This is a genomic window from Methylobacterium sp. JK268 (genome assembly GCF_054052225.1).
Map to the genome: position 1 here is coordinate 114,374 of NZ_JBSVZN010000012.1, position 54,519 is coordinate 168,892.

General features: G+C 72.3%; 57 protein-coding genes (2 of these 57 only partly in view). 38 read left to right on the forward strand and 19 right to left on the reverse strand.

Annotated elements, in window-relative coordinates; translation table 11 throughout:
- The 9 genes from ACW9J6_RS15085 to ACW9J6_RS15125 all read left to right on the forward strand — a co-directional run.
- Positions 1-1,990, forward strand: the 3' portion of a protein-coding gene (locus tag ACW9J6_RS15085) for a valine--tRNA ligase (RefSeq protein ID WP_457117297.1). 722 nt of this gene lie to the left of the window's left edge; 1,990 of the gene's 2,712 nt are visible here — the last part of the coding sequence; the start codon falls outside the window, past its left edge; the stop codon is at positions 1,988-1,990.
- A gap of 9 nt (positions 1,991-1,999) precedes the next feature.
- Positions 2,000-2,722 carry a DUF2459 domain-containing protein gene (locus ACW9J6_RS15090; protein ID WP_457117298.1) on the forward strand — a complete coding sequence of 241 codons (723 nt, stop codon included), beginning with the start codon at positions 2,000-2,002 and terminating at the stop codon, positions 2,720-2,722.
- A gap of 288 nt (positions 2,723-3,010) precedes the next feature.
- Positions 3,011-4,312, forward strand: coding sequence for a cytochrome P450 (locus tag ACW9J6_RS15095; RefSeq protein ID WP_457117299.1), 1,302 nt, complete (start codon positions 3,011-3,013; stop codon positions 4,310-4,312).
- 112 nt (positions 4,313-4,424) lie between these two features.
- Positions 4,425-7,550 carry an AAA family ATPase gene (locus ACW9J6_RS15100; RefSeq protein WP_457117300.1) on the forward strand — a complete coding sequence of 1,042 codons (3,126 nt, stop codon included), beginning with the start codon at positions 4,425-4,427 and terminating at the stop codon, positions 7,548-7,550.
- A 206-nt stretch (positions 7,551-7,756) separates the two neighbouring features.
- Complete coding sequence (locus ACW9J6_RS15105; protein WP_457117301.1) at positions 7,757-8,611, forward strand: ABC transporter permease; 855 nt, start codon at positions 7,757-7,759, stop codon at positions 8,609-8,611.
- Positions 8,608-9,345 carry an ABC transporter ATP-binding protein gene (locus ACW9J6_RS15110; RefSeq protein ID WP_457117302.1) on the forward strand — a complete coding sequence of 246 codons (738 nt, stop codon included), beginning with the start codon at positions 8,608-8,610 and terminating at the stop codon, positions 9,343-9,345. Before ACW9J6_RS15105 ends, ACW9J6_RS15110 begins: the two co-directional genes overlap by 4 nt.
- A gap of 30 nt (positions 9,346-9,375) precedes the next feature.
- Positions 9,376-10,461, forward strand: coding sequence for an ABC transporter substrate-binding protein (locus tag ACW9J6_RS15115; protein WP_457117303.1), 1,086 nt, complete (start codon positions 9,376-9,378; stop codon positions 10,459-10,461).
- Positions 10,458-11,843, forward strand: a complete 1,386-nt coding sequence (locus ACW9J6_RS15120) for an LLM class flavin-dependent oxidoreductase (protein WP_457117304.1) — start codon at positions 10,458-10,460, stop codon at positions 11,841-11,843. The genes ACW9J6_RS15115 and ACW9J6_RS15120 overlap by 4 nt, the downstream gene beginning before the upstream one ends.
- A gap of 83 nt (positions 11,844-11,926) precedes the next feature.
- Positions 11,927-12,250, forward strand: coding sequence for a YnfA family protein (locus ACW9J6_RS15125; protein ID WP_457117305.1), 324 nt, complete (start codon positions 11,927-11,929; stop codon positions 12,248-12,250).
- Positions 12,251-12,344: 94 nt separating this feature from the next.
- Here ACW9J6_RS15125 and ACW9J6_RS15130 read toward each other — a convergent pair whose 3' ends face one another.
- Both ACW9J6_RS15130 and ACW9J6_RS15135 read right to left on the reverse strand, forming a co-directional pair.
- On the reverse strand, positions 12,345-12,599 hold the full coding sequence (locus ACW9J6_RS15130) for a hypothetical protein (RefSeq protein ID WP_457117306.1): 255 nt from the start codon (positions 12,597-12,599) through the stop codon (positions 12,345-12,347).
- 95 nt (positions 12,600-12,694) lie between these two features.
- Positions 12,695-13,324 carry a LysE family translocator gene (locus ACW9J6_RS15135; RefSeq protein WP_457117307.1) on the reverse strand — a complete coding sequence of 210 codons (630 nt, stop codon included), beginning with the start codon at positions 13,322-13,324 and terminating at the stop codon, positions 12,695-12,697.
- A gap of 245 nt (positions 13,325-13,569) precedes the next feature.
- On the opposite strand from ACW9J6_RS15135, the gene ACW9J6_RS15140 reads away from it, so the two are divergent.
- The gene (locus ACW9J6_RS15140) at positions 13,570-15,084 is read left to right on the forward strand and encodes a Do family serine endopeptidase (RefSeq protein WP_457117308.1); all 1,515 of its coding nucleotides are present in this window, start codon (positions 13,570-13,572) and stop codon (positions 15,082-15,084) included.
- A gap of 79 nt (positions 15,085-15,163) precedes the next feature.
- Here ACW9J6_RS15140 and ACW9J6_RS15145 read toward each other — a convergent pair whose 3' ends face one another.
- Positions 15,164-16,093 (reverse strand): hypothetical protein, encoded by a 930-nt coding sequence (locus tag ACW9J6_RS15145; protein WP_457117309.1) that lies wholly within the window; start codon positions 16,091-16,093, stop codon positions 15,164-15,166.
- Positions 16,094-16,310: 217 nt separating this feature from the next.
- Between ACW9J6_RS15145 and ACW9J6_RS15150 the strand changes: the two genes are divergently transcribed.
- The 3 genes from ACW9J6_RS15150 (at position 16,311) to ACW9J6_RS15160 (ending at position 18,511) form a co-directional block, all read left to right on the forward strand.
- Entirely contained in the window at positions 16,311-16,778 is a 468-nt protein-coding gene (locus ACW9J6_RS15150; RefSeq protein ID WP_457117310.1) for a hypothetical protein, read from the forward strand.
- A gap of 88 nt (positions 16,779-16,866) precedes the next feature.
- Positions 16,867-18,087 carry an MFS transporter gene (locus ACW9J6_RS15155; RefSeq protein ID WP_457117311.1) on the forward strand — a complete coding sequence of 407 codons (1,221 nt, stop codon included), beginning with the start codon at positions 16,867-16,869 and terminating at the stop codon, positions 18,085-18,087.
- Positions 18,088-18,196: 109 nt separating this feature from the next.
- Positions 18,197-18,511 (forward strand): hypothetical protein, encoded by a 315-nt coding sequence (locus ACW9J6_RS15160; RefSeq protein WP_457117312.1) that lies wholly within the window; start codon positions 18,197-18,199, stop codon positions 18,509-18,511.
- A gap of 190 nt (positions 18,512-18,701) precedes the next feature.
- On the opposite strand, the gene queF is transcribed toward ACW9J6_RS15160, so the two are convergent.
- Entirely contained in the window at positions 18,702-19,166 is a 465-nt protein-coding gene (gene queF, locus ACW9J6_RS15165; protein ID WP_457117313.1) for a preQ(1) synthase, read from the reverse strand.
- A 116-nt stretch (positions 19,167-19,282) separates the two neighbouring features.
- Here queF and eno point away from each other — a divergent pair, with 116 nt between their 5' ends.
- On the forward strand, positions 19,283-20,560 hold the full coding sequence (eno, locus tag ACW9J6_RS15170) for a phosphopyruvate hydratase (RefSeq protein WP_457117314.1): 1,278 nt from the start codon (positions 19,283-19,285) through the stop codon (positions 20,558-20,560).
- Between the two features lie 33 nt (positions 20,561-20,593).
- Here the strand turns inward: eno and ACW9J6_RS15175 are convergent, their stop codons facing one another.
- Positions 20,594-22,114 (reverse strand): MFS transporter, encoded by a 1,521-nt coding sequence (locus ACW9J6_RS15175; RefSeq protein WP_457117315.1) that lies wholly within the window; start codon positions 22,112-22,114, stop codon positions 20,594-20,596.
- A 159-nt stretch (positions 22,115-22,273) separates the two neighbouring features.
- Here ACW9J6_RS15175 and ACW9J6_RS15180 point away from each other — a divergent pair, with 159 nt between their 5' ends.
- Entirely contained in the window at positions 22,274-23,119 is an 846-nt protein-coding gene (locus tag ACW9J6_RS15180) for a LysR family transcriptional regulator (protein WP_457117401.1), read from the forward strand.
- On the opposite strand, the gene ACW9J6_RS15185 is transcribed toward ACW9J6_RS15180, so the two are convergent.
- A complete protein-coding gene (locus tag ACW9J6_RS15185) occupies positions 23,079-24,002 on the reverse strand; it encodes a DMT family transporter (RefSeq protein ID WP_457117316.1) in 924 nt (307 codons plus the stop codon). The genes ACW9J6_RS15180 and ACW9J6_RS15185 overlap by 41 nt on opposite strands.
- Before the next feature lie 171 nt (positions 24,003-24,173).
- Between ACW9J6_RS15185 and ACW9J6_RS15190 the strand changes: the two genes are divergently transcribed.
- A complete protein-coding gene (locus ACW9J6_RS15190; protein WP_457117317.1) occupies positions 24,174-25,037 on the forward strand; it encodes a helix-turn-helix transcriptional regulator in 864 nt (287 codons plus the stop codon).
- 25 nt (positions 25,038-25,062) lie between these two features.
- On the opposite strand, the gene ACW9J6_RS15195 is transcribed toward ACW9J6_RS15190, so the two are convergent.
- The 3 genes from ACW9J6_RS15195 to ACW9J6_RS15205 are packed head-to-tail and all read right to left on the reverse strand — an operon-like array spanning position 25,063 to position 27,866.
- Positions 25,063-25,815 carry a GntR family transcriptional regulator gene (locus ACW9J6_RS15195; RefSeq protein WP_457117318.1) on the reverse strand — a complete coding sequence of 251 codons (753 nt, stop codon included), beginning with the start codon at positions 25,813-25,815 and terminating at the stop codon, positions 25,063-25,065.
- Between the two features lie 10 nt (positions 25,816-25,825).
- Positions 25,826-26,791: a PDR/VanB family oxidoreductase gene (locus tag ACW9J6_RS15200; protein WP_457117319.1), complete on the reverse strand. Its 966-nt coding sequence runs from the start codon at positions 26,789-26,791 to the stop codon at positions 25,826-25,828.
- Positions 26,792-26,795: 4 nt separating this feature from the next.
- Complete coding sequence (locus ACW9J6_RS15205; RefSeq protein ID WP_457117320.1) at positions 26,796-27,866, reverse strand: aromatic ring-hydroxylating dioxygenase subunit alpha; 1,071 nt, start codon at positions 27,864-27,866, stop codon at positions 26,796-26,798.
- Between the two features lie 446 nt (positions 27,867-28,312).
- On the opposite strand from ACW9J6_RS15205, the gene ACW9J6_RS15210 reads away from it, so the two are divergent.
- The 9 genes from ACW9J6_RS15210 to lpdA all read left to right on the forward strand — a co-directional run bounded on the left by ACW9J6_RS15210 (position 28,313) and on the right by lpdA (position 36,442).
- The gene (locus ACW9J6_RS15210; RefSeq protein WP_457117321.1) at positions 28,313-28,624 is read left to right on the forward strand and encodes an FtsB family cell division protein; all 312 of its coding nucleotides are present in this window, start codon (positions 28,313-28,315) and stop codon (positions 28,622-28,624) included.
- Positions 28,625-28,722: 98 nt separating this feature from the next.
- Complete coding sequence (gene pdhA / locus ACW9J6_RS15215; RefSeq protein ID WP_457117322.1) at positions 28,723-29,763, forward strand: pyruvate dehydrogenase (acetyl-transferring) E1 component subunit alpha; 1,041 nt, start codon at positions 28,723-28,725, stop codon at positions 29,761-29,763.
- 28 nt (positions 29,764-29,791) lie between these two features.
- A complete protein-coding gene (locus ACW9J6_RS15220; protein ID WP_457117323.1) occupies positions 29,792-31,246 on the forward strand; it encodes a pyruvate dehydrogenase complex E1 component subunit beta in 1,455 nt (484 codons plus the stop codon).
- Between the two features lie 4 nt (positions 31,247-31,250).
- Entirely contained in the window at positions 31,251-31,532 is a 282-nt protein-coding gene (locus ACW9J6_RS15225) for a DUF5076 domain-containing protein (protein ID WP_457117324.1), read from the forward strand.
- A 9-nt stretch (positions 31,533-31,541) separates the two neighbouring features.
- Positions 31,542-32,144 (forward strand): Uma2 family endonuclease, encoded by a 603-nt coding sequence (locus ACW9J6_RS15230; protein ID WP_457117325.1) that lies wholly within the window; start codon positions 31,542-31,544, stop codon positions 32,142-32,144.
- 182 nt (positions 32,145-32,326) lie between these two features.
- A complete protein-coding gene (locus ACW9J6_RS15235; protein ID WP_457117326.1) occupies positions 32,327-32,935 on the forward strand; it encodes a Uma2 family endonuclease in 609 nt (202 codons plus the stop codon).
- Between the two features lie 15 nt (positions 32,936-32,950).
- Positions 32,951-34,384, forward strand: a complete 1,434-nt coding sequence (locus ACW9J6_RS15240) for a pyruvate dehydrogenase complex dihydrolipoamide acetyltransferase (RefSeq protein ID WP_457117327.1) — start codon at positions 32,951-32,953, stop codon at positions 34,382-34,384.
- Positions 34,385-34,612: 228 nt separating this feature from the next.
- A complete protein-coding gene (locus ACW9J6_RS15245; RefSeq protein ID WP_457117328.1) occupies positions 34,613-35,005 on the forward strand; it encodes an endonuclease domain-containing protein in 393 nt (130 codons plus the stop codon).
- Positions 35,006-36,442, forward strand: a complete 1,437-nt coding sequence (gene lpdA / locus ACW9J6_RS15250) for a dihydrolipoyl dehydrogenase (RefSeq protein WP_457117329.1) — start codon at positions 35,006-35,008, stop codon at positions 36,440-36,442.
- A 316-nt stretch (positions 36,443-36,758) separates the two neighbouring features.
- Here lpdA and ACW9J6_RS15255 read toward each other — a convergent pair whose 3' ends face one another.
- Positions 36,759-37,031 (reverse strand): hypothetical protein, encoded by a 273-nt coding sequence (locus ACW9J6_RS15255; RefSeq protein ID WP_457117330.1) that lies wholly within the window; start codon positions 37,029-37,031, stop codon positions 36,759-36,761.
- 108 nt (positions 37,032-37,139) lie between these two features.
- Here ACW9J6_RS15255 and ACW9J6_RS15260 point away from each other — a divergent pair, with 108 nt between their 5' ends.
- The 3 genes from ACW9J6_RS15260 to ACW9J6_RS15270 all read left to right on the forward strand — a co-directional run bounded on the left by ACW9J6_RS15260 (position 37,140) and on the right by ACW9J6_RS15270 (position 38,821).
- On the forward strand, positions 37,140-37,346 hold the full coding sequence (locus ACW9J6_RS15260) for a hypothetical protein (RefSeq protein ID WP_457117331.1): 207 nt from the start codon (positions 37,140-37,142) through the stop codon (positions 37,344-37,346).
- A gap of 541 nt (positions 37,347-37,887) precedes the next feature.
- Entirely contained in the window at positions 37,888-38,553 is a 666-nt protein-coding gene (locus ACW9J6_RS15265; protein ID WP_457117332.1) for a DUF4142 domain-containing protein, read from the forward strand.
- A gap of 70 nt (positions 38,554-38,623) precedes the next feature.
- Positions 38,624-38,821, forward strand: a complete 198-nt coding sequence (locus tag ACW9J6_RS15270; protein ID WP_457117333.1) for a hypothetical protein — start codon at positions 38,624-38,626, stop codon at positions 38,819-38,821.
- 18 nt (positions 38,822-38,839) lie between these two features.
- On the opposite strand, the gene ACW9J6_RS15275 is transcribed toward ACW9J6_RS15270, so the two are convergent.
- Together ACW9J6_RS15275 and ACW9J6_RS15280 are read right to left on the reverse strand one after the other, a co-directional pair.
- Entirely contained in the window at positions 38,840-39,157 is a 318-nt protein-coding gene (locus ACW9J6_RS15275) for a hypothetical protein (RefSeq protein ID WP_457117334.1), read from the reverse strand.
- Entirely contained in the window at positions 39,150-39,371 is a 222-nt protein-coding gene (locus ACW9J6_RS15280) for a hypothetical protein (protein ID WP_457117335.1), read from the reverse strand. Before ACW9J6_RS15280 ends, ACW9J6_RS15275 begins: the two co-directional genes overlap by 8 nt.
- Before the next feature lie 269 nt (positions 39,372-39,640).
- Here ACW9J6_RS15280 and ACW9J6_RS15285 point away from each other — a divergent pair, with 269 nt between their 5' ends.
- The gene (locus ACW9J6_RS15285; RefSeq protein WP_457117336.1) at positions 39,641-40,261 is read left to right on the forward strand and encodes a translation initiation factor IF-2; all 621 of its coding nucleotides are present in this window, start codon (positions 39,641-39,643) and stop codon (positions 40,259-40,261) included.
- A gap of 76 nt (positions 40,262-40,337) precedes the next feature.
- Here ACW9J6_RS15285 and ACW9J6_RS15290 read toward each other — a convergent pair whose 3' ends face one another.
- Together ACW9J6_RS15290 and ACW9J6_RS15295 are read right to left on the reverse strand one after the other, a co-directional pair.
- Positions 40,338-40,484: a hypothetical protein gene (locus ACW9J6_RS15290; RefSeq protein WP_457117337.1), complete on the reverse strand. Its 147-nt coding sequence runs from the start codon at positions 40,482-40,484 to the stop codon at positions 40,338-40,340.
- 116 nt (positions 40,485-40,600) lie between these two features.
- Positions 40,601-41,236, reverse strand: a complete 636-nt coding sequence (locus tag ACW9J6_RS15295) for a L,D-transpeptidase (protein ID WP_457117338.1) — start codon at positions 41,234-41,236, stop codon at positions 40,601-40,603.
- A 189-nt stretch (positions 41,237-41,425) separates the two neighbouring features.
- Here ACW9J6_RS15295 and ACW9J6_RS15300 point away from each other — a divergent pair, with 189 nt between their 5' ends.
- The gene (locus ACW9J6_RS15300) at positions 41,426-41,725 is read left to right on the forward strand and encodes a hypothetical protein (protein ID WP_457117339.1); all 300 of its coding nucleotides are present in this window, start codon (positions 41,426-41,428) and stop codon (positions 41,723-41,725) included.
- A 30-nt stretch (positions 41,726-41,755) separates the two neighbouring features.
- Here the strand turns inward: ACW9J6_RS15300 and ACW9J6_RS15305 are convergent, their stop codons facing one another.
- The gene (locus ACW9J6_RS15305) at positions 41,756-42,055 is read right to left on the reverse strand and encodes a hypothetical protein (RefSeq protein WP_457117340.1); all 300 of its coding nucleotides are present in this window, start codon (positions 42,053-42,055) and stop codon (positions 41,756-41,758) included.
- 204 nt (positions 42,056-42,259) lie between these two features.
- On the opposite strand from ACW9J6_RS15305, the gene ACW9J6_RS15310 reads away from it, so the two are divergent.
- Entirely contained in the window at positions 42,260-42,568 is a 309-nt protein-coding gene (locus ACW9J6_RS15310) for a hypothetical protein (RefSeq protein ID WP_457117341.1), read from the forward strand.
- A gap of 25 nt (positions 42,569-42,593) precedes the next feature.
- On the opposite strand, the gene ACW9J6_RS15315 is transcribed toward ACW9J6_RS15310, so the two are convergent.
- Together ACW9J6_RS15315 and ACW9J6_RS15320 are read right to left on the reverse strand one after the other, a co-directional pair.
- Positions 42,594-43,316, reverse strand: coding sequence for an alpha/beta fold hydrolase (locus tag ACW9J6_RS15315; protein ID WP_457117342.1), 723 nt, complete (start codon positions 43,314-43,316; stop codon positions 42,594-42,596).
- Positions 43,317-43,428: 112 nt separating this feature from the next.
- Entirely contained in the window at positions 43,429-43,902 is a 474-nt protein-coding gene (locus ACW9J6_RS15320) for a hypothetical protein (protein WP_457117343.1), read from the reverse strand.
- Positions 43,903-44,161: 259 nt separating this feature from the next.
- On the opposite strand from ACW9J6_RS15320, the gene ACW9J6_RS15325 reads away from it, so the two are divergent.
- The 5 genes from ACW9J6_RS15325 to ACW9J6_RS15345 all read left to right on the forward strand — a co-directional run bounded on the left by ACW9J6_RS15325 (position 44,162) and on the right by ACW9J6_RS15345 (position 48,619).
- Positions 44,162-45,670 (forward strand): ATPase domain-containing protein, encoded by a 1,509-nt coding sequence (locus ACW9J6_RS15325; RefSeq protein WP_457117344.1) that lies wholly within the window; start codon positions 44,162-44,164, stop codon positions 45,668-45,670.
- Entirely contained in the window at positions 45,657-46,697 is a 1,041-nt protein-coding gene (locus ACW9J6_RS15330) for a sensor histidine kinase (RefSeq protein WP_457117345.1), read from the forward strand. The genes ACW9J6_RS15325 and ACW9J6_RS15330 overlap by 14 nt, the downstream gene beginning before the upstream one ends.
- A gap of 211 nt (positions 46,698-46,908) precedes the next feature.
- Positions 46,909-47,088: a GlsB/YeaQ/YmgE family stress response membrane protein gene (locus tag ACW9J6_RS15335; RefSeq protein ID WP_457117346.1), complete on the forward strand. Its 180-nt coding sequence runs from the start codon at positions 46,909-46,911 to the stop codon at positions 47,086-47,088.
- A 111-nt stretch (positions 47,089-47,199) separates the two neighbouring features.
- Positions 47,200-48,162: a lipoyl synthase gene (gene lipA / locus ACW9J6_RS15340; RefSeq protein ID WP_457117347.1), complete on the forward strand. Its 963-nt coding sequence runs from the start codon at positions 47,200-47,202 to the stop codon at positions 48,160-48,162.
- A gap of 1 nt (position 48,163) precedes the next feature.
- A complete protein-coding gene (locus ACW9J6_RS15345; RefSeq protein WP_457117348.1) occupies positions 48,164-48,619 on the forward strand; it encodes a type II toxin-antitoxin system RatA family toxin in 456 nt (151 codons plus the stop codon).
- A 7-nt stretch (positions 48,620-48,626) separates the two neighbouring features.
- Here the strand turns inward: ACW9J6_RS15345 and ACW9J6_RS15350 are convergent, their stop codons facing one another.
- Together ACW9J6_RS15350 and ACW9J6_RS15355 are read right to left on the reverse strand one after the other, a co-directional pair.
- Entirely contained in the window at positions 48,627-50,720 is a 2,094-nt protein-coding gene (locus ACW9J6_RS15350; protein WP_457117349.1) for a methyl-accepting chemotaxis protein, read from the reverse strand.
- 666 nt (positions 50,721-51,386) lie between these two features.
- On the reverse strand, positions 51,387-52,289 hold the full coding sequence (locus ACW9J6_RS15355) for a LysR family transcriptional regulator (protein WP_457117350.1): 903 nt from the start codon (positions 52,287-52,289) through the stop codon (positions 51,387-51,389).
- A 392-nt stretch (positions 52,290-52,681) separates the two neighbouring features.
- Here ACW9J6_RS15355 and ACW9J6_RS15360 point away from each other — a divergent pair, with 392 nt between their 5' ends.
- A complete protein-coding gene (locus tag ACW9J6_RS15360; RefSeq protein WP_457117351.1) occupies positions 52,682-53,623 on the forward strand; it encodes a transporter substrate-binding domain-containing protein in 942 nt (313 codons plus the stop codon).
- A gap of 51 nt (positions 53,624-53,674) precedes the next feature.
- Positions 53,675-54,519: the 5' portion of a DMT family transporter gene (locus ACW9J6_RS15365; RefSeq protein WP_457117352.1), read on the forward strand. The gene runs 13 nt beyond the window's last position; the window shows 845 of its 858 coding nt (coding positions 1-845); the start codon lies at positions 53,675-53,677; its stop codon lies off the right edge, out of view.

A 54,519-nucleotide genomic window follows, 5' to 3' on the forward strand; every position in this document is an offset into this window, starting at 1 on the left:
CGAGCGCTACCGCGCCCTGGTGGGCCAGCGCGTGCGCCTGCCCCTGGTCGGCCGGCTGATCCCGATCGTGGCGGACGACTACTCCGACCCCGAGAAGGGCACCGGCGCCGTCAAGATCACCCCGGCCCACGACTTCAACGACTTCGAGGTCGGGCGCCGTCACGGGCTGCCGCTGATCAACATCCTGGATGAGGAAGCGCGCATAAGCCTCGACGGGAACGACGCCTTCCTGGCGGATGCGGCCCCCGAGGCCGAGGCGCTCGCCCTGCACGGCCTCGACCGGGCCGAGGCCCGCAAGGCCGTGGTCGCCCTGATGGAGGCGCGCGGACGGCTGGTCGCGATCGAGCCCAACACCCACGCGGTGCCGCACGGCGACCGCTCGGGCGTGGTCATCGAGCCCTACCTCACCGACCAGTGGTACGTGGACGTCAAGCCGCTCGCCGACCGGGCCATGCAGGCGGTGCGCGACGGCCGCACCCGTTTCGTGCCCGAGACCTACGAGAAGACCTACTTCCAGTGGCTGGAGAACATCGAGCCCTGGTGCATCTCGCGCCAGCTCTGGTGGGGCCACCAGATCCCGGCCTGGTACGACCCCGAGGGCACCGTCTTCGTGGCGGGCAGCGAGGAGGAGGCCCTGGAGAAGGCCGCCGCCCATCACGGCCGCCCGGTGGCCCTGCGCCGCGACGAGGACGTGCTCGACACGTGGTTCTCGTCGGGCCTGTGGCCCTTCTCGACGCTGGGCTGGCCGGAGGCGACGCCGGAGCTCGCCCGCTACTACCCGACCAGCACCCTGGTGACGGGCTTCGACATCATTTTCTTCTGGGTCGCCAGGATGATGATGCTCGGCCTTCACGCGATGGACGAGGTGCCGTTCCGGACCGTCTACATCCACGCCCTCGTCCGCGACGAGAAGGGCGCCAAGATGTCGAAGTCCAAGGGCAACGTGGTCGATCCCCTCGACCTCGTCGACCGCTACGGCGCCGACGCCCTGCGCTTCACCCTGGCCGCCATGGCGGCGCAGGGGCGGGACATCAAGCTCTCCGTGCAACGCGTTGAGGGCTATCGGAACTTCGCCACCAAGCTGTGGAACGCGGCCCGCTTCGCCGAGATGAACGGCTGCCGGCTCGACCCGGATTTCCGGCCCGAGGCCGCGCGCGAGACCCTGAACGCCTGGGCGCTCGGCGAGGCCGCCCGCGCGGTGGCCGAGGTGACGGCGGCCCTCGACGCCTTCCGGTTCAACGACGCCGCCCAGGCGGCCTACCGCTTCGTCTGGAACGTGTTCTGCGACTGGTACCTGGAGCTCGCCAAGCCGGTGCTGCAGGGGGCGGCCGGCCCGGTCCAGGACGAGACCCGGGCCACGGTGGCCTTCCTGATCGACCAGATCTGCGTCCTCCTCCACCCCTTCATGCCCTTCCTCACCGAGGAGCTCTGGGCGACCAAGGGCCGTGAGGCGGGGCTCGACCGCGGGCTCCTGGCGATGGCCCGCTGGCCCGACCTCGCCGCGCTCGCCCGGCCGGAGGCCGAGGCCGAGATCGGCTGGGTGGTGGACCTCGTCTCGGAGATCCGCTCGGCGCGCTCGGAGACGAACGTGCCGGCCGGCGCCCAGATCCCGCTGGTGCTGGTGGCGCCGGGCGAGGCGGTGCGGGCGCGGCTCGGCCGCTGGGGCGAGACGATCCGGCGCCTGGGCCGGGTCAGCACGATCGAGGTCGCGGCCCAGAGCCCGGCCAAGTCGGTCCAGCTCCTGGTGCGCGGCGAGGTGGCGGCCCTGCCGCTGGAGGGCGTGGTCGACCTCGCCGCCGAGGTGGTGCGCCTGCGCAAGGAGGCCGGCAAGCTCGAGGGCGAGATCGGGAAGATCGACGCCAAGCTCGGCAATGCCGACTTCCTGGCCCGCGCCCCCGAGGAGGTGGTCGAGGAGCAGCGCGAGCGCCGCGAGGCGGCGGTCGAGCGCCTCGCCAAGGTGCGCGAGGCCCTGGCGCGGCTGGAGGGGTAGGGGACGCAGATGCGGGCGCGGGCGAAGCGGTCCGGCCTGCGCCGCGCCGGCCTCGCCCTCGCGCTCCTCCTGGCCGCCCTGGCCCTCCTCGTCGCCGCCACGGCTCGCCCCGGCGACCCGGCCCTCTTCCCGCCGCGGGGGGAGGACGCCGTCACCGTGCACCTCGTGGCCAATGGCTGGCATTCGGGCCTCGTCCTGCCCCGCGAGACCCTGGCGCGGGCCGCCGCGGCGGCGGGCGCCGGGGGTCTCCTCGGCATCAGCGAGCGCTTCCGCGCCTACGAGGCGCTGGAGATCGGCTGGGGCGATGCGGGCTTCTACCGGCAGGTGCCGACGCTCGGGGCGCTCGATGGGCGGCTCGCCCTCGCGGCCCTGTTCACCCCGGGGGGCCGACCGGCGGTGCTCCACGTGGTCGGGATCGACGGTGAGCCGGCTTCGCGCTTCCCCGCGGCCCGCATCCTGCGGCTGCGCCTATCGCCGGAGGGATTCGCGCGACTCGCCGCCGCGCTCGGCCGCAGCGTGCGCCTGCGCGACGGCCGCCCCATCGAGGCGGGACCGGGCCTCTACGGGCCGAGCCTGTTCTACGAGGCGGAGGGGCGCTTCAGCTTGCTTCACGTCTGCAACCACTGGACGGGCGACCTCCTCAACGCGGCCGGCCTGCCGGTCCTGCCCGTGCTCGACACCCTGCCGGACGGCCTCCTCCTCGACCTCGCCCGCCAGGAGCGCGCGCGCTGATCCCGCGCTACGCCGCGGCGGGGAACATCCTTCGTCTTGAAGGGCTCCAGTCGAGATCCGCAAACCCGGAGCCTTTCCCGCCCGAAAAACAGTATCCTGGCAGAATTTCCGGCCGCTCTCCCTTGACAGGGCGGGCAGGCTGGAAAGACGCTGCAGTCAGAACACATCACCGATGAGGAGGCCGGGTCTCCGGCCGCGGGGCGCTCCTGCGCCCGGAGGCCCGGCCCGAGACCCCGAAAGATCCCGAGCGCAGCGCGATCCGTGAGCTTCATTCCGGGGGGCACATCCATGCGACAGGTTCCGGGCTCCTACGGCCCTCCGCTGCTCAAGACGCTGGTCGACACGATCGACTTCCTGTTCGTGAGCGGCTGGGAGCGATTCTTCGCCCGGCGGCGCGCCCGCCACCGCAGCACGGTGTTCAAGGTCAACCTGTTCAAGCCGACCGTGGCGGTGCTCGACCAGACCGGGATCGCCGCCCTGTTCGGGGACGCCGACCTGATCCAGGATTACGGGTTCGGCTGGGCGGTGCCGCCGCTGCCCCTCGTCGGCCACGTGCCGCCGAGCGTCTTCGGCCACGGCGAGGCCCATGACGGCTACAAGCGCCTCTACCTGAACCTCCTCAAGGCCCGTGCGACGAGCCTGCCGGCCACCTTCGACGCGGCCTTCGCGGCGCAGGCGGCCCGCTGGGAGGCGACGCCCCGCTTCTCCTTCGCGGACGGGATCGAGGACCTCGTCGCGGCCTTCGTGTTCCGCTGGCTCGTCGGCGCCGAGATCGACCCGGCCGACGTGCGCGTCGTCTACAACAACATCTTCACGCAGCGCTTCACGGCCATCACGCGGTTCCTGCCGGCCTCGACCTATGCGCGCTCGCTCGACGCCTATGACCGGCTCCTCGGCGCGGTGCGGGGGGCGCTCGCGACCTCCGACATCGTCGCGATGGCGCGGGACGAGGGCCTGCACGACCGCGAGGCCCTGGCCAAGCAGCTGACCTTCCTGTGCGGGATGAACAGCTTCCTCGGCCTCCAGAACCTGATGAAGTCCCTCGTCGGCGAACTCACCCTCCATCCCGCGTGGCGGGAGGCGGTCCGCCGCGAGGCGCGGGCCGGCGGCGCCACGCCGGTCCTCGACCGCGTCATCCGCGAGACCCTGCGCCTGCACCCGCCGGTGTTCTTCGTGTTCGGGCGCGCCACGCGGAACCGTGTCCTCGACGGGGAGACCTCCCGGTTCGCGATCCGCGAGGGTGAACTCGTGATGGGCGTGATCCCCTTCGCGCAGAACGACCCGGTCCACGTGCCGCGCGCGGAGGTCTTCGATCCCGACCGGTTCCTGGACCCGGCGACCGGCGCGCGCCCGCTGATCTGGCCCCGCGGCCTGGAGCACGCGCGCGTGGAACCGCAGGACCGCACCTGCCCGGGCAAGGACCTCGCCTTCGCGACGGCGCGGCGGTTTGCCACCGCGCTGGTGCGCGACTACGACTGGACGCTGGCCGAGCGCCCGACCTGGTCGCGCCGCCGCTTCTCGCTCAACGTGGCGGCGCCGGCGGGAGCCCTGACGGTGGGACGCTTCGCCAGGAGCGACGGGACCGGGTAGGATGATCGTCCCTGTGTTGCCGCGCCCGTCGGCGCGGCGCGAGCGTGATGGGAGCGTCGAGCGTGACGGCGGCGGGGCGGTGGGGTGTCGTCGCGGGGCGGGGCGGGACCTGATGTCGGGACGGCCCAGCCCGGCCGCGCCCGAGCGTCGGCAGCTCACCGTGATGTTCTGCGACCTCGTCGATTCGACGGCTCTGGCCGCGCGCCTCGACCCGGAGGACCTGCGCGAGGTGCTGCAGGCCTATCAGCGCCTCTGCGCCGGGATCGTGGAGCGCCACGGGGGAACCGTCGCGCAGTTCCAGGGCGACGGCATCGTCATCTATTTCGGCTTCCCCCTGGCCGAGGAGGATTCGGCGGAGGCCGCGGTCCGGGCGGGGCTGGAGATCCTGCGGCGGCTGCCCGACCTCGACGCCCCGCCCGCCGCCGCCGCGCGGGAGCGGGACGACCGGATGCAGGTCCGCATCGGCCTCGCGACCGGCCTCGCGGTGGTCGAGGACATGCCCCGTGCGGGCAGCGCCGGGGTGGTGGGGCAGGTGCCCAACCTCGCCGCGCGCATCCAGGCGGCGGCCGCGCCGGGCACGCTGGTGATCGCGGACGCGTCCCGCCGGCTGCTCGGCGCCCTGTTCGACCTCACCGATCTCGGCCCCCACGACCTCAAGGGGATCGGCGAGGAGGTGGTGCTGTGGCGGGTGGAGGGCGAGCGCGTCGACGCAGCCCGCGCGGATGCGCGCCGCAGCGGCCCCGCCCATGTCGGGCGCGAGGCGGAACTCGCCCTCCTGACCGGCTGCTGGGAGCGGGCGCAGCAGGGATGCGGGCAGGTGGTGCTGGTGCGCGGCGAGCCGGGGATCGGCAAGTCGGCCCTGTTGCGGGCCTGGACCGGCACGCAGGCGGAGGCGGGGATCGTCCGCATCGCGCTCCACTGCTCGCCGCGCCACACCCACAGCCCCTTCTACCCGCTCCTCGGGCATCTGCGGCGCATCGCCCGGCTGTCGCCGGAGGATCCGCCGGCCGGCCGCCGGGAGAAGCTGGAACGGCTGCTCGCGCCCGAGCGCCGGGAGGGGGGCGCGCCGCTCCTTGCGGACCTGCTCTCCGTGTCCCTCGACGGGCCGCCGCCGGAGCTGACCGCCGACCAGCGCAAGGCCGCGACGCTCGCGCTCCTCGCCGACGAGATCATCGGCCTCTGCGCGCGCTGGCCCGTGGTGATGGTGGTCGAGGACGCGCAGTGGGCCGACCCCTCGACCGAGGAGCTGGCGCGCCTCGTCATGGGCCGTCTCCGGCCGGTCACGGGCGAGGGCGAGGCGATCCTCGCGGCGCGGCGGCTGCTCGTCCTCGTCACCGCCCGGCCCGAATACCGGCCGCCCTGGGCGGAGGCGGAGGGCGTGCGGGCGGTGACGCTGGCGGGCCTCTCCCCGGACGAGGCCGAGGCGGTGGTGTGCGGCGTGGCCCAGGACCGGCCGCTCGCGCCCGCCGAGCGGCGCGCCATCGTGGCCCGGGCGGACGGCATCCCGCTCTTCATCGAGGAGCTCACCAGCGCCGTGCTGGAGGAGCGGGACGGGGCCGGCCCGGGCGCGGCGCCGCGCGGCGCGCCGGAGGGCCCGCAGGTCCCCTCGACCCTCCAGGACATCATCATGGCGCGGCTCGACCGGCTCGGCAGCGCCAAGCCGGTGGCCCAGGTCGGGGCGACGCTGGGCCGTTCCTTCTCCCGCGACCTGCTGCGGCGCGTCACCGAGCGCCCGGAGGAGGATCTCGCCGCCGCCCTGGCGGAGATCGTGCAGGCCGGCCTGCTCCTGGAGCGGACCGAGGGGGAGAGCACCACCTACCTGTTCAAGCACGCCCTGGTGCAGGACGCCGCCTATGCGAGCCAGCTGCGGGCGAGCCGCCGCGCCCTGCACGGCCGCATCGCCGCGGTGATCGAGCAGGATTGCCCGGACCTCGCCGAGACGGAGCCCGAGACCCTCGCCCTCCACCTGCGGGGCGCGCGGGCCTTCGCGCGGGCCGCCGCCGCCTCCCTTCGGGCGGGCCAGCGGGCGGCGGCGCGCTTCGCCAATGCGGAGGCGATCCAGCATTTCCAGGCCGGTCTGGACGACCTCGCCCAGGTGGAGGGCGGCGGGGAATGCGCGCTCGCGGCGCGGCTCCATCTCGGCCTCGCCCAGGCGAGCTACGTGGCCAAGGGTCCCGCCCACGGCGACACGGTGGCGGCCTATGCGCGGGCGCACGGGCTCGCGGCGCATCTCGCCGATCCGGAGGAGCGCGTCGCCCTCCTGTGGGGGGTGTTCTCGGGCCACCATTTCGCGGCCCGCTCCGACGCGGCCGCGGCCACCGCCCGCGAGGCCCTGGCGCTCGCCGGGCGCGACGGCGACCCGATCCATCGCTGCCAAGCCCACCGCATGCTCGGCTACGTGGAGTTCTTCCGCGGCGGTCTCGCCGAGGCGCTCGGGCATTTCGGCGAGATCCGCCGCCTCTACCGGCCCGACCCCCATCGCGGTCTCGCGCCGATCTTCGGGGCGGATTGCCAGATCGGCGCGGCCGGCTTCGAGGGCGTGGTCCTGTGCGTGCAGGGGCGGGTGCCCGAGGCGCTGGCGGTGACGAAGGCGAACCTGCGCGACGCCCAGGGTCTCGGTCATCCGGCCAGCATCGGCTGGGCCTTCGCGGCGGCGGCCTACGTCCACCATTACCGCGGCGACCGCGCGAAGACCCGGTCGGTGGCGCAGGAGGGCTTCGCCTATTGCCGCCGCCACGGGATCGCGGCCTGGGGCCTGCACTGCAAGGTCTTCCTGGCCTGGGCGGCGGCCGGACCCGAGCGGCCGGACCGTGCCGCCGAGATCCTCGCCGACATCGCGGACGCGGCGACCCGCACGCGGCTCGGCCTGCCGCAGCTGCGGGGACTCGCCGCGGAGGCGCTGCTGCTCTGCGGGGACCCGCATCCGGCGCTGGACCAGGTCCGCGTCGCCCTCGACGAGATCGATGCGACCCGCCAGACGATCTTCCGGCCGGTGCTGCTGCGCCTGCGCGGGCTCTGCGCCCTGGCGGCGGAGGAGGCGGCCGAGACGACCCCGGAGGCTTGGCTGCGCGAGGCGGCGGCGGTGGCCCGCGCGATGGGGGCGGGGCTCTTCGCGGCGCGGGCGGAGGCGGATCTTGCGGCCCTGGCGGCGGCCGGGCCGGCGGGGCGGACCCGCGTGCGGGCGCTGCTGCTGGGCGCCCCCTCGCCCTCGCCAGCGGAGCGCGCTCGGCCGGCGTGAGGCCGGGCGATCATCACGCCATCGCACGATCCTTCCCCGATCAGCGCATTGCAAGAAACGTCGATCTATCCAGATACGCAAAGTAAGAACGATATAGCAAAATCATTCCGCGGCCGGGATTCGAACTTACGCTCGGCAGACTTTGCGGATATGAGCAAACTTGCAGATGAAGAACCTGTGCCAGGGGCTCGATCAGCACAGTGGACATGGTGTTGCAGAAGGCGCGCGCCGGCACGCGGGATGGCGCGGCGCGGCCGGCCTCCGGGCTCGCGGCGCAGCGCCGAGCCGCCACGGCGATCCGCGTCGTCCTGCCCTGGATTGCGCCGGTTGCGCTGATCGCCCTCTGGCAGGGGCTCTCCAGCGCGGGCGTCGTCTCGCCCCGGGTCCTCCCGGCGCCGCTCGACGTGTGGTGGACCGGCTGGCGCCTCGCGACGCGGGGCACGCTCGGTCACGACATCCTGGTCAGCGTGCGGCGGGTTGTGGTCGGCTTCGGGCTCGGGGCCACGACCGGCCTTGCCCTCGGCTTCCTCGTCGCCCTCTCGGCGCTCGCCGACGGGCTGCTCGACCGCTCGCTGCAGATGGTCCGGACCGTTCCGCATCTGGCCCTCGTGCCGCTGATGATCCTCTGGTTCGGCATCGGCGAGACGCCGCGGGTGCTTCTCGTGGCGATGGGATCGATGTTCCCCGTCTACGTCAACACCGTCGCGGGCATCCGGAACGTCGACCCGAAGCTCATAGAGCTCGGCCGTTCCTACGGGCTGGGACGCGTCGAGCGGGTGCGCAGCATCATCCTGCCGGGCGCCCTGCAGCCGATCCTCACGGGCCTGCGCTACGGGCTCGGCGTGGCGTGGCTCACCCTCGTCGTGGGAGAGACGATCGCCTCGCGCGACGGCATCGGCTACCTCGTCCAGAACGCGCGCGAATTGCTGCGCACCGACGTCATCGTGCTGGCGATCGTCCTCTACGCCTTCGCCGGCTGGCTGACGGATGCCCTGGCCCGGGCCGCGGAGCGGCGCCTCCTGCACTGGCATCCGCACTACGCCTCCGGGGCGCGCCGGTGAACGCGCGCGGGGGCCGGCCGAATCCCGCCGGCGCGGCGGTGCATCTGCGGGGCATCGGACGCAGCTTCGGCCCCCGGCGGGTCCTGGACGGCATCGAGCTGACGATCGCGCCCGGCGAATTCGTCTCCCTGATCGGGCCGAGCGGGGCGGGCAAGTCGACGCTGCTGCGCCTCCTCGCGGGGCTCGACGCGCCCACGGCCGGGACCGTCGCGCTGCGCGCGGGCGCGGGGCCGCCGGAGGCGCGGCTGATGTTCCAGGAGGACCGGCTGCTGCCCTGGCGCGACGTGCTCTCGAACGTCCTCCTCGGGGTGCCGGACCGGCGGGAGGCGGCCATCGACCTGCTGGCCGCCGTGGGCCTGCACGGCCGCGCGCACGATTATCCGGTCGCGCTCTCCGGCGGCCAGCGCCAGCGCGTCGCGCTCGCCCGGGCCCTGATCCACGAGCCCGACCTCCTGCTCCTCGACGAGCCCTTCGGCGCCCTGGACGCGATCACGCGCGCGGCGATGCAGGTGCTGCTGCGCGAGATGCTGGCGAAGCGCCCGCGCACCGTGGTCCTGGTGACCCACGACGTCGAGGAGGCGCTGCTGCTCTCGGACCGCGTGCTCGTGCTCGATCGCGGCGGCATCGCGCGGATCGAGCCGATCTCGGCGGCCCATCCGCGCCATCGGGCCGACCCGACCCTCGTCGCCCTGCGGGAGAGCCTGCTCGCCGGGCTCCTCGACGCGGCCGCCTGACGCTCCGACCCCAGGAAAGGAAGTCCTCCCGTGCCAACGATCATCGGCGCATCCCCCGGCCATCCGCGCCCGACCCGGCGGGGGGCGCTCGCCGCGGGCGTGGCGGGGCTCGCCTGCGCGGCTCTGTCCGCACCGTCGCACGGCGCGTCGCCCGCGGGGCGCGGTCCGGCCGAGATCCGCATCGCGGTGATCGGGGACGGCCTGACCGGGATCTGGGCCTCGATGCGCGCGGGTCCGCGCGCGGCCCAGATCGCCCGCGACCTGGGCAGCAGGCCGGTCTGGCAGCCCGGCTTCACGGCCTCGCTCCCGGTCATGGAAGCGGTGCGGGCGGGCGGGATCGATTTCACCTTCGCGACCGCGACCGCCGTGGTGAACGCGGTCATCGCGGGCGTGGACATCGCCCCGCTCGCGGCCTTCCCGCTCCCGGTGAACGAGGTCGACGTCGTGGTCCTGGCGGATTCGCCGATCCGGGGCGCGGCCGATCTCAGGGGCCGAAAGGTGGCGCACCAGAACGGGACGACCGGCACCTACAGCCTGATCAAGTACCTGGATACGGCCGGGCTCCGCCTGGGCGACATCGAGGCGATCAGCCTGAGCGGCGCCGACGCCTACACGGCGCTCGCCCAGGGCAGCGTCGATGCGTGGATCCACTGGCAGCCGGCGACCGGACTCGCCCTCGCCAAGCTCGGTCCCCGCGGCCGCACCCTGTCCGCCGTCGGAACCTACGATTACGCCTTCTACGTCGCCAGCAAGGCCTTCGCCGATCGCCACGCCGAGACCGCGGCGCGGCTCGTGCGCCTCATCCGCGACACCCAGCGCGCCATCGCGGCGGATCCGGACGGGGCCGTCGCGCTCTGGGCCGCCCAGGGCGGCTTCGCCCCGGGAAGCGTCGAGGAGGGGGTCTACCGGAAGCTCATCGTCGATGCCCGCCTGTCGGAATCGACCGCGATCGCGCTGGCACCGGTCGGCGAGGCGGCCGCGCGCGCGACCCAGGAGATGGCCGACACCTTCCGGACGCTGGGCGTCCTCCCGGACACGGCCGACCTCTCGGGCTTCCTCCTGTCGCGGGCCTTCGACCCGATCCGCGCCGCCGTCGCCGGGGAGCTCGCCGCATGAGCCCGCCGATCCGGTCCACCGACCCCAGGATGAGGCTGGCCGCCTTCGTGACGGCCGGTCCCGGCCGGCCGGGCGGCTGGCGCTATCCGGCCTCCGAGGACGGCTGGCTCGATGCCGCCTACTACGCCCGCATCGCCGCCACGCTGGAGCGGGGCCTGTTCGACATGGCCTTCTTCGCCGACATCCTGGCCGTGCCCGACCGCTACCAGGGCAGCACGGACTCGCAGCTGCGCTACGGGGCGCTGGGCTCCCTGCGGCTCGACCCCGTCATCGTGCTGACCATCATGGCGGCCGCCACGCGCCACCTCGGGCTCGCCTCGACGCGCTCGACCAGCCACTACGAGCCCTTCGAGGTGGCGCGCTCCCTCGCGACGCTCGACCACCTCAGCGGCGGCCGCGCCGCCTGGAACGTGGTGACGTCGTTCCAGGATGCCGAGGCGAAGAACTTCTCGAAGGCGCAGCAGGTGCCGCGGGCGAAGCGCTACGACCGCGCGGACGAATTCCTGGAGGTCGTGTTCAAGCTCTGGGACAGCTGGGAGGACGCGGCTCTGGTCCTCGACCGCGCGACGCCGCTCTTCGCGGATCCCGGGAAGGTGCGGGCGATCGATCACGCGGGCGAATGGTTCAGCGTGCGCGGCCCGCTCAACGTGCCGCGGCCCCCCCAGGGCTACCCGGTGATCATCCAGGCCGGGGCCTCCGAGCGCGGCCGCGCCTTCGCGGCGCAATGGGCCGACGTGATCTTCGTCAGCCACGATTCCTTCGACAGCGCCCGGGCCTTCTACGCGGAGATGAAGGAGCGCGCCGTCCGCCACGGACGGCACCCGGACGCGCTCAAGATCCTCCCTTCGGCGACGCCGCTCGTGGGCGAGACCCGCGCGATCGCCGAGGAGAAGAGCCGCCTTCTGCGCAGTCTCGTCGATCCCCATGCCGGGCTCTCCACGCTCGCCTATCACCTCGACGTGGATCTCAGCGCGTTCCCGCTCGACGCGCCCCTGCCCGATGTCGACGTCCCGGGCGTGCAGGGCCATTACCAGGAGGTCCGCGAGCGGACGGTCAAGACCGGGCTGACCCTGCGCGAGCTCGGCCGCCACTACGGCAGCCGCTACGAGGGCGACTTCGTCGGCACCCCCGACGACGTCGCCGACCGGATGGAGCACTGGTTCCGCGAGGGCGCGGCGGACGGCTTCACCCTGGCGGCGCCGCATCAGCCCGGGGGGTTCGAGGATTTCGTCCGCCTCGTCGTGCCGGTGCTGCAGCGGCGCGGAGTGTTTCGCACCGCCTACGAGGGCACCACGCTCCGGGACAATCTCGGGCTGACCCGCCCGGATCACGGTGCCTGGCGGAGCCGGGCCGCCGGACCGGGACGGAGGGACACCGCCTGATCCGGCCGCGCCGGGCGCGCGATCGGGCCGCCCGCTTGGCCCGCCCGCTTGGCCCGCCGCGCGGGGCGTGGGAAGGGGCGGGTATGACGACCCTTCTGGCCTACGCCCTGGCGGCCCTCGCCGAGATCGCCGGCTGCTTCGCGGTCTGGTCCTGGCTGCGCCTCGGGCGCTCGCCGCTCTGGCTCGCGCCCGGCCTCGCCTGCCTGGTCCTGTTCGCCGTGCTGCTGACGCGGGTCGACAGCGCCGCGGCGGGCCGGGCCTACGCGGCCTATGGCGGGATCTACATCGCGGCCTCGCTCCTCTGGCTCTGGGCCGTGGAGGGCCAGCGGCCGGACGCGGCGGATCTCGGCGGGGCGGCGCTGTGCCTCGCCGGCAGTGCCGTGATCCTGCTCGGCCCGCACCGGTAGGGGGTGGGGTGGAGGTGGACCTTCCGACTTCGCCCGATGGAGCATTTTCCGACGAAGTGGGTACCGGTTCGTCGGAAAATGCTCTAGAACAGCATCAGAGATCGGTTCGCTTCGGTCCCGTTCCCACGCCCCCGCCCTGATCGCTTTCGCGCGGAATCGAGAGACCTTGTCTTTGGATCGATGTACGACCATCAATCCGAGCGATCTGAAGACCATGCCTTATGAGCACTTGCTCGGCCTCGGCAAGACGCCGCTCCATCAGATATAACTGCTGCGACAGGCGCTCTTCGGACTCACGCAGATCGCCAGCAACTTGCCGAGTCAGGGTTCGGCGCAGCCATTCCAGCACTGAGGGTCTCCAGGCTGTGTCGTCTCGGCCGAGCCACACCTTGAAAAAGCGCGGTCGAAACGGCTGGGATGGGTGAAACGCCGCCGCTGGCGTGATTACGCCTTCTGCGCGGCGAGCCGAGCCCCCAGGCCGATGAAGAGCGCGCCCATGGCCCGCTGAAGCCACAGGGCGATGCGCGCGTTGCGACGAAGACGACCCGTGAGCTGCGCCGCTCCCGCGACGAGACCGAGGTTGATGCCAATCGCGAGCATGTTCGCCGTGACGCCGAGCAGGACGAGTTGGGCCGTGACGTGCCCGGCCTGCACGTCGATGAACTGCGGCAGCAGCGCAACGTAGAAGATCGCCACCTTCGGATTGAGCACATCGCTCCAGAAGCCCTGCCAGAAGATCGCTCGCAGGCTTCGCCCGGCGATCTCACTCCCCGTCAGGTTCGTCATCGCCTCGCGGCTCATAAGCGCGCGGATGCCGACGGAGCAGAGGTAGGCCGCTCCGGCCCACTTCACGATCGTGAACGCCGTCGCTGACGCAAGCAGCAGCGCAGACAGGCCGACAACCGCCGCAGCGAGATGCAGGTAGGCGCCCGCGTTGATCCCGAGAGCGGCCATGCTCCCTGCCCGCCGACCCTGCGCAACGGTACGGGTGAGCATGTAGGCCATGTCCGGCCCCGGTACGAGGACCAGAATGATGGATGAGGCGACGAACAGGAGGTAGGCGTGCAGGCTCATCGCCGGACAGTGCCGCTTCCCTCGCGTCGCTGCAACCTCCGCCTCGGGTCGCCAGCAGTCCCTGGAACCATCGGACCGCTGGCGTCCCGACCCGTAGGAGCCACCCCGCCGGACGACCGCCGCCACCTGACCAATCCGTAATCTGATCGCCACCGGCAGGTCAGGGCCGGTCCCCCAGAGTGACGCCATCCAATCAGGGCCGCGCCCCGCCGCGGCCTCCCACCCGTCCGGAGGATGTCCGTCCCATGACCCAGCCCGTTCCCGCCTCCCGCTTCCACCGCAAGGCGCTGACCTCCGTGGCCGCCGTGACCCTGGTGGCGACCGGCGCGCTCGGCACCGCCTTCCTGCCGCCGAGCACCCCCGCCCTCGCCCAGGCCCTGCCGCAGACCCCGATCACCGCCCCCGAGCACCCGCCGGGCAGCTTCGCGCCGATCGTCAACCGGGTGAAGCCCGGCGTGGTCTCGGTGAAGGTCAAGCTCAAGGACGATGCGGCCGACGAGAACGAGGGCGGCCCGAGCGCCCAGAACGTGCCCCCGCAGCTGCGCGAGTTCTTCCGCCGCTTCGGCGAGAACGGCGCGCCGAACCGGCCGCACCGCGAGGGCGGGCGCGCCGCGCAGGGGTCGGGCTTCTTCATCACGCCCGACGGCTACGTGGTCACCAACAACCACGTGGTCGAGAACGCCAAGTCCGTGGAGGTCACCCTCGACGACGGCCGCAGCCTCGACGCCAAGGTCGTCGGCACCGACCCCAAGACCGACCTCGCGCTCCTGAAGGTCACGGAGGGCAACGGCTCCTTCCCCTACGTGAAGCTCGCCCACGGCGCGCCGCAGGTCGGCGACTGGGTGGTGGCGATCGGCAACCCGTTCGGGCTCGGCGGCACGGTCACGGCCGGCATCGTCTCGGCCCGCGGCCGCGACATCGGCGCCGGCCCCTACGACGACTTCCTGCAGATCGACGCGCCCATCAACAAGGGCAATTCGGGCGGGCCGACCTTCAACGTCTCGGGCGAGGTCGTGGGCGTGAACACCGCCATCGCGTCGCCCTCCGGCGGCAACGTGGGCCTCGCCTTCGCGATCCCCTCCGAGACCGTGCAGGCGGTGGTCGACCAGCTGCGCACGGACGGCAAGGTCGCCCGCGGCTATCTCGGCCTCCAGATCCAGCCGGTCACCAGGGACATCGCCGAGAGCCTCGGCCTCGACAAGACCAAGGGCGCCCTCGTCGCCAACGCCCAGGACGGCACCCCGGCCGCCAAGGCGGGCCTGAAGTCCGGCGACGTGGTCGAGGCGGTGAACGGCGATCCGGTCGCGGATGCCCGCGAGCTGTCGCGCCGGATCGCCGCGATGAAGCCCGGCACCAAGGTGCAGCTGTCCTACCTGCGCGGCGGCAAGGCCGACACCGCCACGGTGGAACTCGCGGCCCTGCCGAACGACACCAAGGTCGCCTCCCGCGAGGAGGGGAGCCGCAGCCTGGACGCGCAGCCGCGGCTCGGCCTCGGCCTCGCCCCGGCCGACGCGGTCGGTGCCGGCCACGAGGGCGTGGCGGTCGTGAACGTCGATCCGGACGGCCCGGCGGCGGCCAAGGGCATCGAGCCGGGCGACGTGATCCTGGATATCGGCGGCCAGCCGGTCTCCTCGGTCTCGGACGTGCAGGCCCGGGTCCGCGCCGCCGAGCATGACGGCCGCAAGGCGGTGCTGATGCGGGTGAAGAGCGAGAAGGGCACGCGCTTCGTCGCCGTCGCCCTCCCGAGCAAGAACGGCTGATCCCTCCGGACGGTCGTGAACCGAGGGGCCGGCTCCGCGAGGGGCCGGCCCCTTTTTCGTCGTGCGGGATCCCGCGGGTTCAGAACCGGCAGATCCGCGCGAGGCGCCGGCCCGAGACCCGGCCGCGGGCGGTCCCGTCCGAGCGGATGCGGTGGCCGTCGAGGCGGATCTGCCCGGCATTCTCGAACAGGGTGTAGCGCAGCCGCTCCAGGCCGAGCCCGTAGCGCCCCGCCCAGAGCCTCAGGGCGCCGCAGAAGCCCCGCAGCGTCTCGCGGCCGAACCGGGACGGGGGCAGGAGCGGCGCCACCTCGGCCGCCCCGAAGGCGGCGCTGCGGAACCCCGCCAGCAGGTCGGGCCGGCCCTCCGGCAGGTCGAAGGCGGCGAGGGAATCGAGCCCCAGCGCGCCCGCGCGGTCCGCGGGCCGCGTCGTCAGGGTGACGGCCAGGGGCTGCTCGCTCAGGAGGAGGACGGCCCGGTCGGGCGCCTCCGCGAGGTCGACCGCGAGGGGCCGGTACGCCCGCGCCTCGGCCGGCCGCGGCGCCGTGAAGCCGAGGCCGATCACGTCGAGCCACGCGGCGGAGCCCGAGACGCGGTCCGGATGGGCCACGAAGCCGAGGAGGCGCGCGCGTTGGGTCCGGCGCTCGGCCGCGATGTCCGGGGTCGCGATCCCGCCCGCAGCCGGGGAGGGCGCGAGGGCGGGACGCAGCGGCGGAGGCTCTGCGAGCGCCCCGGAGGCCCGCTCCGGCGGCTCGGCCGAGCGGCGGGTCCGCGCCTCGTCGCAGGGAGGGCAGGACGGAACCGCCTCTCTGGCAGGCTCTTGCGCCGGCTCTCTGCCGGGCTCTTGCGCCGGAGACGGAGCGGGGGCCTGCACGGCCGGAGCGGGCTCCGGCGCCGTTCGCCGGGCGAGGAGCCCGATCCGGGGGTCGAGGAGCAGGATCAGCACGAACGGGCTCACCACCGCGAGGAGCGCGGCGAGACCGAGGAGGCTGCGTCCGATCCTGTTTCCCACGCCCGTCCCGTCCCGGCCGCCCCTCAGGCGGCAGCGCCCTTTGGCGGCACCGCCCACCGCGCCGCACTATGCGCGAGGCGGGATGGAGAAAGCGTCAGTAGCGATGACGGAGTGGGCGCGGTGGTTGGGGATAGCGGGCACGGCGGCCCGCCCCGGCGGCGGCTTGACCGGGCCGCGCGGCCGGCCCCAGGGTCGGTGTCCGTCGCCGGAGGATGCCATGCGGTTGATCTTGCTTGCCGTCCTCGCCGGGCTCGGGACCCTCTCCCCGGCCCGCGCGGATCCCTGCGCGGCGCTGGCCGGCCGGTTCGTGACCGTGACGGGTGCGGCGATCGCGGGCCGCAGCGGCGCCACCGTGGCGTTCGGGGCGGCGGATGCCGACCTGATGCTCCTCGATTGCCGCGCGCCGGGCCGGGTGATCCTGCGCTCGCGCTTCGCCGAGCCGAACCGGTACACCTTCGTGCTGGTGGGTCTCGCCGCCCGGGCGCTCGCCGGGGCCCGCCCGGAGGAGGCCGAGGCCCTCGCCCTGGCGCTGCACGCGGCCGCGCGGCGCGCGGGCGGCGCGCAGGCCGGGCGGGCCGGGCCGGTCGCGATCACCTGCTCGGCCGAGCCCGCCGGGGAGTTCCGGACGAGCTGCCTCCTGCGCCGCGTCGCCGCCCGGGCCCGCCCGCATCGGCCTGCCGCCTGACCCCCGTGGGGCGATTTCCCGCCGGACGAAAATGCTGTAGCGCTCGTCCCATGCCGCTTTCGTCCACCGCCGCCCCGGGACCTGCCGCGTGAGCGACGGCACGTCCCGGCTGATCCTCGTCCTCGCCGCGGGGGGCTTCGCCAGCACCTTCGCGGGGCGCACGGTCGAACCGCTGGTCGGCGTGCTGGCGCGGGATTTCGCGAGCCCGCCCGCCACGGTGGCGCTCCTCTCCACGGCCTTCGCGCTGCCCTACGCGCTGATCCAGCCGGTCCTCGGGCCGGTGGGCGACGCGCTGGGCAAGGAGCGGGTGGTGGTCGGCTGCCTCACCATCCTGACCCTCGCGCTGGCGGCGAGCCTCGCGGCCACGGACATCCGGATGCTGTTCGGGCTGCGGGTGGTCGCGGGGGCGGCCGCCGGCGGGGTGATCCCGCTGGCGCTCGCCATGATGGGCGACCGCATTCCCCTGGAGCGGCGGCAGGTGGCGATCGGCCGCTTCCTCGTAGCGGTGATCCTGGGCCAGCTCATGGGCTCCACGGTGTCGGGGCTGGTCGAAGGGCTGATCGGCTGGCGCGGCGTGTTCGGCCTCGCGGCCGGCGTGGCGGCGGCGGGCTGCGCGGCCGTGCTGCTGGGCTTCGCGCCCGCCCTGAGCGCGGCCGGCGGGCGCTTCGCTGTCGCCCCCGCCCTGACGCGCTACCGGGCGATCCTGGCCAATCCGCGGGCCCGGGTGCTGTTCGGGGCGGTCTTCGTCGAGGGCATCGCGATCTTCGGGATCTTCCCGCACCTCGCCCACCTGCTCGAGGCCCGCGGCGAGGGCGGGCCGCGGGAGGCCGGGCTGGTGCTCGCGGGTTTCGCCGCCGGGGGCCTGCTCTACGCGCTCCTCGTCGGCCTCCTCCTGCGCTTCCTCGGCCAGACCCGGATGCTCGCGGTGGGCGGGGCGGTGGCGGGCGCCGCCCTCCTGACCGTCGGCCTCGCGGGTGCCTGGACGCTCGACGCGGCGGCGCTCGTCGCGCTCGGGCTCGGCTACTACATGCTGCACAACACCTATCAGGTGCAGGTGACCGAGGTGGCGCCCGGGGCGCGCGCCTCGGCGGTGTCGCTTCACGCCTTCTCGTTCTTCTGCGGGCAGGCGCTCGGGGTCGCGGTGGTGGGCGCCGGGCTCACCGCCCTCGGCCAGTTCGGGGCCCTGGCGCTCTGCGCGGCCACGATCCTGGCGCTCGGTCTCGCCACCGCCTGGCGCCTCTCGCGGCCCGTGCAGGGGCCCCTGCCGCAGGGCGATCCCGAAGTGGATCGGACGGTGAACGGGCGATGAACAAAGACCTGAGCGACCGGCGCGAATTCCTCGACTGAGCGAAACGGGGAACCCCACCGCCGCCTCGCCCGTTGTTCTGCCAGAATCGGAACGATTGCGAGGAGACACCATGCGCAAGATCGCGCTTCTGTCCGCCGCCGTGCTGTCGCTCGGCACCGTCGTGACCGCCAGCGCCCCGGCGCAGGCCCGGGACGGCTACGGCTATGGCTACGGTCGCGGCTTCCAGGGCCGGCCCTACGCGGGCGGCTACGGCTACCGTCACGAGCGTCGCGGGCTCTCGACGGGCGCGGCGGTCGGCCTGGGCGTCGCGGGTCTCGCGGCCGGCGCCATCGCGGCCGACGCGGCCCGCCGCAACGGCTATTACGGCCGGCTCGCCTACCGCGCTCCGGCCTACGGGTACGGCTACGAGGATTACGATTACTGATCGGCACGAAGCCGGATCATGGATGCGGCGGCCGGGCTCGTCCCGGCCGCCGTTTCCGTGCGCGTCGTCCGGCTTCACTGTCCTTAGCCGACGACACCGAGGCGTGTCCGCCTCAGGCCAAGCCCCCTTTTCCGGACGACTGAAGCGGCAGCGGAAGGAGATCCGGACAAGGGGGATTGGATGTTTCCGTCTAGCCCCTGGCGCGGTAGGGCGGCACGCCCTGGTCTGGCAGCCAGAGGGATTTCGGCGGTTCGCCGGTCTGCCAGAACACGTCGATCGGGATGCCTCCGCGCGGGTACCAGTAGCCGCCGATGCGCAGGAAGCGCGGCTCCAGCAGCCCTGCGAGGCGCTTGCCGATCGCCACGGTGCAATCCTCGTGGAAGGCGCCGTGGTCGCGGAAGCTGTGCAGGTAGAGCTTCAGCGACTTCGACTCCACGAGCCAGCGTTCGGGCACGTAGTCGATCACCAGGATGGCGAAGTCCGGCTGGCCGGTCACCGGGCAGAGCGAGGTGAATTCCGGCGCCGTGAAGCGCGCGAGGTAGTCCGTGTCCGGATGCGGGTTGGGCACCCGGTCGAGGGCGGCCTCTTCGGGCGAGCGGGGAAGGGCGGAGATCCGCCCGAGCTGCAGGGTATCCTGCGTCGATTCCTGTGTCATGGCCCCGATATAGGCGGGCGAACCGTTCGGCGATACAGGCCCACCCTTCCGGGTGCTTGCCGGGCGTGCCGACTTGGCCGATAAGCCCGGCCTGACGGCACGGCCGGAGAGCTTTCATGACTGCGATCACCAACATCGCCGCCCGCCAGATCCTCGACAGCCGGGGCAACCCCACCGTGGAGGTGGACGTCCTCCTGGAGGACGGCTCCTTCGGCCGCGCCGCCGTGCCCTCGGGCGCCTCGACGGGCGCGCACGAGGCCGTGGAGCTGCGCGACGGCGACAAGGGCAAGTTCGGCGGCAAGGGCGTGCTCAAGGCCGTGGCCGCGGTCAACGGCGAGATCCTGGACGCGGTCGGCGGCATGGATGCCGAGGACCAGGTCGCGGTCGACGAGGCGATGATCGAGCTCGACGGCACCCCCAACAAGGCGCGGCTCGGCGCCAACGCGATCCTGGGCGTCTCGCTCGCCGTCGCCAAGGCGGCCGCAGAGGCCTCGGGCCTGCCGCTCCACCGCTACGTGGGCGGCACGCAGGCCCGAATCCTGCCGGTGCCGATGATGAACATCATCAATGGCGGCGTGCACGCGGACAACCCGATCGACTTCCAGGAATTTATGATCATGCCGGTGGGCGCGGCCTCGATCGCCGAGGCGGTGCGCATGGGCGCCGAGGTCTTCCAGACCCTCAAGGGCGCGTTGAAGAAGGCCGGCCACAACACCAATGTGGGCGACGAGGGCGGCTTCGCCCCCAACCTGCCCTCGGCCGAGGCCGCCCTCGACTTCGTGATGGAATCGATCCGCGCCGCCGGCTACGAGCCGGGCCGGGACATCGTGCTCGCCCTCGACTGCGCGGCGACCGAGTTCTTCAAGAACGGCGCCTACGTGTACGAGGGCGAGGGCCAGACCCGCGACCCCGAGGCGCAGGCCGCCTACCTCGCCAAGCTCGTGGACGCCTACCCGATCCGCTCGATCGAGGACGGCATGGCGGAGGACGACTGGGCGGGCTGGAAGGCCCTCACCGACCGGGTCGGCAGCCGCTGCCAGCTCGTCGGCGACGACCTCTTCGTGACCAACGTGACGCGGCTCTCCGAGGGCATCGCCAAGGGCACGGCGAACTCGATTCTGGTGAAGGTCAACCAGATCGGCTCGCTCACCGAGACCCTGGCGGCGGTCGATATGGCCCACCGCGCCGGCTACACGGCGGTGATGTCCCACCGCTCCGGCGAGACCGAGGATTCCACCATCGCGGACCTCGCCGTCGCGACGAATTGCGGGCAGATCAAGACCGGCTCCCTCGCCCGCTCGGACCGGCTCGCCAAGTACAACCAGCTCATCCGCATCGAGGAGGGGCTTGGGAGCCAGGCGCGTTACGCCGGGCGCACCGCCCTGAAGGCGTGACGCCCGACCATCGCGACCGACGCGCGTCGCCCGTCAGGCCGCCTCCGCGATGCGGGCGCGGCGCAGAACCGCGAGGCTGAGCGCCGCCGCCGTCCCGGCGGCGAGCGCCCCGTAGAGCGTCACGCCGGCGAAGCCCTCCGCCAGCGCCCGCCGCGCCACCGCGAGGGGCAGGCCGGCAGCCTCCGCCGCCGCGAGATCGCTCGCCGCCAGGGCCGCGGCGAGGGAGTCGGGTGCGCCCGCCGGCAGGGCTCCCGCGAGGCCGGCCCGAATGCCGATCAGCAGGACGGAGCCCATCAGGGCGATGTTCAGGGCGAGCGCGATCATCCGGACGCTCATGTCCATGCCCGAGGCCATGCCGGCCCGCTCCACTGGCAGCGCCGCGGTCGCCGTGTTGGTGACCGGCGTGTTGGTGAGCCCGAGGCCGATCCCGGCGAGCAGGCAACCCGGCACCAGCGCGAGGCCGCTCGCGGGGAAGCCGATGAGGGCGAGCCGCAGCAGCACGAAGCCCGCCCCGATGGTGGCGAGACCGAGCGGGATCACGACGCCCGGGCCGTGGCGCAGCAGCAGCCGCTCGCCCAGCGGCGGCACCACCAGCGTCGGCAGGGTGTAGGCGAGCAGGGTGAAGCCCGCCGCGACGGCGTCCTGGCCGAGCCCGGCTTGGCAGTGGATCGGCAGGTAGATCACGAAGGGCCAGAAGCTGAAATTCATGCCCGCCGAGCCGATCAGGGCGCCCGAGAAGCGGCGGATCCGGAAGGCGGCGAGATCGAAGGCCGGCCGCGCCGCGCGGGTCTCGACGGACAGGAAGGCGAGGGCGCTCGCCGCCCCCGCGAGCGCGAGGCCGAGCCCGACCGGATCCGCGGCCCGGAGCGCCTCGCCCCGGATGATCAGGAACACCGCGCAGAACACCGCCAGCGACAGGCTCGCCACGCCCGCGAGGTCGAACCGGACCGCGTGCGGGTCGGCGGATTCGGCCACGCCCGCCCGGGCCAGCGCCAGGGTGACGAGGGCGAGCCCGCCATGGACCAGGAAGGCCCACGGCCATCCGGCCACGGCCGCGATCAGGCCGCCGATCGGAGGTCCGAAGCCCAGGCCGAGGCCGAAGATGATCCCCCACCAGCCGAAGGCCCGCCCACGCAGCGCCCCGCCGCGGAACTGGTGCGAGAGGACGGCGACCTGGCAGGAGAGCATCGCGGCGCCGCTGGCGCCCTGGAGCGCCCGGGCGGCGATCAGGGCCGGGGCACTCGCGGCGACCCCGCAGGCGAGGGAGGCGGCCCCGAAGGCGACGATCCCGATGAGGAAGACGCGCCGGCGGCCGAAGCGGTCGGCGAGGGCGCCGAGCCCCATCAGGCAGGTGGTCATGGCAACCGTGTAGGCGCTCATGACCCACTGGAGCTGCGCGAAATCGGCCCGTAGCTCCTGGCCGATGGTCGGCAGGACCGCCGGAATGCTTGAGATCTCGAGCCCGAGCATCAAGGCGGACAGGCACGCGGCGGCCAGGGCCGCGCGCTCGCGCGGCGAGAATCGGTCGGTCACGATCGATGGACTCCGGATCATGCCGCGGCGTCGGTCCCTGGACCATCCGGGCTCGTCCCGCAGGACGACCCGCGTTGCCGGCCGGCGGCGAGGTGGGACGCCGGGGATGGTGCGACCCTCTCGATCATCATGCAATGTGATGATAGAGGATTTCAGTGACAACCAAATGAGATGATCGGCCTGGCGATGCTCGACGTCGATTCGGTCCGCACCTTCGTAACGGTGGCGGATCTGCGCAGCTTCACCCGCGCCGCGGAGGCGCTGGGGACCACGCAGGGCGCGGTCAGCGTCAAGCTGAAGCGGCTGGAGGAGCGGCTCGGGACGCGCCTCGTCGAGCGCACGCCCCGGCAGGTGCGGCTCTCGGCCCGCGGCGAGAGTTTCATCGAGCCGGCCCGGCAGTTCCTGGCCGCCCACGAGCGGGCCCTCGCCGGCCTGACGGAGGAGCGCCGCCGCTTCCGCCTCGGCATCGCTTGCCACGTCATGGGGCCCGAGGTGCCGGGCCTGCTGGCGCGGCTGCGGGCCGCCGATCCCGCCCTCACGGTCGAGGTGGTGCTCGACACCTCGCGGGTGCTCCTCGACGGGTTCGAGAGCGGCCGGCTCGACGCGGCGATCACCCGCAGCGACGACGATCGCCGCGACGGGGAGGTGCTGGGGCCGGAGCATTTCGGCTGGTTCGCGGCTCCGGGCTTCGCTCACCGGGCGGGCGAGCCCCTGCGGCTCGCGGCATTGTCGCCCGCCTGCTCCGTGCGCGAGGTCGCGACCGGGCTCCTCGACCGCGCGGGCCTGGCCTGGACGGAGGTCTTCATCGGCGGCACCGCGGCGATCGCGGCGGCGCTCTCGGCCGGGCTCGCGGTGGCGCCCTATCCCCGCCGGCTCGCCCCGCCGGACGTGGTCGAGGTCGGCGCGGCGCTCGGCCTGCCGCCGCTGCCCTCCCTGTCGCTCGTGCTGCACGCGGCCCTGTCCGACCCGCGCAGCCGCGACGCGCTCAGGGCGATCGCGGCGGCGTTCCGGGAACACCGCCGCTGAGCGGCCGGGCCGGGCCGATCCGCGGCGCGAACACGACGAGGTTCCCGATCAGCACCGCCGCGACGCCCGCGACCGCGAGCGGGGTGAGCCGGTAGCCCTCGAACAGGACCGACAGCGTGAGCGCCACCACGGGAAACAGCACCGTCATGGTGGCGGCCTTCTCCGGCCCGAGCCGGTGCACCACGGCGAGATAGGTGGTGAAGCCGACGACCGAGCCCGGAATGGCGAGGTAGAGCAGGGCTCCCACGTAGGACGGCGACGGATCGAAGCCGAAGGGCACGCCGCGCAGCGCTGCGACGGCCGCGACCAGCGCCGCGCCGTAGACCATCCCGTAGGCATTCACCGAGGCGACCGCGAGACCGTGCCGCTGGTTGCGGGCGGAGACGAGGTTCCCGGCCGAGAAGAACCAGGTGCCGAGGAGGGCGAGCGCGAGGCCCTGCGCCGTCTCGCCGCTGATCGCGGTGTCGGCGAGGGTATTTCCGAACAGGCAGGCGATGCCGAGAAGCCCGATCACCGCCCCGGCGAGCACGCGCGGCACCGGCCGGCGCCGGTGAAACAGGTAGGCGTTGGCGATGTTGAGGATCGTCGCGGCCGAGAACACCACCGAGACGAGCCCGCTCGCGACGGAGCGGGTCGCCGCGTAGAAACAGGCGAAGTTGCAGGAGAACAGGCACAGGGCCTGCAGCACCACGAAGGGCTGCTGGCGCAGGGGCACGGGCCGGAACCGGCCGGTCAGCCCGAGGCCGGCGAACAGGACGAGGCCCGCCAGAGCGAAGCGGTAGACGATGGAGACCTGGGGATCGACCACCCCGAGCTGGTTGCGGATGGCGATCCAGGTCGTGCCCCAGATGAGCACGGTCGCGGCGTAGAGGAGGGCGGTCAATGGTCGGGCATCCGGGGCCGGCAGGCGCGTCCCCGTCATAGGCGAGAGAAGCAGCGCGGGCTTGCCGGTTCCCAGTCGGGCCGTTGCACATTCCTGGGCTTTTTCGGCCGGTCTCCATTGCCCGCGGCTCGGGGATCGCCTCCTGTGCCGACAGAGGTCGAGTCCGCACCGATGACAGAGCCGCATCCCCACGTCCGCGACGTCCTGGCCCGCACCGGCGCGACGCTGGTCCGGTCGGGCATGGCCGGCCGCGGGCTCGCGCTCGCCGAGTGGCACAACCGCGACAACCACGCCCGCTACGAGCGCCCGGACCACCACACGCTGAGCCTCTACCTCGCGGGCGGGGAGGGCGTGGTGCGCGAGGACGGTGCCGTCTCGGGCGGCGGGCCGGACAAGCTCTGCCTGCTGCCGGCCGGCCATGCGAGCCGCTGGCACATCGGCGGGGACCTGCGGCTGTTCCACCTCTACATCGACACGGCGACCCTCGCCGCCCAGGCCGCCGCCCTGGACATCGATCCCCGCCGGATCGACCTCGCGGAGCTGACCTTCGCGGAGGACCCGTCCGCCGCGATGATCGTGCGCGGGGCCGTGCTGCCCCTCGACTGGACGGCGGGCGCGGACCGCATGGCGCTGAACGCGGCCTGCCACCTGCTGCTCCACGCCCTGCTGCGCCGCCACGCCCGGCTCGCCGCCGGCCGACCCGTGAGGGGCGGCCTGGCGCCTGCCATCCAGCGCCGCATCGCGGAGCGGATCGAGGCCCGGCTCGGCGAGGCGCTCACCCTGGAGGCGCTCGCGGCCGAGGCCGGCCTCAGCACCTTTCACTTCGCCAAGATGTTCAAGGCGAGCTTCGGCCTCGCGCCGCACCGCTACGTGGTCGCGCGCCGGATCGCCCGGGCCCAGACCCTGCTCGCGGAGGGGCGGGCGGGCCTCGCCGAGATCGCGATGGCGTGCGGCTACGCCTCGCAGAGCCACTTCACCCGCAGCTTCCGGCAGGCAACCGGCACCACGCCGGGCCGCTGGCGAGGCCGCGCCTGAGCGGCGCTCGGCGTTCGCGCGGCGCTCAGCGCCGACGGATCAGGGCGGCGCCCGGCACGAGACCGAGATCGCGGCCCTCGGCGAAGACCCGCTCCAGGTTGCGGTGGGCGATCCGCGCGTGCTCGCGGGCGATCGCCTCCGCCCGGGCGCCCTCGCGGGACTCGATCGCCCGCAGCAGGCAATGGTGCTGGTCCTGCGCCACCGTCAGGATGTGGCGGGAGCGGGCCGAGCGGGCCTGCACCGGGGCCAGCGCGCTCGGCGAGGCGAAGGGGAGGGCGCAGGCCCGCTCGATCTGCCGGGCGAGGCCGCGGCTGCCGGAGAAATCGACGATCAGGGCATGGAAGCGGGCGTTCTCCGCCACGTAAGCGGGCACGTCGACCGCCTCGCCCGCCTCCCCGACGATCCCGTCGAGGCGCGCGAGGCAGGCCCGCGCCTCCTCGAGGCCGGCGCGGGCCACACCGCGCTCGGCGGCGAGCCGCGCCGCCAGCCCCTCCAGGGTGCCGCGGATCTCGATCGCCTCGAACACCTCCGCCTCCGTGAAGGCCTTCACGGAGAAGCCTCCCGAGGGGATCGCCTCCAGCAGGCCCTCCTCCTCCAGCCGCACCAGCGCCATCCGCACCGGCGTGCGCGAGACGCCGAGTTCCTCGACCATCTGCAACTCCGGCACCCGCTCGCCCGGCGCGAGATCCCCGCGCAGGATCAGCTCCCGCAGGTCGAGTTGCGCCTTCAGGGTCTGGGAGAGCGCCCGCTCGCCCTGCCGCGCCGTCGCCGCCGACATCGTGCCTCCCTCAGCGGTCGGGCGTGTCGAGCACGAGGCGCCCGACCGCTCGCGACACGCAGGTGCAGAGTTTTGCGCCCTCCGCCTTCTCCTCGTCGCTGAAGAACACGTCCCGGTGGTCGACCTCGCCCTCGATGCCGAGGATCGGCAGGGCGCAGAGCCCGCACTCGCCCCGGCGGCAATCGGCGATCATCGCCACGCCCGCCGCCTCCAGGGCGTCGAGGAGACTCTGGTTGTCCGGAACCGCGAGGTCGAGGCCGAGCCGCGGCACCGCGACCCGGAACGGCTCCGTGGCGAGGCGCCCGCCGCTGCCGAAGGTCTCGAAGCGCAGGGCCTCCCGCGGCCGGCCGCTCGCCCGCCAGGCGGCCTTGGCGGCGTCGAGCATCCCGATCGGCCCGCAGAGATAGAGTTCGCCGCGCGGGTGCAGGGCCGCGATCTCGGCCGGAAAATCGACCCGCGCGCCCTCCTGCGTGACGAGGAGGCGGAGCCGGTCGCCGATCCGGTCGCGCAGCTCCTCCGCCAGGACGAGGTCGGCGCGGCGGCGCGCTGTATACAGCACGCGGAACCGGGCGCCCGCCGCGGCGAGGGCGAGCGCCATGCCGTAGATCGGCGTGATGCCGATGCCGCCCGCGACCAGCAGCGTCTCGGGCTGGGCGCGGCCGAGGGGGAAGTGGTTGCGCGGGCCGCCGATGCTGAGCCGCGCGCCGGGCGCGAGCCCCCACAGATAGGCCGAGCCGCCCCGGCTCCGCGGCAGCCGCTTCACCGCGATGCGGTAGCGCCCGTCCGCGCAGGCTCCGACCGTGGAGTAGGCGCGTTGGTCCGGCCGCTCCCCGGCCATCACGGCGACCAGGAGGTGGCTGCCGGGCTCGGGCGGGACGAACGCCGATTCCGGCGCGATCTCGAACAGGCGCACGTCCGGCGCGAGATCGCGGTGGGCGGCGAGGCGGGCGCCCTGCCAGGAGAGGGGGGCGGCCACCGGCCTACTCGGCCGCCTGCCGGGGCGCGGGGGCCTCCTCGGCCAGCATCGCGTCGATCTTGCGCCGCGCCCAGAGGGCGCCCGCATCGATGTTGAGGTTGTAGAACGGCATGCGGGGGTTTTTGTCGATCGCCCGCTGCTGCGCCTCCAGCACGGCCGCGTCCTGGTCGTAGAGGCCGGTCCGCTCCGGGTTGGCGTGGGCGCGCCGCACCGCCTCGGTGAAGTCCGCGTCCTCCGTGCGGAAGGAGCGCACGAAGTTCCAGAAATAGTGGCAGGAGGTCTCGCTCTCCGGGGTGATCGCCGCGAGGAAGAACCCGTTCACGCCCTGCGAGCGATCGCCCTCCGGTGCCCCGGTGCCGACCGGCGCCACCCCGACATCGCCCGCCACCACGCAGGGCGCCTCGAAGCGGATGATCTGCCAGCGGTCGACGAGGCCGGGCCGGCCGAGGTTGCGCGCCCAGAAGGGCGGTGGCTCGATCCCGCGCATCCAGCGGGTCACCGTCACGCAGCGGCCCGAATGGGTGGTGTCGAAGGGCGTGTCGGTGATCTCGTCCTGGCCGATGCTGCCCGCGTGCACGTAGGTCTCGTGGGTCAAGTCCATCAGGTTGTCGACGACGAGGCGGTAGTCGCACTTGAGGCCGTAATAGGTGCCGCCCTCGCCGACCCAGTCGGTGCCGTCGTTCCAGTGGAAGTCCGGGATGGCGGCCGGGTCGGCGAGCGCCGGGTCGCCCGGCCAGACCCAGACCAGACGGTGGCGCTCCGCGACCGGGAAGGCGCGCACGCAGGCCGAGGGGTTGATGGTCTTCTGGGCCGGCATGTGGGTGCAGCGCCCGGCCGGGTCGAAGACGAGGCCGTGATAGCCGCAGACCACCTCGTCGCCCTTCAGCCAGCCCAGCGAGAGCGGCAGCAGGCGGTGCCAGCAGGCATCCTCCAGGGCGGCGACCCCGCCATCCTCGCGGCGGTAGAGCACGAGATCCTTGCCGCAGACCGTGCGGGCGGTGAGCGACCGGGCGATCTCGTGGCCCCAGGCGGCGGCGTACCACGTGTTGAGCGGGAACGGTCTGGCGTCGGTCATGCGGTTCCTCCTGCGATTCGCGGCTTCTTGGATTCAGAATGTATACAATGTGGGGAGAGGGGCAAGAGGAAAGCGCTGGCTCACCCCTCCGCGCACGGCCATCCGGGGATCATGCGAGGCACGTCTCCCCACTTCCGAGAGAGGGCGGGGGTGAGGGACGGACGGTTCAGCAAGAATGCTGAACCGTGCCGCTGGCAGCGTGACGTTCGGAGTTCAATCCTGAAGCGTCCGTCCCTCACCCCTACCCCTCTCCCACTCGGGAGAGGGGATCCCGCGTGAGCTCGACCAGCGTCGTATGTCGTTGGATCGGCGCTTTCCGCAGGCCGACACGCATTCAGGATGGCCTCGCATTGTCCCCGGACAGCCGTGCGCAGAGGGCCAAGGGTCCAAGCCGCCAACGCCCGGCCGTGAGGCTTCCTTAACCATCCTCCGCGCAGGATCCCCCCATGGTCGTCCGTCGCCGCGCCCGCGCCCTGATGCTGCCGCTTGGCCTCTACGCCGCCTCGATCCTGGCGGTGGGCTACTTCCTGCGCGAGGCCGAGAGCGGCAGCCGCGGCCTCGAAGCCAAGCGCGCCCTCAAGATCCAGGCCTACACCCTCCAGCAGGAGCTCGACGCCGCCAAGACGGACCGGGCCGAGTGGGAGCGCCGCGTCGCCCTCCTGCGCAGCGACCAGATCGACCGCGACCTCCTGGAGGAGCGCGCCCGCCTCGTGCTCGGCCGCGTCCATCCGAACGACGTGGTGATCATCAACCCGTGAGACCGGGCCCTCCGCCGAAGCGGTTCCCAGGCCTCGCTTTCCGGTCCCACGTGCCCTAGAAGGCCTTGGACTAAGGTCGCAGGGCACGGGAGAGGCCGATGGAGTCCGGGAGCAAGGCACGCCGCGAGGACAAGACCGCGAGCAAGCCCCCCGCGAACGCGCCGCAATTCACCCGCGAAGAGGACGGCCACGCCTACCGGGAGATGCTGCTGATCCGCCGCTTCGAGGAGAAGGCCGGCCAGCTCTACGGCATGGGCCTGATCGGCGGCTTCTGCCACCTCTATATCGGCCAGGAGGCCGTGGTGATCGGGGTCCAGATGGCCTCGAAGGACGGCGACCAGGTCATCACCGGCTACCGCGACCACGGCCACATGCTGGCCTGCGGCATGGACCCCAACGGCGTGATGGCGGAGCTGACCGGCCGGCGCGGCGGGTATTCCCGCGGCAAGGGCGGCTCCATGCACATGTTCTCCCGCGAGAAGAATTTTTATGGCGGCCACGGCATCGTCGGTGCCCAGGTCTCGCTCGGCACCGGCCTCGGCTTCGCCAACAAGTACCGCGGCGACGGGGCGGTGAGCCTCACCTACATGGGCGACGGCGCCGCCAACCAGGGCCAGGTCTACGAGAGCTTCAACATGGCGCAGCTGTGGAAGCTGCCCGTGGTCTACGTGATCGAGAACAACCGCTACGCCATGGGCACCTCGGTGACCCGGGCCTCGGCCCAGACCGACTTCTCGAAGCGCGGCATCTCCTTCGGCATCCCGGGCGAGCAGGTCGACGGCATGGATGTCCGCGCGGTGCGCGAGGCGGCCACCCGGGCGATCGCGCATGCCCGCGACGGCGAGGGCCCCTACATCCTGGAGATGCAGACCTACCGCTATCGCGGCCACTCGATGTCCGACCCGGCCAAGTACCGGACGAAGGACGAGGTCGCCCGGATGCGCGAGGAATCCGACCCGATCGAGCAGGTGCGCAAGCGCCTGCTGGGCGCCCACAAGGTGCCGGAGGACGAGATCAAGGCGATCGACGCCAAGGTGCGGGAGATCGTCAACGCGGCGGCGGACTTCGCCACCAACGACCCCGAGCCGGACCCGTCCGAGCTGTGGACCGACGTCCTGCTCGAGCCCGCCCGCGCCTGACCCCTTCCTCGGATCGACAAGAGCACCCATGCCGACCGACATCCTGATGCCCGCCCTCTCGCCGACCATGGAGCAGGGCAAGCTGGCGAAATGGCTCAAGAAGGAGGGTGACCCGGTCAAGCCCGGCGACATCCTGGCCGAGATCGAGACCGACAAGGCGACCATGGAGGTCGAGGCGGTCGACGAGGGCGTGCTCGCCAAGATCCTGATCGCGGACGGCACCGACAACGTCGCGGTCAACACGCCGATCGCCGTGCTGGCAGGGGAGGGCGAGGACGTCTCGGCGGCCTCCGCGCCGAAGCCGAACGGCCAAGGAAACGGCAAGGGCGGCGGCGAGGCCCAGAAGGCGCCCGCGCCCGACATGCAGGCGGAGGGGCAGGCCAAGGCGCCGGCTCCCGCCGCCAAGAGCCCGGACGACAAGCCCGCCGCCCCGGCGGCGCCGGCCGCCATCAGCAGCCGCAGCGCCGACAGGGCGATGGCGGAGATCCCCGAGGGCACCGAGATGGTGACCCAGACGGTGCGCGAGGCCCTGCGCGACGCCATGGCGGAGGAGATGCGCCGCGACGAGGCGGTCTTCGTGATGGGCGAGGAGGTCGCCGAGTACCAGGGCGCCTACAAGATCACCCAGGGGCTGCTGCAGGAATTCGGCGCGCGCCGGGTCGTCGACACGCCGATCACCGAGCACGGCTTCGCCGGCGTCGGCGTCGGCGCGGCCTTCACGGGCCTGCGGCCGATCGTCGAGTTCATGACCTTCAACTTCGCCATGCAGGCGATCGACCAGATCATCAACTCGGCCGCCAAGACCCTCTACATGTCGGGGGGCCAGCTCGGCTGCCCCATCGTGTTCCGGGGCCCCAACGGCGCGGCGGCGCGCGTCGCCGCCCAGCACAGCCACGACTACGCGGCCTGGTACTCGAACGTGCCGGGCCTCAAGGTGGTGATGCCCTACACCGCCTCCGACGCGAAGGGCCTGCTCAAGAGCGCCATCCGCGACCCGAACCCGGTGATCTTCCTCGAGAACGAGATCCTGTACGGCCAGTCCTTCCCGGTGCCGAAGCACGACGACTTCCTGGTGCCGATCGGGAAGGCCAAGGTCCACCGGGAGGGCCAGGACGTCACCATCGTGTCCTTCGGCATCGGCATGACCTACGCGCTCAAGGCCGCGCACGAACTCGCCGAGCAGGGGATCGGGGCCGAGGTGATCGACCTGCGCACCATCCGGCCGATGGATTCCGAGACGGTGGTCGAATCCGTGAAGAAGACCGGCCGCTGCATCACGGTCGAGGAGGGCTTCCCGCAATCGGGCGTCGGGGCCGAGATCGCCGCGCGGGTGATGGTCGACGCCTTCGACTACCTCGACGCGCCGGTCCTGCGCATCACCGGCAAGGACGTGCCGATGCCCTACGCGGCGAACCTGGAAAAACTCGCCCTGCCGACCGTCGCCGAGGTGATCGAGGCGGCCAAGGCCGTCTGCTACCGGTAGGCCGATGGCGGAGGATCCCCGCTTCGAGGCCCTGTCGGTCCCGCCCGACGCCCTGGAACAGGGCGGCGTCGAGGTCCTGCGCGCCGCGGTGGTGGACGGGGCGGTGAGCTTCGCGCTGCGCCGCGCCTTCGAGGACCCGGCCACCTGGGGCCGCCTGCTGATCGACCTCGCCCGGCAGGCGGCGCGGGTCTACGCCCGCGAGACCGAGATCTCCGAGGAGGAGGCCTTCGCGCGCATCCGCGCCGGGATGGAGGCCGAGAGCCTCGACCCCGACAGCCTGAACTGAGGGCGCGCCATGGCCGAGCCCGCCCCGCGCCGCGCCACCTACGCGGATCTCGCAGCGGTCCCGGCGCATCTCGTCGCCGAGATCATCGACGGGATCCTGGAGACGCATCCGCGCCCTCGGCCGAGGCATGCGGTGGCGGCCGGCGGACTCGCCAGCGAGCTCATCCCGCCCTTCGGCCGCGGGCGCGGCGGTCCTGGCGGCTGGATCTTCATGATCGAGCCGGAACTCCATCTGGGACCGCAGGTGGTGGTGCCCGATCTCGCCGGCTGGCGCCGCGACCGGCTGCCGACCGAGCCGACGACCGCCTTCATCGAGACGCCGCCGGACTGGGTCTGCGAGATCCTCTCGTCCTCGACCGCGCAGCTCGACCGCGGACCGAAGCGCCGCATCTACGCGGAGGCGGGGGTCGGCCATCTCTGGCTGCTAGACCCCGCCGACGGCGTGCTCGAAGCCTTCGCGCTGACCGGCGGCCGCTGGCTGCTCAGTGGCACTGTCGGGCGCGGCGAGAGCGTGGCGCTCCCGCCCTTCGACGCCGTGCCGTTTCCTCTCGACGACCTGTTTCCCTTCGATTCTCCGTCCCTCGACGCCCCGGCCGCTTCCACCGAGACCTGACGCGATGCCGATCACCACATCGAACGCCGCCCGCGCATCGGGCCGGGACGTTGCGACGGGCGGGGCGAAGCCGCAGGATCGCGTGCCAGCGCCGCATCGCCCGGGCAGCCCGCGGCCTGGCCGAGGGCCAGGATGGCGGCCGGGTGCCGCGTCCACGACAGCCTCACCGAGGAGGCCGCAGCATGGCTGAGGCCGTCACCCGCAGCGCCACCTACGCGGATCTCGAAGCGGTTCCGCCGCATCTCGTCGCCGAGATCATCGACGGGATCCTGGAGACGCATCCACGCCCTCGGCCGCGGCACGGCGCAGCCGCCGGCGAGTTGTATGCCGCGCTGACGCTGCCGTTCCGGCGCGGCCGCGGCGGCCCGGGCGGCTGGATCTTCGTGATCGAGCCGGAACTGCATCTCGGTCGTCACGTGGTCGTGCCCGACATCGCCGGCTGGCGCCGCGAGCGGCTGCCGGCCGAGCCGGAGACCGCCTTCATCGAGACCCCGCCGGACTGGGTCTGCGAGATCCTGTCCCCCTCCACCATCCGGCTCGATCGCGGGCCGAAGCGGCGGATCTACGGCGAGGCCGGCGTGGGCCATCTCTGGCTGCTCGATCCGGTCAGCGGCGTGCTCGAGGGCTTCGCCCTCACCGGCGGCCGCTGGCTGCTGCTGGGTACCGTCGGGCGCGGCGAGGCGGTCGCCCTGCCGCCCTTCGACGTCGTCTCCTTCCCGCTCGACGACCTGTTTCCCTTCGATTTTCCGCCTGTCGACAATCCAGCCGAACCGCCTCCGACCGAGACCTGACCCGAGACCTGACTCATGCCGATCAACGTGCTGATGCCCGCCCTCTCGCCGACCATGGAGAAGGGCAACCTCGCCAAGTGGCTCAAGAAGGAGGGCGACCCTGTCAAGTCCGGCGACGTGCTCGCCGAGATCGAGACCGACAAGGCGACCATGGAGGTCGAGGCGGTCGACGAGGGCGTGCTCGCCAAGATCGTGGTGCCGGAGGGCACCGCCGACGTGCCGGTGAACGACCTCATCGCGCTGATCGCCGCGGAGGGCGAGGACCCGAAGAGCGTCGGGAGCGGCGAGGCGCCGAAGGGTGGGGCGCCCAAGGCAGCGGCCAAGGAGGAGTCGGCGCAGGACCAGGACCGCACGCCGGGCGGCGGCACCATGGCGTATGCGCGCGTGAACGAGGCGCCGGACGCCGCCAAGGCGGAGGCCGGATCCGCGGCGAAGCCGAACGGCGCCGCGGCGCCGCAGCCGGGCGGGCGGGTCTTCGCCTCGCCGCTGGCGCGCCGCATCGCCAAGCAGGAGGGGATCGACCTCTCCGGGATCAAGGGCTCGGGTCCGCACGGGCGGGTGATCGAGCGCGACGTGCGCGCGGCGGTGAAGGACGGCACCGGCCCGGCGCCGCAGCGGGCCGCCCCGGCCGCGTCCGGCGAGGCGCTGCCCGCCGCCGCGCCGTCCGCCAAGCCGGCGGCCGCCGCCGCCGGGGCGCTGCCGCCGGGCCTGACCGGCGAGCAGGTCAAGGCGATGTTCGAGAAGGCGAGCTACGAGGAGGTCCCCCTCGACGGCATGCGCAAGACCATCGCCAAGCGCCTCGTCGAGTCGAAGCAGACGGTCCCGCATTTCTACCTCTCGCTCGACTGCGAGCTCGACGCGCTGCTCAAGCTCCGCGAGCAGGTCAATGCCGGCGCCGGGAAGGACCGGGACGGCAAGCCGCTGTTCAAGCTCTCGGTGAACGACTTCGTGATCAAGGCCCTGGCGCTCGCCCTGCAGCGGGTGCCGAACGCCAACGCGGTCTGGGCCGAGGACCGGATCCTGAAGTTCCGCCACTCCGACGTCGGCGTCGCGGTGGCGGTGGACGGGGGCCTGTTCACGCCGGTGATCCGCAAGGCCGAGCAGAAGACGCTCTCGACGATCTCGGCCGAGATGAAGGATCTCGCCGGGCGCGCCCGCACCCGCAAGCTGAAGCCCGACGAGTACCAGGGCGGCACCACGGCGGTGTCGAACCTCGGCATGTTCGGCATCAAGGAATTCGGCGCGGTGATCAACCCGCCGCACGGCACGATCCTGGCGGTCGGCGCGGGCGAGGCGCGGGTGGTCGCGAAGAACGGCGCCCCGGCGGTGGTCCAGGCGATGACGGTGACGCTCTCCTGCGATCACCGGGTGGTGGACGGGGCGCTCGGCGCCGAACTCCTGGCCGCCTTCAAGGGCCTGATCGAGAACCCGATGGGGATGCTGGTGTAACGTGCGGCGACCAGAATGCGTGTCGACGTCCTCCGCAGCGCAAAGCCGTGGCTCCTCTCCTCCCCCTTGTGGGGAGGAGGTGGAGGTGGGGGTGGAGCAGGAGGCACCGCTCTCGCTTGACGCGGCACCACCCCCACCCCTGACCCCTCCCCACAAGGGGGAGGGGAATGCCTGCGCTTGCTGCCGCTCACCTGACGGTTCGGTCATGCAGCCAGTAGGGGTTGAGTCATGACGTGGCAGCGATCATCGACCACCTCGGCGACGTCACGCACGAAAGCGCACGCCCGCACCCTGCGCCGCGCCATGACCGAGCCGGAGAAGCGCCTCTGGTGGCATCTCCGGCACCGCCTGCCGGTCGAGGGTTCGCACTTCCGCCGCCAGGTCGCGATCGGCCCGTCCATCGCCGATGTCTGCTGCCTGAGCGCCCGCCTCGTCGTCGAGGTCGACGGCGACCAGCACGGCCACGACAGTCACCTGATCCACGACGCCCGCCGCACCGCGGCACTCGAGGCACAAGGCTTCCGCGTCCTGCGCTTCACCAACGCCGAAGTGATGCGCGCCACCGACACCGTCCTCGACACCATCCTGGCCGGCTTGCCGGCACCCGTCACGGAGCCCTGAATGTCCGACAGCTACGACGTCCTCATCATCGGGGCCGGCCCCGGCGGCTACGTGACCGCCATCCGGGCGGCCCAGCTCGGCTTCAAGACCGCGGTGGTCGACCGCGAGCATCTCGGCGGCATCTGCCTCAACTGGGGCTGCATCCCCACCAAGGCGCTGCTGCGCTCGGCCGAGATCTTCCACTACATGCAGCACGCCAAGGATTACGGCCTCTCGGCGGAGAAGGTCGGGTTCGACACGGCGGCGATCGTGAAGCGCTCGCGGGGCGTCTCGGCGCGGCTGAACGGCGGCGTCGGCCTGCTGCTCAAGAAGAACAAGGTCGACGTGATCTGGGGCGAGGCGCGGATCGAGACGGCGCCCAAGGGCAACGCGGCCGGCACCGTGGCGGTCGCGGAGTCGAAGCGCGCCGAGGCGCCGAAGGGCGCCAAGGGACCGGGCACCTACCGGGCCCGCCACATCATCGTGGCGACGGGCGCGCGCCCGCGCGTCATCCCGGGGATCGAGCCCGACAAGACGCGGATCTGGACCTATTACGAGGCCATGGTGCCGGCGGCGATGCCCAAGAGCCTCCTCGTCATGGGCTCGGGGGCGATCGGCATCGAGTTCGCCTCCTTCTACCGGACCATGGGCGCCGAGGTGACGGTGGTGGAATTGCTGCCGCAGATCCTGCCGGTGGAGGATGCGGAGATCGCCGGCATCGCCCGCAAGCGCTTCGAGAAGCAGGGGATCCGGATCCTCACCGGCGCCAAGGTCGCGAAGGTGGAGAAGGGCAAGGAGTCGGTCACCGCCACGGTCGAGGCGGACGGCAAGAGCCAGCAGATCACCGCCGAGGTGCTGATCTCGGCGGTGGGCGTCGTCGGCAACATCGACAATCTCGGCCTCGAGGGACTCGGGGTGAAGACCGGTCGCGGCATCGTGGTGACGGACGGGCTCGGGCGCACGAACGTGCCGGGGATCTACGCGATCGGCGACGTCGCCGGCCCGCCGATGCTGGCCCACAAGGCCGAGCACGAGGGCGTGCTCTGCGTGGAGACGATCAAGGGCCTGCCCACCCACGCCATGGACAAGGGCAAGATCCCGGGCTGCACCTATTGCCAGCCGCAGATCGCCTCCGTGGGCCTGACCGAGGCCAAGGCGAAGGAGCAGGGCTTCGACATCCGGGTCGGCCGCTTCCCCTTCGTGGGCAACGGCAAGGCGATCGCGCTCGGCGAGCCGGACGGGCTCGTGAAGACCATCTTCGACCGCAAGACCGGCCAGCTGCTCGGCGCCCACATGGTCGGGGCCGAGGTGACGGAGCTGATCCAGGGCTACGTGGTGGCGATGCAGCTCGAGACCACCGAGGAGGACCTGATGCACGCGGTCTTCCCGCACCCGACCCTGTCCGAGATGATGCACGAGAGCGTGCTCGACGCCTACGGGCGGGTGATCCACATGTGAGGATCGCCCCCGCCGGGACGCTCCCGGGGAGCCAGGGTTGTCGCTGGCCCTCTGCGGCTGGTCCGAAGGCCGTCCGCATCACGGGCACCGGCGGACGAGACGGAACTCCGGCCGGGAGCGGGCCATGCGGTGCGCAGGAGAGGAAGCGCTGCCCTCGGCGTGATCGGATGCGCGCCCTCGCCGGGAAACAAGAAGGGCCGCCTTTGCAAGCGGCCCCGGAGTCGAGGGAGGAAACGCCCGTGTTGGGCGAGGGTCGGTGTAGGCCCGCCCGTCCCCGACCGCCGTGCGCGAGCGCACACGACCGGCGCGACCGCCCTCAGTCGCAATCCTCCCGGCGAACCGTCTTCGACTCGCCCCTGTCGTTCTCCTTGTGGACCGTGGTGTGCGAGCAGCCACCCCGGCGCTCGACGACGGTCCCGGCCCGGTCCGGACCGGTCGCGGCGTGGCCGACGCCCGCCCCCACCGCGGCACCGACCGGTCCGCCCACGGCCGCACCCGCCGCCGCGCCGGCCGCAGCCCCTTCCTCCGCCGCATAGGCCGCCGAACCCATCAGGGTCATCGCCGCCAGCAGCATGACACTCCGCCTCATGGTGCTCCTCCTGGTCCTGCGAGCGGGAGGCAGGGGTGCCGCGCCGCTGTCGGGCTCGGAACCGTTCTCCGGCCGGTTCCGTTCCTGCCCCGATCGAAGGAGACCGGGATGCGGCGCAGGCGTGGATGGGCGGCCAAGGTTCTGATCGCGTGGTTCGGGATGATGGCGGCCACCGCCGCGGTGAACAGGATGAACGCCGATGCGGGCGAGCGGGGACTCGCCGCCGCCCCGGCCGCAGCACCGGTCCCGGGCGAGGCGGGACCGTCCCGGAAGCGCTCGCGATCCTCTCACCCGCGCGGGGACGCGGGCCGATGAGGCATCCGGGCCTCCGCCCGCCCCTCCTCGCACCACCACGGGTTTAGAACCGTTCGCTTTCGCGGCAACCCGCCACTCTTGATTGCGGCCACGGTCCCGGTAAACGCCGGGGATCCCGGCCTGCTCACTCGGTCCGCCGCGCTCCGGCTCCGCGAACGACTGGCAATGGCGGCAGGGCTCGTGGCGACGGGGCACCTTGGACCAGTTCTCCCGGCTGTTCCCTGTGACGCTCAGTGGGTCGAGTGGTCACGAGAGGGTCAGCGCGGCGGAGAACAGGAACCGCGTCGCTGGCTCATGGCCCACCCACCTCCTCGGCAGGCCTCCCGCGCATGGCCCGGAACGGCCCGCCGTCGCCCCGCGGGCGCGTGCCGCCGGCCATGCGCCTCGGCGCTCCGGTCGGCTGATCCGAGGCGCCGATCGCGGCAGGACGGGTCGCGGCGAGAGACGTCGAGGAACATTGTCTTATGCCGGGAAATTGGTCGCGCCGAACGTCCTGGGTGACCCATGCCCGGGAGTCGTCTGGTCATCCCGGGAGATCCCCATGCACCGTCGCGACTTTCTCACCAGCATGCTCACCGCCACGGCCGCCCTCGCGGTCACGCGCACGGCGGTCGCCCAGCCGGTTGCGGCCGGGGCCATCCCGACGCCGGTCTACCTCGCCATGGCCACCAAGGGCGGCCTGTTCCTGGAGACCACGGCCCGCGACGCATTCGCCAAGACCGGCAATCCGCGGGTGAAGCGGTTCTCCCGGGCCGAGGTGGTCGAGCAGGTCACCCTCGCCAACAGGATCGACGCCGCCACGGGCGGCGCGCCCGCCATGGCCGGCCGCGGCCCGGCCGGTCCCGGCGGCCTCGTCGGCGGTCTGGTGGCGGCCCCGCTCGCCGTCGCGGGCGGCGTGGTCGGCGCGACCGCGGGCGCGGTCGGCGGCGCGCTCGGCGTGCCCCCGGGCGGCATGACGTCGGACGAGCAGAAGGCCCAGATCATGGCGCAGCTCAGCGGCCTGCAGCCGGGGCCCCAGTACGACGCCCTGTTCGTCAACGCCTCGCTCCAGAGCCACCAGGAGGCGCTGGCGATCCACGGGGGCTACGCCCGGACCGGCGAGGATCCCGCCCTGCGGCGGATCGCCCAGGGCGCCCTGCCGCTGATCCACCTGCACATCTCCCAGCTCTCGCAGATGCAGCGCCGGATGGGCGGTCCGCAGGGCTGAGACCGGGGGGCGGCCGGCCCCGTGCGGGCGGCCGCCGCCCGCACGGCTCACTCGGGACGGAGACCTCCGGATGACGACCAAGAAGAGACCCGGTGCGGATGACGGCGCGCCCTGCGGCGAGCGGGATTTCGGCGATTCGGCCGGGGAGGGCGGCGGCGGATCCGGCCTCGACCGGCACGAGGTCGGGGACGACGTCCCGCTCACCGATCATCCCCACAACCCGCTCGACGACGTGATGACGCCCCCCGCGACGAAGCGCGACGCGTGAGAGTGCTGCGGGACGCCGTCAGGACTTCCCGCCCCGCACCAGCCTCAGGACGGCGAGGCCCGGCGGCAGGTCCGGGGGCCGCGGGCTCGCGTCCAGGTCCACGAACCGCGCCTTGCACACCGGCACGCAGGGATTGCCCGGGCGCCGGGCCGGGCGCCACGGGCAATCGAAGGCGATCCGGTCGAGCACCTCGTCGAGGGGGCGATCCGGGCCGAACTTCGCGGCGAGCCGCGCCAGCCGGTAGGAGCCCTGCCGGTGCGGACAGAGCGGGCAGGCGACCCGGACCACCACGTAGGGATAGCCCGCGAGGTCGCGTGGGCCCGGCCCGTCAGGCATCGCCGCGGCGGCGGGGGCCGCCGAGCGAGATCAGGCGGCTGCGCTCCCGCGTGCGCCGCTCCGCCTCCATGAGATCCGCGAGCGCATCCGTGATCGCGCAGCGGAGGGCGAGGTCCGGATCCCCGGCGGCCCGCGCGAGGTAGGCCGCCGCGATCTCCTCGATCGGGGACGAGCGAGGGGCCGGAGCCCCCCGGGATGCCGATGCCTTCGCCACGGGCCCTCCTGCCGACTCACATTGGAACGAAACAGGAACACGCCACGAGCCGGGGGGTTCGGTCAAGGGGATCGCCCGGCCCGGGACGGGTGTGGACGAACCCTCCGATCCGGGCGCGGCGCCCGCGTGCGCCCCGGCACGCCGCCCCGGAGCGCGGGATGGCATGGTGACGACATCCTGATGGGCGGCACCGAGGCCACCCGACAGACCACATCCGTCAGACGCCCTCGACGCGCTCCGAGCGGGTCGGTTCCACAGAGGAGTTCACCATGATCAAGCGCTCGCTCGCCACCGCCGCGGTCTTCAGCGTCGGGCTGGCCTCCGTCGCCCACGCGAACCTCACCCTGAGCCCCTCCGCCGCCGTGACGCCGGCGTCGGTCGCCGCGCCGGTGGTGGCGCAGCCGGCGCCCGCCCGCCCGGCCCCGCGCTACGCCGAGGTGAAGACCCTGGCCCCCCTGACCCAGACCGACGCCGACGAGCGGGCCGAGCCCGTGCGGCCGGCGCCCCGGGTGATCGACCTGCCCCGGGCCGACGCGTCGAGCCAGAGCTACGTCTCCCCGCCCAAATCCGCCTCCCTCTCTACCCAGCCCCAGCGCGTGTCGCAGGCCGTGCCGGCCGCCGAGGTGGAGCCCGCCGTCAGCGAGGCGGTGCCCGCGCCCGCCCCGAGCCGGGTCGAGGCGCCCGCCCGGGAGGTGGTCCAGGCGCCCCCGCCGGCCCCCCGCAACCCGGCTCGCCCCGCCGGCTACCGCAGCGCCAAGTGGGACGGCGGCGGCGGCGCCACCTGGAAGACCGGCAAGAATGCCTACGGGTTCGAGGGCTCCTTCGGCGGCTGCCGCTTCGCCGGGTTCAGCGGGCCGAACGGCTTCAAGCTCGACCGGATGTGCCGCTGAGCCCGTCCCGACGACGAGAGACCCCGCCCGGCGCGAAGCCGGGCGGGGTCTCTCGTCGTCGGGGTGTCTCGACGGTTCAGGCGGCCCGGGCCGTCGCCCGCAGCCGATTCTCGTTGCTGGCCGTCGGCAGGACACCGCCGGCCCGGGGCGTGAGGCGGTCCGCGGCGACCAGGACCAGCGAGGCGTTCACGGCGGCGGCGGCGAGGAGGGCGAGAGCGAGCATCGATCGGGTCCCGAGGAACGTTGTGCGATGCACCCATTATGGCACCGCACCATCGCGTTGGTATACCACATTCCAACTGTCGGGCATGCGTGTCGTGCATGGGCGGCGGTGCCAGCCTACTCCTCCGACCAGAATTCCGCGCCGACGGGTCCGCCCGAGGGACGATACGGATCGAACCGGACCGCGCGCCCGGCGCCGCCCGACCAGGAGCCCCGCTCCCAGGCCTCGGGCAGGTCGGCTGCGTCCTCGATCTCGGCCGGGCGGCGGGCGAGGCGCGCCCCGTGCCCCGGCCGGGCCGCGACGAGGCCGCTGCCGCCGCCCTCGATGACCACGTGGGTGTGGGCGAGCCCCTCGCGGCGGACGAGGGCGAACAGCGTCGCGGCATTCCTCACCCGCAGGCGGACGCAGCCATGCGAGGCCGGCCGGCCGATCTGGCGGACATGGCCGGACCCATGGATGGCGTGGCCGGCCTGGGTGAAGAAGATGGAATAGGGCATCGGCGCGTCGTCCCACTCCTTCGAGAAATGGGTCGCCTCCATGCGGAAGGGCCGGAACGAGCCGCTCGGCGTCTCATGGCTCGGCAGGCCGGTGGAGACCGGCCAGACGTAGCGCTCCCGTCCGTCCACGCTCACCACCATGCGCTGATCGGCCTTGTCGACCCGGATCGTCACGTCGGCCAGGGCGGGGCAGGCGGCCAGGACCGAGACGAGGCCGGAGAGCAGGGCGGGCAGGAGAGGGCGGTGCGGGCGCATGGCTGACCTTCTGGAGTGGCCGCGATGCTAAGGTTTCGGGTCCGAGCCCGTTCCATGCGGCCCGCGCAGGGCCGAGTCCGGCGCCCTCGTTCGGGCCGGGCGATTCAGGGGTTCCTAACCATGGCGCGGCAAGGTCGCCGCGGCCGCCGTTCCCTGTGGCACCTTGCGGTCTCCGAAGGAGAGCCTCTCGTGTTCGTTCTCATCGCAGCCGCCCTCGGCGGCGGCATCGTGACGGCAGCCCTGGTCCATCCGCACGGTGTCGGCTGGGCGCTGGCCGCGGTTCCGTTCGGCGGCAGCGCCGCCGCCCTGGCGGCGGGCGTCGCCCTGGCCCTTCTGCGCGGCCCGGCCGCCGCACAGGACGGCGTCGACATCCAGGCCGACATCGACGCCCAGACGGACGCGATGGTGGCCTCCCTCCGCGAGGCCGCCGCCCGGGGCCGCGCGGAGGCGCCGGCAGCCGAGGAGACCGGGCGGCGCGACGTCGCCTGACCACCGGCCGCGGATGCGGCGCGGCGCCGCTCAGGCGGCGCGCCGCGGTGCCAGAAGCGCGGCGAGGGCGGTCCGGCCGTACAGGATCGCCGCCAGGAGCACCGGCCAGGTGAAGACCGCGATCGCGGCGGGCAGGGACCAGTGCCAGCCCACCACGGCGCCGAGGATCCCGGCGACGGAGCCGAGGTAGCGCAGATAGAAGACCGGGATCGCCAGCAGGAAGGCCACGATCCAGGGCAGGCCCAGGACCTGGATCAACCCGGCCTGGACCGCCAGCAGGTTGGTGACCCCCATGACGAGGAAGACCCCGAAGGCCAGCTTCTGCTGCATGTGCGTCTCCCTGTGGCCGATTCGCGCGCGGTCGCCGTCTCGGGCGACAGAGCACGGATGGCGCGCCGGGGCAATCGGGCGGGGTCGCGGCCGTCTTGCGGCCAAGCGTCCCCGCCGGTCGTGCTGGACTTCCGTGAACCGGAAGCGTGTCTTTAGGGTTGTGGTGAGGGAGGGGCCCTAGGCTCGTCCGCTGGAGGCTCGGCCATGGCGATCACGGGTCGGTTCAATTTCCGCAGAACCCTGACCGGCAAGCTGGTGCTGCAGGTCGAGGCGGTGCGCCCGGGCTGGTGGCCCTTCGGGCGCACGTCGTCGCCGGGTCACGTCTGGCGCGACGCCACCATGACGGACTTGGCGGCGATCGAGCTGCAGCCGCTGCTCAACCTGCGCGGCAATCCCGGCTACACGCCGCGCAGCCCGGTGATCTTCATGATGCATCCCGACAAGCCCGCGACGCCGCCGAGCGCCGAGGTGGTCACCCTCGCGGCCCACCGCGCCGCCGGCCAGGGCGGCTGAGAGGGGATCCCCCGGCCGTGCCCGCTCAGCCCCCCGCCAGGGCGACGAGCAGGCGCGCCGTCGCCTCGGGGTCGCTCACCATGGCGTCGTGTCCGGTCTCGAGCACGGCCCAGTTCCAGCCGGGTTGCTGGCGAATCCACGCCTTGACGCCGTCGAGGGTCGGGTAGCGGGGGCTGTTGCAATCGACGTAGGTGCGCGGCAACCCGTTCCCGAGCGGATGGCGCAGGGTGAGGGGGCTCTCGTAGGTGCCCAACGGGTGCGGCGTCAGCCTTCGGGCGAGCCAGGCCGCGTCGGCGGGATCGAACACCCCGAAGGCCTCCGGCGGCGGGGCGGGCAGGCTCACGCCCCCGCTCGGCGCGGCGGCCCGGCGCCGCGCCGCCACCGTCTCGGGGGACAGGATGTCGAACGGTGCCCGGCCGGGCTCCACCAGCAGCGCGTCGAGATAGACGAGGTGCCGGATCCGCTCGGGCGCGGCGTCGGCGACGCCGCTGATCGCGAGGCCGCCGAAGGAATGGCCGACGAGCACGACGTCCTGGAGTTCCTCCGCGACGAGCACGCCCGCCACGTCCTGCACGAAGGTGTCGAGGGTGATGGCGCGGGACAGGAGGTGGGCCCGCTCGCCGAGGCCCGTGCAGGTCGGGGCGAGGACGCGGTGCCCCGCCGCGCGCAGGCGGTCCGCCACGCGCCGCCAGCACCAGCCCCCGTGCCACGCCCCGTGCACCAGAACGAAGGTCATCTCCTCGGCCACATGCCCCTCCCGGCCTCGACCCGACCCCGCGATTCAAGCGCGGAGGCGGGGCGGGCACAAGCGGGGTGGTTCACCGCCGAACCCGCGTCGCGCCGGGCGGTGCGCTGGCGGATCACTCCTCCTCGGTCGCGGGCACGGCGCGGGCGGCGAGCAGGCGTTCGAGGGACGCGAAGGCGCGTTGCGCCTCGGCGGTGCGGCCCGCCGCGCAGGCCGTCTCCGCCGCCTGCGTCCACAGGAGCAGCTGGTTGAACGCCGCCTGGCCCGGGGCGGACCCGACGCGGGCGCGCCGCGCGACCTCGGCCGCCATCGCCACGCGCACGCCGTGGCCGGCCGTGCCGCACAGGTCGGCCCGCGCGGGAAGCGCCGCCCGCGAGACCGGCGGCGCGCTCAGCATCGTCATCCAGAAGGCCAGGGTCGCGAGCCCCAGGGCCGCCAGTGCGGCCCCGGCCGTCGCGTGCAGCCGGGATCCGGCCTGCGGCCCGGGTAACACCCGCGCCACCACCGCCGGCGCATCCGCCACCTCGGCGCAGCAATGCGTGTAATGGATCGATCCGTCGCAATGACGGTGCGGCCAAGCATGGTGCATGGGTCGCCCCTTGTCACGGGCAAGCGCGACAGTGTTCTGCGTCGCCTGCGATCGGCGTCTTGTCGAAAATTACGGCCCGCTCGATGGGAAAGATGTGAGATAACGCACAGGGCGGCCTGATCCGGATGCGTCATCCTTGACCAATACCGGACGTGATTCTGTCAATTCTTCCAGCAGAGTGGGATCCGGCATGCCGCCGCGGGCGTGCACCCGTCCGCGGCATCTGCTAGGGACGGCGGCAGGTTCTCGAAGGCCCTCCATGCATGCATCTCCCGACGACGCGACCCGGATCGCCAGCGGCGTTCCCGGCCTGGACACCATCCTGGGCGGGGGCTACGCGGCCAACCGCGCGCACCTGATCGAGGGCCGGCCGGGCTCGGGCAAGACCACGCTCGCCCTGCAATTCCTGAGGGAGGGGGCCCGGGCCGGGGAGACCTGCCTCTACATCACCCTCTCGGAGAGCCGCCGCGAACTCCTGAACGTCGCCGACCAGCACGGCTGGGCTCTCGACGGGATCGAGATCTTCGAGCTCGTGCCGCCGGAACTCTCGCTCGACCCGTCCCAGCAGCAGAGCCTCGTCCATTCCTCGGACCTCGAACTCGGCGAGACGATCCGGATGGCGATCGCCGAGATCGACCGCATCAAGCCTCAGCGGGTGGTGCTCGACAGCCTGTCGGAGATCCGACTGCTCTCGCAGGGCTCGCTGCGCTTCCGGCGGCAGGTGCTGGCCCTGCGCAGCTACCTCCTCATCCACGACACGACCGCGCTCCTCCTCGACGACATCACCTCCGAGCAGGACGACCTCAACCTGCACAGCCTCTGCCACGCGGTGCTGCGGCTGGAGCAGCTCGCGCCCCTCTACGGCGGGGAGCGGCGGCGGCTGCGGGTGATCAAGATGCGGGCGACGGCCTTTCGGGGCGGCTTCCACGACTTCGTCATCCGCCGGGGCGGCGTCACGGTCTTCCCGCGGCTGGTGGCGGCCGAGCACGGCCACCCGTTCCCGGAGGAGCGGCTGACGAGCGGCCTGCCGTCCTTCGACGCGCTGCTCGGCGGCGGGCTCGACCGGGGTACCAGCACGATGCTGCTGGGGCCCTCCGGGGTCGGCAAGTCCTCCACCGCGCTGGCCTTCGTGGTGAGCGCGCTGGCGCGGGGCGAGCGCGCCCTGATCCTGAGCTTCGACGAGGTGTCGAGCGTGCTCAAGCGCCGGGCGCGCGGCCTCGGCATGGACATCGAGCCCTTCTGCCAGTCGGGCCTGCTGCGGATCGAGCAGATCGATCCGGCCGAGGTCTCGCCGGGCGAACTCGCCGCCATCGTCCGCGAGGCGGTCGAGGGGGACGATGCCCGCGTCGTGCTGATCGATTCGCTCACCGGCTACCACAACGCCATGCCGGAGGAGCAGTACCTGCAACTCCAGATGCACGAGATCCTGACCTACCTGAACCAGCAGGGCGTCACGACCCTGCTGGTCCTGGCCCAGCACGGGCTGGTCGGCCAGATGTCGGCCTCGGTCGATCTCACCTATCTCAGCGACACGATCGTGCTGTTCCGGTTCTTCGAGGCGGTCGGAGCCTTGCGACGGGCGATCTCGGTGGTGAAGAAACGGGTCGGACCGCACGAATCCGCGATCCGGGAACTTCGCATCGAGAGCGGCGGTTTGCGGGTGGGCGCCCCGCTCTCCGCCTTCCGGGGCGTGCTCACGGGCATTCCGACCTACGAGGGGGATGTCGGCCGCCTCATGGCCGATCGGGACGGTGATGATAGAGAGTGATCCGCCGGTCCTGATCCTCGCCCCCAGGGGCCGCGACGCGGTCGTGGCCCGCCAGATCCTCACCGAAGGCGGGCTGACGACGCGGCTCTGCACCGGCCTGCCCGACCTCGTCGCGCAGCTGGAGGAGGGGAGCTGCGCGGTCGTGACCGAGGAGGCGCTGCGGGACGCCGACCGGCGGGAGCTCGCGGCCCGGATCGCCGGCCAGGAGCCCTGGTCGGACTACCCGTTCGTGCTCCTGACCCTGCGCGGCACGCCGCCCGATGCGCGGCTGATGGAGGCGCTCGGCAACGTCACGCTGCTGGAGCGGCCCTTCCACCCGGCGACGCTCGTCACCGCGGCGCGCTTCGCCGTGCGGGCGCGGCGGCGCCAGCGGGAGACCGCCTCCTTCCTCCGCGAGCGCCAGCAGACCGCCGAGCGCCAGACCCTGCTGATCCGCGAACTGCACCACCGGGTGAAGAACACGCTCGCCACCGTCCAGGCGCTCCTCGGCGCCTCGGCCCGCTCGGCCACCGGCGTCGACGAGTTCTACCAGAGCTTCTCGGCCCGGGTGATCTCGCTCGCCAAGACCCACAACCTGCTCACCGACGATTACTGGCAGATGGCCTCGCTCCAGGAGATGCTGGAGAACGAACTCGGCCCCTACAACGACCCGGAGGGGCGGCGCATCGCGCTGGACGGCCCCCCGGTCGACCTCACGGCGGATCTCGCGGTGCCGACCGGCATGGCGATCCACGAGCTCACCACCAATGCGGCCAAGCACGGGGCGCTCTCGGTCCCGGAGGGCCGCATCGCCGTGCGCTGGGGCGTCGAGGCCCGCGAGGGCATCCGGCGCCTGCGCCTCGACTGGACCGAGCGGGGCGGACCGCCGACCCGCGCGCCGACCCGCCGGGGCTTCGGCTCGACCCTGCTGCAGCGCGTGCTCACCATGCAGTGCGGCGCCGATATCGGCTTCGACTTCGCCCCGGCCGGCCTCCACTTCCGGATGGAGGCGCCCCTGGTCGAGACCCGGACCGTTCCGCAATACTGAACCTGCCCGGACCGTCGCGCAGACGTCCCGGACGTGGAATAGGGAGGGGCGGGGCCGCGCGGCGCGGCTTCCTCAACGGACGAACACGCGGGGGGGATCGGATGGACGGTCATGTCTACGGGGCGCTGGGGCAGCCCGGCGTCGGTGTCCTGATGGCGATCGTGATCGGGGCGCTGGCGGGTTGGCTGGCGGAGAGGTTCACCTCCTCCACATGGGGCTCCTCGCCACCATCGTGCTCGGCATCATCGGCGGCGTGGTCGGCAACGTCCTGGCCGCGCAGCTCCACATCCCGGTCTACGGCTTCTGGCGCAACCTGATCTCGGCGACGATCGGCGCCGTGATCGTGATCACCCTCTACCGGGCCGTGCGGGGCCAGCGCTCGACCTATTGAGGCGCGCGCCGCCGCGCGGCGGCGCGTCACGCCCCATTTGCCCAAAGGGCGCCGAGTCCTTAAGTCGGGATCTCGGCGCCCCGGGGGTTGGGCGCCGTGCCCGGATCACCCATGGCCGTCGTCCTCGATCTCCTCGCCCACGACACCCGCCCGCGCCACCCGGAGAAGGCGCACCGGCCCGACCAGCCGATCCAGCGCAAGCCCGACTGGATCCGCGTCAAGGCGCCGGGCTCACCGGGCTGGGCCGAGACCAACCGGATCGTGCGCGAGCACGGGCTCGTCACGGTCTGCGAGGAGGCGGGCTGCCCCAATATCGGCGAGTGCTGGGAGAAGAAGCACGCCACCTTCATGATCATGGGGGATACCTGCACGCGGGCCTGCGCCTTCTGCAACGTGCGCACAGGCCTGCCGCAGGCCCTCGACGGCGCCGAGCCGGCCCGGGTCGGCGACGCGGTGGCGCGGCTCGGCCTCTCCCACGTGGTGATCACGTCCGTGGACCGGGACGACCTGCGGGACGGCGGCGCGGCCCATTTCGCCGCGGTGATCGCGGCCATCCGGGCGGCGAGCCCGACGACCACGATCGAGGTGCTGACCCCCGACTTCCTGCGCAAGGACGGGGCGCTCGACATCGTCGTGGCGGCGCGGCCCGACGTGTTCAACCACAACCTCGAGACGGTGCCGTCGAAATACCTGACGGTCCGTCCGGGCGCCCGCTACTTCCACTCGATGCGGCTCCTCCAGAAGGTGAAGGAACTCGATCCGCAGATGTTCACCAAGTCGGGCATCATGGTGGGGCTCGGCGAGGAGCGCAACGAGGTGCTCCAGCTGATGGACGACCTGCGCTCGGCGGAGGTGGACTTCCTCACCATCGGCCAGTACCTGCAACCGACGAAGAAGCACCACCCGGTGCTGCGCTTCGTGCCGCCGGACGAGTTCCGCGCCTATGAAATCACGGCCTACGCCAAGGGTTTCCTGCTGGTCTCGGCGACGCCGCTGACGCGCTCCTCCCACCATGCGGGAGCGGATTTCGCCCGGCTGCGACAGGCCCGGCGCGACCGCCTCGCCACCGCCTGACATGCCGAGCTTCCGCACCACCCGCACTGTCCGCCATAGCCCGGACGACATGTTCGCCCTCGTCGCCGACGTCGAGCGCTACCCCGAATTCCTGCCGCTCTGCGAGGGCCTGCGCGTGCTGCGCCGCCAGCCGGGCGAGGACGGGGTGGAGATCCTCGTCGCCGAGATGAGCGTCGGCTACAAGGCGATCTCCGAGCGCTTCACCACCCGGGTGCAGCTCGATCGGGCCAACCGGCGCATCGTCGCCGAGTACATCGACGGCCCCTTCCGCCACCTGGAGAACCGCTGGACCTTCCGGGAGGCGCCGAACGGGGGCTGCGCGGTCGAGTTCTACATCACCTACGAGTTCAAGAGCCTCGCGCTCGGCCTGCTCATGGGCAAGATGTTCGACCGCGCCTTCCGCAAGTTCACGGACGCGTTCGAGAGCCGGGCGGACCGGATCTACGCGCGGGCGTGAGCCACCCTCAGGCGGCCCGCACCCCCTCCAGGAAGCGGGTCACCTCCGCCCCGAGGGTCTCGGACTGGCGCGAGAGGTCGCGGGCCGCGGCCAGCACCTGCGCGGCCGCCGCCCCGGTCTCGTCCGCGGCCCCCGCGACGGTCTCGATCGTGGTCATCACCGCGCCCGTGCCGGTGGCGGCCTCGGCAACGCCGCGGGCGATCTCCCGGGTGGCGGCGCCCTGCTCCTGCACCGCCGCCGCGATGCCGGTCGCGACGCCGCTGAGTTCGCGGATCCGCGCCGCGATGCCGGCGATCGCCGTAGCGGCCGCGCCGGTCGAGCCCTGGATGCGCCCGACCTGCCCGGTGATCTCCTCGGTGGCCTTGGCGGTCTGGTCGGCCAGGGCCTTCACCTCGGCGGCGACGACCGCGAAGCCGCGTCCCGCCTCGCCGGCCCGCGCCGCCTCGATCGTGGCGTTGAGCGCCAGGAGGTTCGTCTGCCCGGCGATGCCGCGGATCATCGCCACGACCTCGCCCACCGTCCCGGCCGCCGCGGTGAGGTCCTGGACGAGGGTGGCGGTCGCGCCGGCCTCCTCGGCGGCCCGCCGGGCGAGTTCGGCCGATTCGCCGACCCGCCGCCCGATCTCCTCCACCGAGCCGTCGAGCTGCTCCGCCGCGGTCGCGACCGTGCCGACGTTCCGGGCCGCCTCGCCGGCCGAGGCCGCCACGGAGGTCGAGCGCGAGGCGGTCTGCGCCGCGGTGCCGGCCATGCCCTGCGCGGTCGCCTCCAGCTCCGTCGCCGCCGCCGTGACCGCCCCGACGATGCCGCCGACCGCGCTCTCGAAGGCGTCCGCCGTCCGGCGCGTCCACACGCGGCGCTGCTCCTCGGCCTCCGCCCGGGCGACGGCGGTCTCGGCCTCCAGGGCCCGGGCGCGGATCAGGTTGTCCTTGAAGACCTGGACGGCCTGCGCCATGGCGCCGATCTCGTCCCGGCGCCCCATCCCGGGGACCGTCACGGCCGCGTCGCCCTCGGCCAGCCGCACCATCGCGCCGGTGAGGTGCCCGAGTGGCCGCGTGACGCGCCACAGGGTCGCGCCGCAGAGGCCCAGGCAGAGCAGCACCGCGAGCCCCAGCAGGGCCGCGTAGGCGAGGAAGGCGCGGCGGGCGTGATCCGCCTCGGCCTGCGCCGTGTGCAGGATGTCGTCGAGGGCCGTGCTCGCCACTGCCGCCACCGCATTGAGCGCCGGCGTGACCGTGTCCCGCCAATGGTCGATGTCCAGGGTGGGCAGGCCGCCGGTCGAGACGCTGCGGATCAGCGCCTCCCGCTGGCTCTTGAACGGATCCGCGAAATAGGCGGCCTCGCCGCGCGCGATGGCGGCGCGCAGGGCCGGGGAAGCCGTGAGGTCCGCCTCCGCGGCGCGGACGACCTCCCAGGCGTAGGCCATGCGGGCCTCCATGGTCTGAACGGTCCGCGCCTCCGCGTCCCGAAGGGGTCGCCGCTCCGCGACCGCGCCGTTGAGCGTCACCGCCAGGGTGCCGCCATTCGCGCGGGCCGACCACGCCATGGCGCGCAGCAGGATCGCCTGCGAGAGGCCGGGGGCGAGACGCCGGATCTCGGCATCGGTGGCGGCGGAGGCGGCCTCCAGGCTGTCGAGCAGGCGCCCGCCGGTCGCCAGGGCGCGGGCGGGCAGGTTTCCGTCGCGGCCCGCCACCGGCTTGGCGAGGTCCGCGTCGATGATCCTGCGCAGATCCGCCATCGCGGCGGCATCGCCGTCGAGCCGCCGGAGCGCCTCGCGCAGGCTCGGCACGTCGAGGCCGCGCAGGATCGCCGTGGCGGTGCCGAGCGCCTCGTCCACGGCCGCGCGCCGCGTCGCGATGCTGCGCAGGTTGCCCGCGTTGCGCTCGTCCGGAAGGGTCAGCGCCACCGCCGAATCGCCGCGCTCGCTGCGCAGATTGACCAGCGCCGCGAACAGATCTCGATTGAGCGTTGCGTAGGCGGCCACGGATTGCGCGGCGACGTCCGCGTCGCGGTTCACGATCAGCGCCCGCAGGCACAGGCAGACCACCAATGCCGTCATCAGCCCTCCGGCCGATAGCAGCAGCGAGCGGATCGAGATCGTCACGAATGGCTCCATGTCGTCGCGGAACGACATGGATCAGACAAGTAAATTATTTGATAAACTGACTGTCATGGACCCGTTATGATCCGTAAGGGAACCGCTGCACTCCGCTTCTCGATCCACAAACTCCCATCATTCGCGGCAACCATAGTGCAAGAAAAGGTGAGATGTTTGAAATATCGCCCTGCGCGGCCCCATATGTTGCGCAATAAAACTTCCCTGGTCCCGTGAGAATGCGGAAACGGGGCGCCACCGAGGGCTGTTCCGGGCAGGATCTCACGGTCGTTCGACCCCGCCCTTCGCCATGCCGCGCCCGATCCTGCGGTGACGCGGTGGTACGCTTCTCCGGGCCGATGCGCGCGGTGCGCGCGAGCCGTTTTCGAGGCGGGATCCGATGCCCGATGATCGCGCCGGTCCCTCACGTCCCGAAAGGCGCCGGACTCCTCCGGCTGGGCCGAGACCAACCGGATCGGGCGTGCGCCTCAGGCGGCCCGCCCACCGTCGAGGCACCACCCGCGATGTCCACCAAAGCCTGTTCGCCCTCGCGCCGGATGCGGCACGCTGCGGTCGATCATTTCGAATGTCCGATATCAAGCCCGAGGTTTCGGATTCTGGGCTCGGCGAGCTTTCGAGAACGGAATCACCGCCCGTCGAAAATGACCGGTTGTGTCACCACCCGGATGCATCGATCTCGGCCATGACGAAGTCGATGAACGTTCGTGCCAGCAGGGATATCCTCGTCTTGCGGGCCGAAATCAGGTAGATTGCAACCTCCTTCTTCGGTTTCACGATCCATTGCGGAAGAACACGCCTGAGGCGACCGGCCGCGATGAGGCTGTTCACGGAGAATGTTGGAAGGAGAGCGATGCCGCCGGATTCGGTGGCGCTGATCAGCGCATCGGAATTGTTGATCACCAATCTCGGGTTGATCCGCACGGCGACGGATCCCCCGTCCGAATCGAGGCGAACGTTGTGCCGGCAGCCGATCTCGTCGGGGAGGAAGACGTGGTGGCCGGGGAGGTCGCCCGGAACCGCCGGCATCGGCCCGGATCCCACCGCCATCACGAACACGTAGTTCAGCGGCCCGATCTTCCGCGCAACATACTCCTGTGGAGGATTTGACGTGACACGAAGCGCCAAATCATACGCTTCGGCCGTGAGATCGGCGATCCCGTCGCTGAGATCGACCTCAATGGTCACATCCGGGTGCGCCGCGATGAACCTGACGACGAGGGGGGACAGCAGCACGCGTCCGAGGGTCACGGGCGCCGTGACGCGCAGCCGGCCCCGAGGGGTCCCGGCCATGCTCCGCGCCGCGCTCACCATGGTCTCCGCCGTGAGGGCGAGATCGCCGGCATACGCGTAGATCAGGTCCCCCGCCGCCGTCAGGCTGAGCGCGCGCGTCGTCCTGTTGAACAACACCACACCCAGGTGACGCTCAAGGAAGCCGATCTGCCGACTGACCGCCGACGGTGACAGGCCGAGGGTCCTTGCGGCACCGGAGAAGCTGCCTTGCACGACGACCTGCCTGAACATCAGGACCGCTCTCAGGATGTCAGCATTCTCGAGCATGGGACGGTCCGCATCCCTTCGCTCGCGGGCCCGGACGGTGATCGGCTCGTCCCGCGGGCCGCGTGGCGTGGCTCCGCGGCGGCCGGCCGACGCGCACGCCCTCACCTCTGCGAACCCGACCGAGCGCGGACACGCCGGTGCTCCGTGGCCGATCCCAGGGCGTCCATCGTCCGGTCTCCCGAGCGGGCCGGCGCGGCCCCCGCGAGGCCGGACCGCTCCCGCCGGAGCACGTGCCGTGCGCTGACCGACCGCCGAGCGCGTGTCGCGCACCCGGCGGCTGGTCGGCAATCTGTGAGCAGTGCGCAAAATCGCTTTGCCGAGTTTGCATATTATCGTCCCCGCGGATCCGACCTACTCTCCTTTCGCTGCGTCATCCAGCAAGGAGCACTCGGTTGTGGATCCGCGAGATCGCCAAGCGGGGTACCCTCAGGGCCGGCGTCAGCGTCGGTTTCGTGGGCTTCTCCCGGAGGATCGGGCCGGCATCGATCGACTGGGAAGGTTTCGACGTCGATTGCGCCCGCGCCGTCGCCATCGCGGTGTTCGATGATCCGGGCCGGATCGATTTCATCCCGCTGCGTGCCGCCGACCGCTTCCAGGCTCTGCAGGCCGGCATGATCGACATCGGTCTGTTCAACGCGAGCGCCACGCTTCAGCGGGAAGTCGGGCACGGCATCGCCTTCGCCCATCCGACCCTCTTCGACGGCGAGCGCCTGATGACGCGGGTCCATGCGCCGCCGGCTCCTCGCCGCGGCAGCCGTATCGCGGCGATCCGGGGCTCGACAACGCGGCATAATCTCCTGCGCTACATCGATACAAACGGCCTCGGCTGCGAAGTGCTTGAATTCGATACACCCGACGAAGCGCGAGATTCCTACGTTGTTGGACAATGCGATTACTACTGCCTTGATCGCTATCTCCTCTATGGCGAGCGAACTTTGTGCCCCGATCCCGATCAGCACGTCATTCTGGATGATGCGGTCTCGTACGAGTACATGTCTCCAGCAGTTTCCACGCGAGACCCATCTTGGCATGCGGCTGTCGCCTGCGTCGCCCGGACCCTGATCGCGGCGGAGGAGCTCGGGCTACACCGCGCGACGGAATGGGCCGCGGCGTCCCGCGACCGCGCGGTCGACGCCTACATCCGGGCGACGCGGTTGGCCGCGGGACCGCTCGGCCTCCAGCCCGATTTCGCGCTCCGCATCGTCTCGCAGCTCGGAGATTACGGCGAAATCTTCGCGAGAAACCTCGGCGAGCGATCCGCGCTCCGGGCGCCGCGATGCGAGAACGTCCCCCGATCTCGGGGCGGCCTCCTGTTCAGCCCCGCCTTCCTGTGAGGTCCCCGCGTGCTTCATCGATCCGCAAGCGCCACCACTCGGGCCGGTCTCGTGGAGTACGCGGTCGCGATGGTGATGTCGGGAACCATCGGGGCCTTCGTCCTCGAGAGCGGTCAGTCTCCGGTCAACGCCGTCTTCGCGCGTTGCATCATTGGCACACTCGTGATTTCCTTATACATCTATGTCACGGAGTCTCATAAGTCGATCGCGATCAGCAATCGCAATATCATTCTGACGATAGTTACCGCATCTTCAATCGTTGCAAATTGGATATTGCTGTTTTCTTCTTATCGATATGCACCGATCGGTTTGGTGACGATCATCTATCACGTTCAGCCCCTGCTTGTTTTCTTAGGAGGCACGATCTTCTTCGCAGAGCGAATGGAAGCCATGAAGGGTGCCCTTCTCGGGACCGCGTTCCTCGGCGTCGTCCTGATCGCCACCTCGAACGAGTCGGGCAGCGGCACGATCGGGAGCGGCACCGTCCAGGGCTACGCGCTGGCCCTCGGCGCCGCCCTGTTCTACTCATGTGCGACGCTGGTCGGCAGGCGCTTGCGCGGCGTTCCGGCCCCGGTGACGACTCTCGTGCAGATGCTGCTGGGAACGGTCGCTCTCGCACCGCTGGCCGACTTCGGCTCGCCCCCGACTACCCCGAAGCAGTGGCTGTGCCTCCTGACGCTCGGCGTCGTTCACAGCGCTTTCATGTATATTCTGATCTATTCTGCATACAAGAAACTTGAGTCTTGGCAAATCGCCATTCTTAGCTTCATTTATCCGCTCATCGCGCTCGTCGTGGATTTTATTTATTTCAATCGAGAGCCCCGTGCGATTGAAATCATCGGCAGCATTCTCATCATCTTCGCCAGTCTGACCGTATCTCTTCAACGAGTGAAAGG

Coding starts and splice junctions, on each gene's coding strand:
- ACW9J6_RS15090 (WP_457117298.1), top strand. CDS start 2,000: ATGCGGGCGCGGGCGAAGCGGTCCGGCCTGCGCCGCGCCGGCCTCGCC.
- ACW9J6_RS15095 (WP_457117299.1), top strand. CDS start 3,011: ATGCGACAGGTTCCGGGCTCCTACGGCCCTCCGCTGCTCAAGACGCTG.
- ACW9J6_RS15100 (WP_457117300.1), top strand. CDS start 4,425: ATGTCGGGACGGCCCAGCCCGGCCGCGCCCGAGCGTCGGCAGCTCACC.
- ACW9J6_RS15105 (WP_457117301.1), top strand. CDS start 7,757: ATGGTGTTGCAGAAGGCGCGCGCCGGCACGCGGGATGGCGCGGCGCGG.
- ACW9J6_RS15120 (WP_457117304.1), top strand. CDS start 10,458: ATGAGCCCGCCGATCCGGTCCACCGACCCCAGGATGAGGCTGGCCGCC.
- ACW9J6_RS15125 (WP_457117305.1), top strand. CDS start 11,927: ATGACGACCCTTCTGGCCTACGCCCTGGCGGCCCTCGCCGAGATCGCC.
- ACW9J6_RS15135 (WP_457117307.1), bottom strand. CDS start 13,324: ATGAGCCTGCACGCCTACCTCCTGTTCGTCGCCTCATCCATCATTCTG.
- ACW9J6_RS15140 (WP_457117308.1), top strand. CDS start 13,570: ATGACCCAGCCCGTTCCCGCCTCCCGCTTCCACCGCAAGGCGCTGACC.
- ACW9J6_RS15150 (WP_457117310.1), top strand. CDS start 16,311: ATGCGGTTGATCTTGCTTGCCGTCCTCGCCGGGCTCGGGACCCTCTCC.
- ACW9J6_RS15160 (WP_457117312.1), top strand. CDS start 18,197: ATGCGCAAGATCGCGCTTCTGTCCGCCGCCGTGCTGTCGCTCGGCACC.
- queF (WP_457117313.1), bottom strand. CDS start 19,166: ATGACACAGGAATCGACGCAGGATACCCTGCAGCTCGGGCGGATCTCC.
- eno (WP_457117314.1), top strand. CDS start 19,283: ATGACTGCGATCACCAACATCGCCGCCCGCCAGATCCTCGACAGCCGG.
- ACW9J6_RS15175 (WP_457117315.1), bottom strand. CDS start 22,114: ATGATCCGGAGTCCATCGATCGTGACCGACCGATTCTCGCCGCGCGAG.
- ACW9J6_RS15190 (WP_457117317.1), top strand. CDS start 24,174: ATGACAGAGCCGCATCCCCACGTCCGCGACGTCCTGGCCCGCACCGGC.
- ACW9J6_RS15195 (WP_457117318.1), bottom strand. CDS start 25,815: ATGTCGGCGGCGACGGCGCGGCAGGGCGAGCGGGCGCTCTCCCAGACC.
- ACW9J6_RS15205 (WP_457117320.1), bottom strand. CDS start 27,866: ATGACCGACGCCAGACCGTTCCCGCTCAACACGTGGTACGCCGCCGCC.
- ACW9J6_RS15210 (WP_457117321.1), top strand. CDS start 28,313: ATGGTCGTCCGTCGCCGCGCCCGCGCCCTGATGCTGCCGCTTGGCCTC.
- pdhA (WP_457117322.1), top strand. CDS start 28,723: ATGGAGTCCGGGAGCAAGGCACGCCGCGAGGACAAGACCGCGAGCAAG.
- ACW9J6_RS15220 (WP_457117323.1), top strand. CDS start 29,792: ATGCCGACCGACATCCTGATGCCCGCCCTCTCGCCGACCATGGAGCAG.
- ACW9J6_RS15225 (WP_457117324.1), top strand. CDS start 31,251: ATGGCGGAGGATCCCCGCTTCGAGGCCCTGTCGGTCCCGCCCGACGCC.
- ACW9J6_RS15230 (WP_457117325.1), top strand. CDS start 31,542: ATGGCCGAGCCCGCCCCGCGCCGCGCCACCTACGCGGATCTCGCAGCG.
- ACW9J6_RS15235 (WP_457117326.1), top strand. CDS start 32,327: ATGGCTGAGGCCGTCACCCGCAGCGCCACCTACGCGGATCTCGAAGCG.
- ACW9J6_RS15240 (WP_457117327.1), top strand. CDS start 32,951: ATGCCGATCAACGTGCTGATGCCCGCCCTCTCGCCGACCATGGAGAAG.
- ACW9J6_RS15245 (WP_457117328.1), top strand. CDS start 34,613: ATGACGTGGCAGCGATCATCGACCACCTCGGCGACGTCACGCACGAAA.
- lpdA (WP_457117329.1), top strand. CDS start 35,006: ATGTCCGACAGCTACGACGTCCTCATCATCGGGGCCGGCCCCGGCGGC.
- ACW9J6_RS15255 (WP_457117330.1), bottom strand. CDS start 37,031: ATGAGGCGGAGTGTCATGCTGCTGGCGGCGATGACCCTGATGGGTTCG.
- ACW9J6_RS15260 (WP_457117331.1), top strand. CDS start 37,140: ATGCGGCGCAGGCGTGGATGGGCGGCCAAGGTTCTGATCGCGTGGTTC.
- ACW9J6_RS15265 (WP_457117332.1), top strand. CDS start 37,888: ATGCACCGTCGCGACTTTCTCACCAGCATGCTCACCGCCACGGCCGCC.
- ACW9J6_RS15270 (WP_457117333.1), top strand. CDS start 38,624: ATGACGACCAAGAAGAGACCCGGTGCGGATGACGGCGCGCCCTGCGGC.
- ACW9J6_RS15275 (WP_457117334.1), bottom strand. CDS start 39,157: ATGCCTGACGGGCCGGGCCCACGCGACCTCGCGGGCTATCCCTACGTG.
- ACW9J6_RS15285 (WP_457117336.1), top strand. CDS start 39,641: ATGATCAAGCGCTCGCTCGCCACCGCCGCGGTCTTCAGCGTCGGGCTG.
- ACW9J6_RS15290 (WP_457117337.1), bottom strand. CDS start 40,484: ATGCTCGCTCTCGCCCTCCTCGCCGCCGCCGCCGTGAACGCCTCGCTG.
- ACW9J6_RS15295 (WP_457117338.1), bottom strand. CDS start 41,236: ATGCGCCCGCACCGCCCTCTCCTGCCCGCCCTGCTCTCCGGCCTCGTC.
- ACW9J6_RS15305 (WP_457117340.1), bottom strand. CDS start 42,055: ATGCAGCAGAAGCTGGCCTTCGGGGTCTTCCTCGTCATGGGGGTCACC.
- ACW9J6_RS15310 (WP_457117341.1), top strand. CDS start 42,260: ATGGCGATCACGGGTCGGTTCAATTTCCGCAGAACCCTGACCGGCAAG.
- ACW9J6_RS15320 (WP_457117343.1), bottom strand. CDS start 43,902: ATGCACCATGCTTGGCCGCACCGTCATTGCGACGGATCGATCCATTAC.
- ACW9J6_RS15325 (WP_457117344.1), top strand. CDS start 44,162: ATGCATGCATCTCCCGACGACGCGACCCGGATCGCCAGCGGCGTTCCC.
- ACW9J6_RS15330 (WP_457117345.1), top strand. CDS start 45,657: ATGATAGAGAGTGATCCGCCGGTCCTGATCCTCGCCCCCAGGGGCCGC.
- ACW9J6_RS15335 (WP_457117346.1), top strand. CDS start 46,909: ATGGGGCTCCTCGCCACCATCGTGCTCGGCATCATCGGCGGCGTGGTC.
- lipA (WP_457117347.1), top strand. CDS start 47,200: ATGGCCGTCGTCCTCGATCTCCTCGCCCACGACACCCGCCCGCGCCAC.
- ACW9J6_RS15345 (WP_457117348.1), top strand. CDS start 48,164: ATGCCGAGCTTCCGCACCACCCGCACTGTCCGCCATAGCCCGGACGAC.
- ACW9J6_RS15355 (WP_457117350.1), bottom strand. CDS start 52,289: ATGCTCGAGAATGCTGACATCCTGAGAGCGGTCCTGATGTTCAGGCAG.